The organism is Pseudomonas sp. RIT778 (assembly GCF_019718735.1).
GTDB classification, from domain to species: domain Bacteria; phylum Pseudomonadota; class Gammaproteobacteria; order Pseudomonadales; family Pseudomonadaceae; genus Aquipseudomonas; species Aquipseudomonas aphyarum.
In genome coordinates, this window is the sequence record NZ_JAIHBA010000005.1 from 1 (window position 1) to 56,073 (window position 56,073).

General features: G+C 59.7%; 51 protein-coding genes, 4 tRNA genes and 1 pseudogene (1 of these 56 only partly in view). 33 read left to right on the top strand and 23 right to left on the bottom strand.

Translation table 11 applies throughout. The features are described 5' to 3' along the window. Positions 1–260 (bottom strand): annotated as a pseudogene (locus tag K5E37_RS03955) (energy transducer TonB); the annotation flags it as partial. A 1,090-nt stretch (positions 261–1,350) separates the two neighbouring features. Here K5E37_RS03955 and K5E37_RS03960 point away from each other — a divergent pair. Next, positions 1,351–1,974 (top strand): glutathione S-transferase N-terminal domain-containing protein, encoded by a 624-nt coding sequence (locus tag K5E37_RS03960; RefSeq protein WP_011335069.1) that lies wholly within the window; start codon positions 1,351–1,353, stop codon positions 1,972–1,974. Here the strand turns inward: K5E37_RS03960 and K5E37_RS03965 are convergent, their stop codons facing one another. Further along, positions 1,975–2,415 carry a CBS domain-containing protein gene (locus tag K5E37_RS03965; protein ID WP_221533180.1) on the bottom strand — a complete coding sequence of 147 codons (441 nt, stop codon included), beginning with the start codon at positions 2,413–2,415 and terminating at the stop codon, positions 1,975–1,977. 222 nt (positions 2,416–2,637) lie between these two features. On the opposite strand from K5E37_RS03965, the gene K5E37_RS03970 reads away from it, so the two are divergent. Further along, entirely contained in the window at positions 2,638–6,123 is a 3,486-nt protein-coding gene (locus K5E37_RS03970; protein WP_221533181.1) for an NEL-type E3 ubiquitin ligase domain-containing protein, read from the top strand. Positions 6,124–6,186: 63 nt separating this feature from the next. Here K5E37_RS03970 and K5E37_RS03975 read toward each other — a convergent pair whose 3' ends face one another. After that, positions 6,187–8,898 carry an RHS repeat-associated core domain-containing protein gene (locus K5E37_RS03975; RefSeq protein WP_221533182.1) on the bottom strand — a complete coding sequence of 904 codons (2,712 nt, stop codon included), beginning with the start codon at positions 8,896–8,898 and terminating at the stop codon, positions 6,187–6,189. A 185-nt stretch (positions 8,899–9,083) separates the two neighbouring features. Between K5E37_RS03975 and K5E37_RS03980 the strand changes: the two genes are divergently transcribed. After that, positions 9,084–11,444: a DNA polymerase II gene (locus K5E37_RS03980; RefSeq protein WP_221533183.1), complete on the top strand. Its 2,361-nt coding sequence runs from the start codon at positions 9,084–9,086 to the stop codon at positions 11,442–11,444. Here K5E37_RS03980 and K5E37_RS03985 read toward each other — a convergent pair. The 3 genes from K5E37_RS03985 to K5E37_RS03995 form a co-directional block, all read right to left on the bottom strand. Beyond that, positions 11,409–11,879, bottom strand: coding sequence for a DUF1810 domain-containing protein (locus tag K5E37_RS03985; protein WP_085608303.1), 471 nt, complete (start codon positions 11,877–11,879; stop codon positions 11,409–11,411). The two genes, K5E37_RS03980 and K5E37_RS03985, sit on opposite strands and share 36 nt — an antisense overlap. 29 nt (positions 11,880–11,908) lie before the next feature. Continuing rightward, complete coding sequence (locus K5E37_RS03990; RefSeq protein WP_221533184.1) at positions 11,909–12,730, bottom strand: aldo/keto reductase; 822 nt, start codon at positions 12,728–12,730, stop codon at positions 11,909–11,911. Positions 12,731–12,820: 90 nt separating this feature from the next. Next, positions 12,821–13,969: an aldose epimerase family protein gene (locus tag K5E37_RS03995; RefSeq protein WP_221533185.1), complete on the bottom strand. Its 1,149-nt coding sequence runs from the start codon at positions 13,967–13,969 to the stop codon at positions 12,821–12,823. A gap of 247 nt (positions 13,970–14,216) precedes the next feature. Between K5E37_RS03995 and K5E37_RS04000 the strand changes: the two genes are divergently transcribed. From K5E37_RS04000 to K5E37_RS04015, 4 genes are all read left to right on the top strand, one after another. Next, positions 14,217–14,966, top strand: a complete 750-nt coding sequence (locus tag K5E37_RS04000; RefSeq protein WP_085608380.1) for a hypothetical protein — start codon at positions 14,217–14,219, stop codon at positions 14,964–14,966. Positions 14,967–15,048: 82 nt separating this feature from the next. After that, on the top strand, positions 15,049–16,263 hold the full coding sequence (locus K5E37_RS04005) for an MFS transporter (protein ID WP_221533186.1): 1,215 nt from the start codon (positions 15,049–15,051) through the stop codon (positions 16,261–16,263). Positions 16,264–16,368: 105 nt separating this feature from the next. Continuing rightward, the gene (locus K5E37_RS04010; protein WP_011335062.1) at positions 16,369–17,154 is read left to right on the top strand and encodes a sulfite exporter TauE/SafE family protein; all 786 of its coding nucleotides are present in this window, start codon (positions 16,369–16,371) and stop codon (positions 17,152–17,154) included. 212 nt (positions 17,155–17,366) lie between these two features. Further along, positions 17,367–17,933: a DUF4174 domain-containing protein gene (locus K5E37_RS04015; RefSeq protein WP_085608307.1), complete on the top strand. Its 567-nt coding sequence runs from the start codon at positions 17,367–17,369 to the stop codon at positions 17,931–17,933. Between the two features lie 74 nt (positions 17,934–18,007). On the opposite strand, the gene ampC is transcribed toward K5E37_RS04015, so the two are convergent. Further along, the gene (ampC, locus tag K5E37_RS04020) at positions 18,008–19,174 is read right to left on the bottom strand and encodes a class C beta-lactamase (RefSeq protein ID WP_221533187.1); all 1,167 of its coding nucleotides are present in this window, start codon (positions 19,172–19,174) and stop codon (positions 18,008–18,010) included. A gap of 160 nt (positions 19,175–19,334) precedes the next feature. On the opposite strand from ampC, the gene K5E37_RS04025 reads away from it, so the two are divergent. Next, complete coding sequence (locus K5E37_RS04025) at positions 19,335–20,210, top strand: LysR family transcriptional regulator (protein ID WP_221533188.1); 876 nt, start codon at positions 19,335–19,337, stop codon at positions 20,208–20,210. Here the strand turns inward: K5E37_RS04025 and gudD are convergent. Together gudD and K5E37_RS04035 are read right to left on the bottom strand one after the other, a co-directional pair. Beyond that, complete coding sequence (gene gudD, locus K5E37_RS04030; RefSeq protein ID WP_085608310.1) at positions 20,207–21,550, bottom strand: glucarate dehydratase; 1,344 nt, start codon at positions 21,548–21,550, stop codon at positions 20,207–20,209. The two genes, K5E37_RS04025 and gudD, sit on opposite strands and share 4 nt — an antisense overlap. A 14-nt stretch (positions 21,551–21,564) precedes the next feature. Next, positions 21,565–22,911, bottom strand: a complete 1,347-nt coding sequence (locus K5E37_RS04035) for an MFS transporter (RefSeq protein WP_007951586.1) — start codon at positions 22,909–22,911, stop codon at positions 21,565–21,567. Between the two features lie 363 nt (positions 22,912–23,274). On the opposite strand from K5E37_RS04035, the gene K5E37_RS04040 reads away from it, so the two are divergent. Further along, positions 23,275–23,991: a FadR/GntR family transcriptional regulator gene (locus K5E37_RS04040; RefSeq protein WP_221533189.1), complete on the top strand. Its 717-nt coding sequence runs from the start codon at positions 23,275–23,277 to the stop codon at positions 23,989–23,991. Between the two features lie 12 nt (positions 23,992–24,003). Here the strand turns inward: K5E37_RS04040 and K5E37_RS04045 are convergent, their stop codons facing one another. Then, positions 24,004–24,897: a DMT family transporter gene (locus K5E37_RS04045; protein WP_085608312.1), complete on the bottom strand. Its 894-nt coding sequence runs from the start codon at positions 24,895–24,897 to the stop codon at positions 24,004–24,006. Positions 24,898–24,998: 101 nt separating this feature from the next. Between K5E37_RS04045 and K5E37_RS04050 the strand changes: the two genes are divergently transcribed. Next, positions 24,999–25,862 carry a LysR family transcriptional regulator gene (locus K5E37_RS04050; RefSeq protein WP_085608313.1) on the top strand — a complete coding sequence of 288 codons (864 nt, stop codon included), beginning with the start codon at positions 24,999–25,001 and terminating at the stop codon, positions 25,860–25,862. Positions 25,863–25,868: 6 nt separating this feature from the next. Here the strand turns inward: K5E37_RS04050 and yegQ are convergent, their stop codons facing one another. Then, positions 25,869–27,197, bottom strand: a complete 1,329-nt coding sequence (gene yegQ / locus K5E37_RS04055) for a tRNA 5-hydroxyuridine modification protein YegQ (protein ID WP_085608314.1) — start codon at positions 27,195–27,197, stop codon at positions 25,869–25,871. A 156-nt stretch (positions 27,198–27,353) separates the two neighbouring features. Between yegQ and K5E37_RS04060 the strand changes: the two genes are divergently transcribed. Further along, positions 27,354–28,415, top strand: a complete 1,062-nt coding sequence (locus K5E37_RS04060; protein ID WP_221533190.1) for an AI-2E family transporter — start codon at positions 27,354–27,356, stop codon at positions 28,413–28,415. Here K5E37_RS04060 and K5E37_RS04065 read toward each other — a convergent pair. The 3 genes from K5E37_RS04065 to K5E37_RS04075 all read right to left on the bottom strand — a co-directional run bounded on the left by K5E37_RS04065 (position 28,412) and on the right by K5E37_RS04075 (position 29,500). Next, on the bottom strand, positions 28,412–28,594 hold the full coding sequence (locus K5E37_RS04065) for a hypothetical protein (protein ID WP_064380832.1): 183 nt from the start codon (positions 28,592–28,594) through the stop codon (positions 28,412–28,414). The genes K5E37_RS04060 and K5E37_RS04065 overlap by 4 nt on opposite strands. Before the next feature lie 102 nt (positions 28,595–28,696). Further along, a complete protein-coding gene (locus K5E37_RS04070; RefSeq protein ID WP_007951579.1) occupies positions 28,697–28,891 on the bottom strand; it encodes a hypothetical protein in 195 nt (64 codons plus the stop codon). A 258-nt stretch (positions 28,892–29,149) separates the two neighbouring features. After that, entirely contained in the window at positions 29,150–29,500 is a 351-nt protein-coding gene (locus K5E37_RS04075) for a hypothetical protein (protein WP_007951578.1), read from the bottom strand. A 254-nt stretch (positions 29,501–29,754) separates the two neighbouring features. On the opposite strand from K5E37_RS04075, the gene K5E37_RS04080 reads away from it, so the two are divergent. Next, the gene (locus tag K5E37_RS04080; protein WP_221533191.1) at positions 29,755–30,573 is read left to right on the top strand and encodes a shikimate 5-dehydrogenase; all 819 of its coding nucleotides are present in this window, start codon (positions 29,755–29,757) and stop codon (positions 30,571–30,573) included. 97 nt (positions 30,574–30,670) lie between these two features. Then, positions 30,671–31,189, top strand: a complete 519-nt coding sequence (locus K5E37_RS04085; RefSeq protein WP_085608317.1) for a cupin domain-containing protein — start codon at positions 30,671–30,673, stop codon at positions 31,187–31,189. Positions 31,190–31,205: 16 nt separating this feature from the next. Here K5E37_RS04085 and K5E37_RS04090 read toward each other — a convergent pair whose 3' ends face one another. Beyond that, a complete protein-coding gene (locus K5E37_RS04090; protein ID WP_011335047.1) occupies positions 31,206–31,856 on the bottom strand; it encodes a YceH family protein in 651 nt (216 codons plus the stop codon). Between the two features lie 126 nt (positions 31,857–31,982). Between K5E37_RS04090 and K5E37_RS04095 the strand changes: the two genes are divergently transcribed. Further along, positions 31,983–32,492, top strand: coding sequence for a DUF1993 family protein (locus K5E37_RS04095; RefSeq protein WP_007951572.1), 510 nt, complete (start codon positions 31,983–31,985; stop codon positions 32,490–32,492). 65 nt (positions 32,493–32,557) lie between these two features. Here the strand turns inward: K5E37_RS04095 and sstT are convergent, their stop codons facing one another. Further along, positions 32,558–33,790, bottom strand: a complete 1,233-nt coding sequence (sstT, locus tag K5E37_RS04100) for a serine/threonine transporter SstT (protein ID WP_085608318.1) — start codon at positions 33,788–33,790, stop codon at positions 32,558–32,560. A 338-nt stretch (positions 33,791–34,128) separates the two neighbouring features. Between sstT and K5E37_RS04105 the strand changes: the two genes are divergently transcribed. Beyond that, positions 34,129–35,289 carry an MFS transporter gene (locus tag K5E37_RS04105; protein ID WP_007951570.1) on the top strand — a complete coding sequence of 387 codons (1,161 nt, stop codon included), beginning with the start codon at positions 34,129–34,131 and terminating at the stop codon, positions 35,287–35,289. On the opposite strand, the gene nhaR is transcribed toward K5E37_RS04105, so the two are convergent. After that, positions 35,286–36,185, bottom strand: a complete 900-nt coding sequence (gene nhaR / locus K5E37_RS04110; RefSeq protein ID WP_007951569.1) for a transcriptional activator NhaR — start codon at positions 36,183–36,185, stop codon at positions 35,286–35,288. The genes K5E37_RS04105 and nhaR overlap by 4 nt on opposite strands. Before the next feature lie 146 nt (positions 36,186–36,331). Here nhaR and K5E37_RS04115 point away from each other — a divergent pair, with 146 nt between their 5' ends. Continuing rightward, positions 36,332–36,571, top strand: coding sequence for a hypothetical protein (locus K5E37_RS04115; protein ID WP_085608319.1), 240 nt, complete (start codon positions 36,332–36,334; stop codon positions 36,569–36,571). A 29-nt stretch (positions 36,572–36,600) separates the two neighbouring features. After that, positions 36,601–37,350: a TerC family protein gene (locus tag K5E37_RS04120; protein WP_085608320.1), complete on the top strand. Its 750-nt coding sequence runs from the start codon at positions 36,601–36,603 to the stop codon at positions 37,348–37,350. Between the two features lie 74 nt (positions 37,351–37,424). Here K5E37_RS04120 and K5E37_RS04125 read toward each other — a convergent pair whose 3' ends face one another. Next, positions 37,425–37,592, bottom strand: a complete 168-nt coding sequence (locus tag K5E37_RS04125; protein WP_007951566.1) for a hypothetical protein — start codon at positions 37,590–37,592, stop codon at positions 37,425–37,427. A gap of 231 nt (positions 37,593–37,823) precedes the next feature. Here K5E37_RS04125 and K5E37_RS04130 point away from each other — a divergent pair, with 231 nt between their 5' ends. From K5E37_RS04130 to K5E37_RS04140, 3 genes are all read left to right on the top strand, one after another. Then, positions 37,824–38,495, top strand: a complete 672-nt coding sequence (locus tag K5E37_RS04130) for a peptidase C39 family protein (RefSeq protein ID WP_085608321.1) — start codon at positions 37,824–37,826, stop codon at positions 38,493–38,495. A 94-nt stretch (positions 38,496–38,589) separates the two neighbouring features. Further along, positions 38,590–38,796, top strand: coding sequence for a DUF6021 family protein (locus tag K5E37_RS04135; RefSeq protein ID WP_064380821.1), 207 nt, complete (start codon positions 38,590–38,592; stop codon positions 38,794–38,796). Positions 38,797–38,808: 12 nt separating this feature from the next. Further along, positions 38,809–39,015, top strand: a complete 207-nt coding sequence (locus tag K5E37_RS04140) for a hypothetical protein (protein WP_085608322.1) — start codon at positions 38,809–38,811, stop codon at positions 39,013–39,015. A gap of 52 nt (positions 39,016–39,067) precedes the next feature. Here K5E37_RS04140 and pbpG read toward each other — a convergent pair whose 3' ends face one another. Together pbpG and folD are read right to left on the bottom strand one after the other, a co-directional pair. Further along, positions 39,068–40,006 carry a D-alanyl-D-alanine endopeptidase gene (pbpG, locus tag K5E37_RS04145; RefSeq protein ID WP_007951562.1) on the bottom strand — a complete coding sequence of 313 codons (939 nt, stop codon included), beginning with the start codon at positions 40,004–40,006 and terminating at the stop codon, positions 39,068–39,070. A gap of 229 nt (positions 40,007–40,235) precedes the next feature. Then, positions 40,236–41,090, bottom strand: coding sequence for a bifunctional methylenetetrahydrofolate dehydrogenase/methenyltetrahydrofolate cyclohydrolase FolD (folD, locus tag K5E37_RS04150; protein WP_085608325.1), 855 nt, complete (start codon positions 41,088–41,090; stop codon positions 40,236–40,238). Between the two features lie 274 nt (positions 41,091–41,364). Here folD and K5E37_RS04155 point away from each other — a divergent pair. The 10 genes from K5E37_RS04155 (at position 41,365) to K5E37_RS04200 (ending at position 50,764) form a co-directional block, all read left to right on the top strand. Next, positions 41,365–41,441, top strand: a tRNA-Arg gene (locus tag K5E37_RS04155). A gap of 32 nt (positions 41,442–41,473) precedes the next feature. Continuing rightward, a tRNA-His gene (locus K5E37_RS04160) sits at positions 41,474–41,549 on the top strand. Positions 41,550–41,607: 58 nt separating this feature from the next. Continuing rightward, positions 41,608–41,692: transfer RNA gene (locus tag K5E37_RS04165), tRNA-Leu, on the top strand. Positions 41,693–41,768: 76 nt separating this feature from the next. Then, positions 41,769–41,844: transfer RNA gene (locus tag K5E37_RS04170), tRNA-His, on the top strand. Between the two features lie 400 nt (positions 41,845–42,244). Continuing rightward, positions 42,245–43,555 carry a trigger factor gene (gene tig / locus K5E37_RS04175; protein ID WP_221533192.1) on the top strand — a complete coding sequence of 437 codons (1,311 nt, stop codon included), beginning with the start codon at positions 42,245–42,247 and terminating at the stop codon, positions 43,553–43,555. 92 nt (positions 43,556–43,647) lie between these two features. After that, the gene (gene clpP / locus K5E37_RS04180) at positions 43,648–44,283 is read left to right on the top strand and encodes an ATP-dependent Clp endopeptidase proteolytic subunit ClpP (RefSeq protein WP_007951559.1); all 636 of its coding nucleotides are present in this window, start codon (positions 43,648–43,650) and stop codon (positions 44,281–44,283) included. Between the two features lie 113 nt (positions 44,284–44,396). After that, positions 44,397–45,680, top strand: a complete 1,284-nt coding sequence (gene clpX / locus K5E37_RS04185) for an ATP-dependent Clp protease ATP-binding subunit ClpX (protein ID WP_007951558.1) — start codon at positions 44,397–44,399, stop codon at positions 45,678–45,680. Positions 45,681–45,843: 163 nt separating this feature from the next. Next, entirely contained in the window at positions 45,844–48,240 is a 2,397-nt protein-coding gene (gene lon, locus K5E37_RS04190; RefSeq protein ID WP_007951557.1) for an endopeptidase La, read from the top strand. Positions 48,241–48,388: 148 nt separating this feature from the next. After that, positions 48,389–48,661 carry an HU family DNA-binding protein gene (locus K5E37_RS04195; protein ID WP_002552737.1) on the top strand — a complete coding sequence of 91 codons (273 nt, stop codon included), beginning with the start codon at positions 48,389–48,391 and terminating at the stop codon, positions 48,659–48,661. Between the two features lie 231 nt (positions 48,662–48,892). Beyond that, entirely contained in the window at positions 48,893–50,764 is a 1,872-nt protein-coding gene (locus K5E37_RS04200; protein ID WP_221533193.1) for a SurA N-terminal domain-containing protein, read from the top strand. A gap of 60 nt (positions 50,765–50,824) precedes the next feature. On the opposite strand, the gene K5E37_RS04205 is transcribed toward K5E37_RS04200, so the two are convergent. Next, on the bottom strand, positions 50,825–52,030 hold the full coding sequence (locus K5E37_RS04205; protein WP_221533194.1) for an MFS transporter: 1,206 nt from the start codon (positions 52,028–52,030) through the stop codon (positions 50,825–50,827). A gap of 122 nt (positions 52,031–52,152) precedes the next feature. Here K5E37_RS04205 and K5E37_RS04210 point away from each other — a divergent pair, with 122 nt between their 5' ends. The 3 genes from K5E37_RS04210 (at position 52,153) to K5E37_RS04220 (ending at position 54,365) form a co-directional block, all read left to right on the top strand. Continuing rightward, positions 52,153–53,052: a LysR family transcriptional regulator gene (locus K5E37_RS04210; protein WP_221533195.1), complete on the top strand. Its 900-nt coding sequence runs from the start codon at positions 52,153–52,155 to the stop codon at positions 53,050–53,052. 93 nt (positions 53,053–53,145) lie between these two features. Continuing rightward, positions 53,146–54,015 carry a DUF2242 domain-containing protein gene (locus K5E37_RS04215; RefSeq protein WP_221533196.1) on the top strand — a complete coding sequence of 290 codons (870 nt, stop codon included), beginning with the start codon at positions 53,146–53,148 and terminating at the stop codon, positions 54,013–54,015. A gap of 161 nt (positions 54,016–54,176) precedes the next feature. Further along, complete coding sequence (locus K5E37_RS04220; RefSeq protein WP_127798821.1) at positions 54,177–54,365, top strand: hypothetical protein; 189 nt, start codon at positions 54,177–54,179, stop codon at positions 54,363–54,365. Positions 54,366–54,369: 4 nt separating this feature from the next. Here the strand turns inward: K5E37_RS04220 and K5E37_RS04225 are convergent, their stop codons facing one another. Both K5E37_RS04225 and K5E37_RS04230 read right to left on the bottom strand, forming a co-directional pair. Continuing rightward, the gene (locus K5E37_RS04225; RefSeq protein WP_221533197.1) at positions 54,370–55,410 is read right to left on the bottom strand and encodes an AraC family transcriptional regulator; all 1,041 of its coding nucleotides are present in this window, start codon (positions 55,408–55,410) and stop codon (positions 54,370–54,372) included. A gap of 3 nt (positions 55,411–55,413) precedes the next feature. Continuing rightward, positions 55,414–56,073, bottom strand: partial view of a nitrilase-related carbon-nitrogen hydrolase gene (locus tag K5E37_RS04230; protein WP_221533198.1) — the 3' portion only. 471 nt of this gene lie beyond the right edge of the window; the window shows 660 of its 1,131 coding nt (coding positions 472–1,131); its start codon lies off the right edge, out of view; its stop codon occupies positions 55,414–55,416.

Sequence of the window (56,073 nt, forward strand, 5' to 3'; positions counted from 1 at the left end):
GGTGTCGGGCTGGTGAGCTCGACGGTCATTTCCGGAATTTCCGGTGGCGTGGGCAGCGGTTCGGCCCGCGCCTGCTGGAAAAACCACCAGGCGCCGCCGTGTATCAGCGCCGACACTGCCACCAGCAACAGCATCTGCTGTTTGTTCAGGCCGCCGGGCTGCGAAGTGTTGGCCTTGTAGACGGGCCGACCCGCCACCGACGCAAGCGCTGCGTTCGGTACTGGCCCCGGCGGCGTTCTGTGCTTTACCGCATCGTTCATTAAAGCTCCCTCGGGTGGATGAAGGGCAATAAGGTGCCGTTCGAACAACACAGCGTTGTTCGAGTGAGTGGTCGCAACTTTCATACAGGTGTGCAGAAGCCGATAGTTGAACTATCTATTGAACAGGGCTTGTGCAGCTTGTTGCTTCAGTAGTGCCGACTTCGATGGTTCATTGATCCGGTCCGTGGCTGTTCTTTTATAAGAGAGTGTGCAATTGAGTGGCGAACATCGTTCTTGCCCTCATGGTGGATGCAATAGCAACCGCTGTGCCAAACAGTAAACAAATGTGTAGCGGTTATTTCACGGATGATACGTATGTCGCATTTATATAAGTTTCATCAGGCACGCCGGTTTTCATGGGCGCATAACCTCCCGACGGCCCTGTTTGCAAGGCTTTTTCAAGGGCGAGACAGACCTGGCGCGGTATCGCGCTGTTCAGCGAGATAGAGCAGCTGTTCTCGTGTCGGCCAGGGCGCGTGATGGTGCGTGGCGGACTGATTTGGTGCGGGTCAGTGTTTTAGCGGGTCACAGGCGATGTTCCTTGTTTTTGTCTAAGTAAAGTCGGTTGTTCCGCTTGTTCGGTGTAATGGTTGAAAGTGCAGTTTTGGTGCGCTTCGGACATTAACGCCGAACAGCAAAAGTTGTACGGGTGTGCTGTCTGAAAGTTATTGTCGAACAATCTGTTCTGGCATTCATTAATGCAGCGCGCACGCAATGACTGCTTGCGTGCTATTTAAAAAATAAATAGTGCAGGTGTTCAGGTAATAAAGGGAATGCACGGACAGTTCGCAGGACGAACACGGCGTAGGTACAAGGGCACGGAGAGAAGAGTGTGGCGCAGCAGATGAAGATTCACGCGGTGAACTCCTTGTTGCCAGCTCGGATACGCGAACTTTTGGTTCGGTATCGCACCTTACAAGAACGCGGATAGCGTTCGCTGATTGCTCTTGGTGCGGGATGGGCACCGCCAGCGCTGTTTTGCGAGATCAGGGATTCGCAAGCTGCCGATGAATGCGCAATCCGTGCCAAATTCGATACAACAGCTATAAATAGGGCCAGGCGGGATGCCTTTCGCAGTGGAGGAGGGGATATGTATCAGCTCTACGGACACCGCAACTCAGGAGCAGCGGCCATCGAGGCGGCGCTCGAGCTGTGCCAGGTGGCTTACCGCTTCATCGATATCGAGGCCAGTGCGGAAGCGGCGCAGGAGCTGGCGCGGCTCAATCCGCTCAAACAGATCCCGACCCTGCAACTGCCGGACGGCAGTGTCATCACCGAAAGTGCGGCAATTCTGATTCATCTGGGGCAAAGCTTTGCGCAATCCGGCCTGCTGCCGGCCAACGGCGCTGACCGCGATCAGGCGATTCGGGGCCTGGTGTACATCGTCAGCAATTGCTATGCGGCCATCGGGATTATTGATTACCCGGAACGCTGGCTGGTGATGCCGGACGAGGCCTCGCGGCAGAATTTGATGGCGGGGGCGCGGGAACGACTGCACTGGAGCTGGGAGGTGTTTGCCGATCAGTTCTCGGCCGAGCTGTACCTGGACGATGAAACACCGGGCGCACTGGATGTGCTGGCGGCGGTGGTCACGCGCTGGGCCGGTGCCCGCGAACACCTGCGCCAGGCTCGACCCGGTTTCCATGCGTGGCTGCAGCGCATCGACCGGCACCCGGTGCTGGCGCCGGTCTTTGCGCGGCATTGGCCTGGCTGATTACTCCCCGCGAATGTACTGCTCCAGCTGTTTGATCAGCTCGGCCTGTTCGGCAATCGCTTCCTTAACCAGGTCGCCGATCGACAGCAGGCCGATCAGTTTGCCGTCTTCCACCACGGGCAAGTGGCGCAGGCGTTTGTCGGACATGATGCCAAGGCAAGTGTCGACGGTCTGGTGGGTGTCCACCGTGATCACGTTCGCCACCATGATGTCGCGCACCGGCGTGCCCACCGAAGAGCGCCCGTGCAGCACCAGTTTGCGCGCGTAATCGCGCTCGCTGATGATGCCCACCACTTTGTCGTCTTCCACCACGAGCAAGGCGCCGACGTTCTTTTCGGCCATTTTCATCAGCGCTTCGAGCACCATGTGATCGGGCTTGATCTGGTGCACTTCCTGATTTTTCGGATCTTTGAGCTTGAGCAGCTGGGCGACGGTTTTCATGGCGGTTACTCAGGTGTTGTCGTTGTTCTCCAAGCATCGTAGACGCAGGCGCACAGAGCAAGGCCGCAAAACGGCAGATAACACGCAAAAAACGTCATTTCCCGGTAAATGACTCAAACCCTTTGCCGATTGCAGGTGCGACCACAAGCCGCCACATGTTTCGAAACAGAGCCCGAAACGAACAGCGCTGCGTTTTTTGTAGACTCCAGGGCCCTTAATGTCATGGATGACAGCTTTAACATGCAAAACGTACGGATCAGCAGCCAACAATCGCCCGACAACGCAGCAGCCCGATCCATCGCAGGTTCAATTCCTTCCTGGTTGTTGAAGTCCAGAGACGCTCATCGTCTCGCCATGCGGACAGCAGCCGGGCGTGATCTGCCCTGGTATCACCAGGCGTCGGCAGCGCAACGCATGGCCCTCAAAAAGGCACTTGAGGCCAGTTGGCAATCACGCAACCAGTCCGACAGGATCTTTTGCCGTCTCAAGGAAATCGAAGCGTTCGCCGAGTCGTTATTGATCGAAGCGCTCAAGACCCGATTCGGCATCACAGTCGATATCAGAACGACTTATCTCAGAACCTATCGTTCAACGGGGTTGGCCGGTGGGTTTGAAATGCGGACAGTGTCCTTGCTCGAAGCGGCGCTGAACAACTTCGAAGTCGAGGAAACACGAGGCGGTTATTTCGACGCAGCCAGCCAGTTCATCACCCGACCTTCGGCGACGGGGCAGTTCGAGATCGTCCCCGTCAAGTCTCGGCTGTCAGTCGAGGCCTTTGCCTCACTCTGTCGTGAACTGGATATCGGTCGCCAATACCAGACCTGTCTGAACGGTTTTTTCGACTTCACCCAACCGGTGGTCAAGGCACGGCTGCAACTGGCGTTTCAGACCTGTGAAAAAGACGCTCTGGTGGTAGCCAGCGAACTCGCGCTCCTGAAAGGAGACATTGATTCGCAGACCCATGCGCTGCTTTTGCGGCTGACACAAGGAGACCGATTATTAACGCTCGGCGTAAAAAACCTGCATTGCCATACGGTCACGATGATGGGGATCGATCTGAGTTCAATCCTTCTGATCGCGGCAGACCTTGAGGGCAGCCGCTCGGTCGAGCCTGTCATTGCCTACGTCCCTCATGATCCCCGGCATCCGGTCAGGCAATATCCCTCGGCTGCCCGTTTCGCGGCGGTGCTGACCGAACAGTTGCGGGATCCGGATTACCAGCAGTTTTTCAGTCGTTTCGTTCCCCATCGGCACCGTGGGAATTTCTTCTTTCAGCTCAATGAGCGGCTTGTAGAACTGAAATGGCATGCGTCCGATCCTGGTACGCAACAGCCGACGTGGCGCCCCGAGCCGGTGGCCAATCCGGATTTGAGACTGGCCGGTGCAAGAATTGCCGGTGAAGTCTGGGACCACGTCTTTACACGTCACTTGAATCAGTTGTTCGCCGACGCCAGGACTCGGGCCGTTCCAACTGGCGATGAAGACGCGAAGTCGCGCTGGGCGCGTTGGGACAGTTTTCAGAAGGTCGCTCTAACTGTGCTTGAGGTTGGCCTCTTCGTTGCCGCACCCTTTGCGCCTCTTTTGGGCGAGCTGATGCTGGCCTACACCGCTTATCAGCTGCTGGATGAAACCTTCGAAGGCATTGTGGAGTGGTCTGAAGGGCAGCGCATTGAAGCGGCAGAGCACGTCCTCGGCGTGGTCGAAGACCTTATTCAGTTGGGCGCTCTGGTAGCGGCAGGTGAGGTGCTGACTGCCTTGAAACCGCTCAAGTCATCGCCATTGATCGAGCGAATGGAAGTCGTGGAGTCGAGCGATGGTCGATCGCGTTTGCGTACCTCGGAGCCGGAAACGACCGTTGCGCAAGATCACGAACGCGTCGATGAGACACCACTCGGCACGGGAAACATGCCAGGTCTGGAGGCGCGCTTCAAGGCGCTCTATCCACAGTCGACCGAACAGACCTTCGTTGATTTTGTCCGCAAGTCAGGCACACCAGCTCAGGCACTGCAACGGATTGGCGAGCTAGAGCAAAACTATCAGGCAATGAGCGATACCCTGGACGGGTGGGTGGCCATCGAGAAGGGTGATTTGTTGCCCATGGATCAGCGTTACCACAAGGGACGCTTTGCCGAGGCGATCAAGCGTTGCTGGCAAGCCGCGCATACACCTTCGGCGAACGGTTACACCCTGGATCTGGACTTTCACTGGACCAGTGACTTCCTGGAATATCTGCCGACGCTGGACGTCGAGTTCCCGCATGTCAGCGCCTTGCGGTTTCGCAGTGCGGAGTTGCGTACCGATATCGATGGATTTCTGGATTATTTCCCCGATCTGAAATCACTGGACTTAAGCGACAACAACCTTGTTGCACTGCCGAGTCTGAAGGGGAGCTTGAGGGGGCTGGAGTCGTTGGATATGTCCGCCAACCAATTGAGCCTGAGCGCTGAAAGTGTCGCGGAACTGGCGGCTCTGACTCATCTGCAAACGTTGAGTCTTGGGAATAACCCAGCGTTGTCGCGGCCACCGGACATCAGTCGCCTGTCTGAGCTTGTGACGCTGGATCTGCATGGCAGCGGTCTGGTGGATTGGCCCCAAGGATTGTTTGCCCTGGCAAGGCCGCGGGGCTTCGAACTGGATCTGCTGGACAATCCGATTGCTCGAATACCTCAAGTGGTACCTGGCTCCGAACAGGCCAGACTGGTTGCCCGTACACGTTTGAGCCGTGATCGATTGCCTGACCCGGTTCGTGAGCAGTTTCAGGCCTGCATGCGTTCAGTCGGTTATGACCCTGCGCGCAGCTACCCGCCCAAGGGTGAGAATACCAGTGTGCACTGGCTGGAGGGCGTGAACGGCTCGGAACTGCAGGACAGGCAAACCAGGTGGAATCAGCTTGAGGCGCAAGCTGACTCCCAGGGTTTTTTCGAAGTTCTGGAGCAGTTGGTCGAATCGGCTGATTACATCGAAGCTGCGAACCGTGCGGAGCTTACGCAGCGGGTTTGGCGAATGATTGATGCGGCTACGCAAGACGCGCCGTTGCGCGAGGAGCTGTTTGGCATGGCCATCCATCCAGAATCGTGCGCGGATGCCGGTGCGCAGATATTCAATGAAATGGGCATCAAGGTATTGATCCGCGAAGCTCATATGGCGGGCACTCCCGAGCAGATTGAAGCTGCACTGATAACGCTGGCCAAAGGCAAATCCCGACTGGATCAGGTCAATGAGATTGCACGGGCCACTGTCAGGTCCCGTCTGCAGGCTGGTGAAACATTTATCGCAGTGGATGAAGACGGGGACATGACTGGCACGATCGATGAGGTGGAAATTTATCTGGCGTTCCAGACCGGCCTGGCGCAACGGCTGGAACTGCCGTGGCAATCGCGGGGCATGTTGTTTCGGGAGATAGGCGAGGTCACGGATGCCCAGATTGATAAGGCTTATGACTCCATCCTGGGACTTGAGGCGGGTGAAGGGCTGGTCAACCAGATCATCGAGCAACGCTTCTGGCGCAAATATCTGAAAAGACGGCATCCGCAAGCGTTTGGGCAGAATGCTCTGGAATTCAATACAAGGCAGGAGGCGTTGTTCGCGCGACATGTGACGGGGGCGCTGACGCAGCCAGTGTACGAGCGAGAGTTGCTGGCATTGGCCGAGGAGCGTAAGGGGTTATTGAAAACGCTGACGCTGGATGCGTTGAACAAAGCGGCATAGGCCGTCGCGAGATAATCGCCGCTCAGGCTCACCCTGACCGGCTTTCGTCTACCTGCACGCCGCTTATTGCAGTGCATCCAGCTGGTTTTTCCAGATCTCGTGTGTCAGGCCGGTGGAGCCTGTCAAAACGTTGAAGGGTTTGACTGCATTGTCGTAAGTGGCCACCAAATGCCCGGCGCAACTGAAGCAGGCTTCAAAAGCCTGAGCGTGTTCGACGTTTTGCAGTCGTTGCGTCACCAGGGAGATCGACTCGGGATCGAGGTCGGCATATGGGAACAGTGTTTTCTGGATGTAGAGGGCGGCACTGGCGGCCTGCACTTCTGCATGAGCCCCCGGCAGGCCTCGACTGGCGGGCAGTTTCATATCGCTGGCTCTGATATGCAGCTCCATGCGCTCCAGTATTTGAGAGTGGATAGCGGGCACTTCGTACTCCATCCCTGCGAGACTGGTGGGCTCGGTTGATGCGCCTACGTACACTTTGACTGCGAAATTTCTGTCTTTCAGGCGATTGGTGTATTGCTTCTCCATATGGTCTTTGAAAAGCCCGAAGTCAGTGATCTGATAGACGCCCAGAGAAGCGAGATTGTCGTCTCCAAGGGTGTAATCGACCGGTCTGGACAGATGGATCCCGTGTTCGGCACTCGTCAGGGTTTCCGTCAATGGGATATTGATGAAGTCAGTGAGGATTACGTCCTCTTCCGCGCCTTCCCCCGGGATCAGTGCGCCGGCGTGTGCCACGGCAACGTTGCTTCGAAATTTCTTCGAGAATCGAGAATCCGGGTTTGCCGCCAGTCTTTTCTTGATCTGTGCAGGGGTGCCTGCCGCTGCAGTGTTGCCCGCCGTTATCATGGCGGTCGTTCGGCCACTGACTCGCTGGTTGAGCCTTTCGCCAGTCAACCCAAGCACGTCTACAGCGCTGACGGGATTGTTCCTGACCATCGCATACAGATTCCATCCATCCACCGCGCCAGCCGGGTCAGCACTGATCCAGCGCAGGCACCACCAGGCGTAGTAGCGCCTTCCATAGGCATAGAGCCCGGTTTCGTCCATCTCCTCGCCCGAGTAACGCAGGGTCTTGTAACTCACTTCCCGTGCCGAGCCTGCCGTCAACGCGGCCGTTCCGCCGAAAGGGTAGTAGTCTTCCTGGCTGATCAGGCGGGCCCGCTGATCGAGCTCGAGCATGCCGGAGTGCTGGATGTCGTCGAGGCAGTAACGCACTTGATCGTTATCGACTTCAGCGGGGCGTCCGGCGATCCAGCGCAGGCAGCGCACATTGCCAATCGCGTTCGGCAAGGTAATGACATGCAAGACCTCGCCGGTTTCCCGCGTGCGGATTTCCAGGCCGTGCAGGTAGTAAACCTGTTGAAAGTGAGAGGTGGACGGGGTGTGAGTCTCATGCCGTTTGGAAACCCTCCTGCCACCGCTGTAGCGATAAGTTTCCTTGTCATCCGGTTCGCTACTGCGCTCAATCAGCGTGACGCTGCTCAGTTGGTCGTGGAGGTTCCATTCAAGGGGTTGACCCGGATGCAACTGCTGAAGATTGCCATGACGATCAAACAGCGCGGGAAAGTCCGGGTCGGGATCTCCTGCCTGCCATTGCACGCCCCGATTGCTTGAAGGCTGAATGAACATCTGTCGGGTATACCCACCCACCGCGCGGGTATGTACTATCTGGGTCATATTGCCGCCTGTGTCGTAACTGTAAGTCTGGCGGTAATTGAGATGATGGGCGGGATCGCTCGGCACCGGGCGGCCCGGGGTGCCGGTCGCAGGCAAGGCGTCATGACCGGTAGCGCTGATCAGTCGGTACAACGAGTCATAGGTAAAGTGACGTATCCCGTTGATAAGCTGGTTGGCAAAAAACTTCGGTTGAAAGGTGTGATCCTGAATGCTGACCACGTTACCGGTATTGTCATAGCCATACTCCAGATACTGGCGCAGGGGCTGGCCGGGCACGCCAGCCTTGATGCTGGTCAGCCAGCCATTGGCATCGTCATAATCCCAGGTTCGAACCACCCCATTGCCCAATGTCTGTTCCTCGGGCAGTCCTTCTGCGTTGTAACGACAGCCTTTGAGAATGTCCTGGACGGAGTGGCTGCCAGCAAGTTGCAACGTCACCTGTATCAGTTGTCCGGCGACGTCGTATCGAGATTTTTGCAAGTGACCACCGGCATCGGTCTGGCTGAGTGGCTTGCCGTCGGCGCCGTAGTGCCATCGGGTGGTGTAGGTACCGCCATCGAGCGTTTGGGTTTCTGCAAACGGCAACCCCGACAGACTGAATGGTCCGAAGTCCGTTGATCCTGAAGGGTCGACTTTGTGAATGAGCTGTCCGCGGATGTTTTGCCCGGGATCAGCGTCCGCCTGGCCGTAGGTCAGTGTTTCGATATCGGGTTGGTCATTCACTCCGACGGCAAGCAGGCGCAAGCGGCTGTCGTAGACGTTGTTCCATACGTTGCCGCGTCCATCCCAGCGGGTGAGCACTTGATCGGCCAAGCCGGACAGGATCACACGATCACCGGAGTCGACACTCTCGGTCTTGAGCACTTGCCCTTTCAACCCATGCACGGTCACCAGATTGGGTTTGGGTGCGCTGCCAAAGAGGCGGGGATCCCAGCACTCCACCAGGCGGCCAGCGGAGTCGTAGTGATTTCGGGTAATCAGTGACTCTGTCGGTGCCCCCGCCGTCGTGCGCAAACAGGACACCTCGCGAACCGTCAGGCCTCGCCCGTCCATAACGATGAGTGAAGGCGTACGGTGATGTACGGAGGCATTCAATTTGCCCAATCCTGCGATGCATCGCACCAATGAGTGTTCGAGGCAGTTCCTATGCGAATGCTATCAACATTGATGTGACGGGTAACCTGTCAACTTTGACAGTGCCCAGGCTTTGGCGCTCGTCAGCAATATCGCCCCGAGACGCGTAAACTCGCCACTCTGGTTCAATTGTTGAGGCTGCAGTGGTGGATTTACAGCAGGGCTTCGTCCTGACCCGGCATTGGCGCGACACCCCGGCCGGCACCGAAGTCGAGTTCTGGCTGGCAACCGACGCCGGGCCGCGCCGTGTGCGCCTGCCGCATCAGCCGTCGGTGGCGTTCATCCCGGCGGCGCAGCGCGAGCAGGCCGAGCGGGTGCTGGCGGACGAAAAGAACGTCGAACTGCGCCCCCTGGCCTTGCAGGATTTCGAGCATCGCCCGGTGCTCGGTCTGTATTGCCAGCAGCACGGCCAGTTGATGCGTCTGGAAACCGCGCTCAACCGTCACAGTGTCGATGTCTTCGAAGCCGATGTGCGACCGCCCGAGCGTTACCTGATGGAGCGTTTCATCACCGCGCCGGTGTGGTTCAGCGGCACGCCCGATGCCGACGGTGTGCTGCTCGACGCCCACCTCAAGCCAGCGCCCGATTATCGTCCGCAACTGCGGCTGGTCTCGCTGGACATCGAAACCACCGAGCAGGGCGAGCTGTATTCCATCGCGCTCGAAGGCTGCGGCGAACGGCAGGTGTACATGCTCGGCGCGCCGAACGGCGATGACAGCATCGTCGATTTCGACCTCGAGTACTGCGAATCGCGCACCCTGATCCTCAAGAAACTCAACGACTGGTTCGCCCGCCACGACCCCGACGCGATCATCGGCTGGAACCTCGTGCAGTTCGACCTGCGCATCCTCCACGAACACGCCCGGCGCCTCGGCGTGCCGCTCAAGCTCGGGCGTGGCGGCGAGGAAATGCAGTGGCGCGAACACGGCAGCCGCAATCATTACTTCGCGGCAGCGGCAGGAAGGCTGATCATCGATGGCATCGAATCCCTGCGTTCGGCGACCTGGAGCTTTCCCTCGTTCAGTCTGGAGAACGTCGCCCAGACGTTGCTCGGCGAGGGCAAGTCCATCGACAACCCGTACCAGCGCATGGACGAGATCAACCGCATGTTCGCCGAGGACAAACCGGCGCTGGCCAAGTACAACCTCAAGGACTGCGAACTGGTCACGCGGATCTTCGCCAAGACCGAGCTGCTGAAGTTTTTGCTGGAGCGCGCCAGCGTCACCGGTCTGCCGGCGGATCGCAGCGGCGGCTCGGTGGCGGCATTCACCCATTTGTACATGCCGTTGATGCACCGCCAGGGTTTTGTAGCGCCTAACCTCGGCACCAATCCACCGCAGGCCAGCCCCGGCGGGTTTGTCATGGACTCGCAACCGGGGCTTTACGAATCGGTGCTGGTGCTCGACTACAAGAGCCTTTATCCGTCGATCATCCGCACCTTTCTGATCGACCCGGTTGGGCTGATCGAAGGCTTGCAGCATCCTGACGACAGCGACTCGGTGCCGGGTTTTCGCGGCGCTCGTTTCTCTCGCACCCGGCATTGCCTGCCGTCCATCGTTGCCCGGGTCGCCGAGGGTCGCGAGACCGCCAAGCGCGAGCACAACGCGCCGCTGTCCCAGGCGCTGAAGATCATCATGAACGCCTTTTACGGCGTACTCGGTTCCAGCGGTTGCCGGTTTTTCGATACGCGACTGGCGTCATCGATCACTCTGCGCGGCCACGAAATCATGCTGCGCACCCGGCAATTGATCGAGGCTCAGGGGCATGCGGTGATCTATGGCGACACCGACTCGACATTTGTCTGGCTGCGTCGCCCCCACGGTCAGGAAGAGGCGGCGACCATTGGCCGGGCGCTGGTTGCACACGTCAACGACTGGTGGCGCGAGCATGTGCGTGAGCAATACGGGCTGGAAAGCGCCCTCGAATTGCAGTTCGAAACCCACTACAAACGCTTCCTGATGCCGACCATCCGTGGCGCGGAAGAGGGCAGCAAAAAGCGCTATGCCGGCCTGGTGACTCGTGCCGACGGCAGCGAAGAAATGGTCTACAAAGGCCTGGAAACCGTGCGCACCGACTGGTCGCTGCTGGCCCGGCAATTCCAGCAGGAACTGTACGAGCGGATCTTCCAGCGCAAGCCGTATCAGGATTACGTGCGTGAGTACGTGCGCAAGACGTTGGCCGGCGAGTTCGACGAGCGATTGGTCTATCGCAAGCGTCTGCGCCGCACCCTCGACGACTACGAACGCAACGTGCCGCCCCACGTGCGCGCCGCACGGCTGGCAGACGATTACAACGCGCAACACGGTCGCCCGCGCCAGTACCAGAACGGCGGCTGGATCAGCTACGTCATCACCCTGGCCGGGCCCGAACCGCTGGAAGTGCGCCGCGCGGCCATCGACTACGACCACTACATCACCCGCCAGCTGCAACCGGTGGCGGATGCGATCCTGCCGTTTGTCGACGACGATTTCTCAACCCTGATCGGGGGGCAACTGGGCCTGTTTTGAGTCCAGCAGTTGCAGGGTCCATTCGTCCTGAATGCCGTGGAAGTAACGCTCCAGCGCCTGATGCCAGGGGCTGTCGTCGTCAGCGAACTGGGCGAACAGGGTCATTGATGAGTGGAATTTCAGGTCGTCCGGATGACCGAAGATTTCGGCAATCGAACGTTGCTGTACGTTCAGCACAAGCTGCGTGCAGGTCCGCAGTCGGGCGCCGAGCAACGGATGATCGAGGTAGGCGCGGGTTTCCGGCGCCGAGCTGATCGCGAACCGCCGCGACATCTCGCTGCCACCGAGCCCGGCAAACTGTGGAAACACGAACCACATCCAGTGGCTGCGCTTGCGGCCCTCGCCGAGCTCGCGCTGGACCCGTTCGAACACCGGGTCCTGGGCGAGCACGAAGCGTTGCAGGTTGAATGGATCGTCCTGATCAGTGCTTCTCATGGCGAAGCCCTCTGTCAGTCGGCGGTGGCTCAGACCATGGCCAGCCGCTGCTTGCGTTGTGGCGCGTGAAACGCCTGGTCCAGCGCCGCCAGATCCCCGGCCTCGAGTTGCAGCTGCGCGGCTTGTGCATTGAGCTGCACGTGTTCCGGGCGCACGGCCTTGGGAATCGCAATCACCCCATCCTGACGCAGAATCCACGCCAGCGAAACCTGTGCCGGGGTCACGCCGTGACGAGCGGCAATCTGTTTCAGCACCGGCTCGGCAAGCATGGCGCCGCCCTGGCCGATCGGGCAGTACGCCATCAACGGCATGCGCTGTTGCTGGCACCACGGCAGCAGGTCGAATTCGATGCCGCGCTCTTCCAGGTTGTACAGCACCTGATTGGTTGCGCAGGCCGATGAAGACAGTTCTTCGAGATCATCGACGTCGAAGTTCGACACGCCCCAGCGGCCGATCTTGCCGTCCTCGCGCAGACGTTCGAAGGCCTCGACGGTTTCGTCCAACGGATACTGACCGCGCCAGTGCAGCAGATAGAGGTCGATGTAGTCGGTGTCGAGCCGGCGCAGGCTGCGCTCGCAGGCCTGGGGAATGCCTTTGCGGCTGGCGTTGTGCGGGTAGACCTTGCTCACCAGAAACACTTGATCGCGCAGGCCGGCAATGGCTTCGCCGACCACGCTTTCGGCACCGCCCTCGGCGTACATTTCGGCGGTGTCGATCAGGGTCATGCCCAGCTCGATGCCGCTGCGCAGGGCGGCCACTTCACGCTTGTGCGCCGAGCGGTCTTCGCCCATGCGCCAGGTGCCCTGACCAATCACCGGAACCTGCACGCCAGCCAATTCGAGGGTACGCATTCAAACCTCCTTTCTGAAACGGTCGATACCTTGGGTGGGCAGCAGGATAGCCCACGGGTTCCGTCCGGTTCCAGAAAGGAGGTCGGGTGCTTACCTGGCGGAGAACTTCAACACCACGCTCTGTGTGTAGGTCTGGCCGGGATCGAGGCGGGTGCTCGGAAAGTTCGGCTGGTTCGGCGAGTCCGGGTAGTGCTGGGTTTCCAGGGTGAACGCGCCCCAGTGCGGATAGACCTTGCCACCCTTGCCCTTGACCGTGCCGTCGAGGAAGTTGCTGGTGTAGAACTGCACGCCCGGTTCGTTGGTGAACAACTGCAAGTGGCGACCGGATTGCGGGTCGCTGACTTCGGCCGCGAGTTTGCTGGCGTCACCCTTGGTGTCCAGCGCCCAGTTGAAATCGAAGCCACCGTGTTTTTCTTCGGCGAATTTCAACTGCGGGTGATCAGCCTTGATGTGCTGGCCGATGGCGGTCGGTTTGGTGAAATCCATCGGCGTACCGGCCACAGGGGCCAGTTCGCCGGTCGGGATCAGCTTGGCGGTGACCGGGGTGTAATGGCTGGCGTGCAGGGTGGCGACTTGCTTGAGGATGTCGCCATTGCCGGCGCCGGCAAGGTTGAAGTAGCTGTGGTTGGTAAGGTTGAGCACGGTCGGTTTGTCGGTGCTGGCCTTGTAGTCGATGCGCAGCTCGTTGCTGTCGGTGAGGCGGTAGGTCACTTCGGTGGTGAGGTTGCCGGGGAAACCCATTTCACCATCCGCCGACAGGTAGGTCAGGGTCACGCCGACCGAATCCTGGTCTTTGGTTTCCTTTGCTTTCCAGACCTTTTTGTCGAAGCCCTGAGTGCCGCCGTGCAAGGCATTGGTCTTGTCGTTCTGCGGCACTTGGTAGCGTTTGCCGTCGAGTTCAAAGGCGCCGTCGGCCAGGCGATTGCCGAAGCGGCCAATGGTCGCGCCGAAGTACGCGGTGCCTTTCTGGTAACCCTGCACATCGTCGAAGCCGAGGACGATGTCGTCGAGCTTGCCGTGTTTGTCCGGCACCTGCAGCGCCTGCAAGGTCGCGCCGTAGGTGATGACTGTGGCTTGCATGCCGTGGCTGTTGCGCAGGATGTATTGCTCGACGGGCGTGCCGTCATTGGTTTTGCCGAAGGCTTTGTGTTCGCTGGACAGGCCGGCAGCCTGGGCGGAGAGGGTGGCGATCATCAGGGACAGTCCGAGGCCGCAGAGTGAGTGACGGGATTGAAGCATGGTTGACCTTCCTTTTTTGTTGTTGTTTTAAAAATCTCTAAATAGTCATGCTAATTGATGGTTGCGTGAAGATTTATAGCGGATGAAACGATTAATGCAAAAATAAAGTCGGACTTAATGCCTTGAACAGTTTGCGCCGAAGGTCGGGAATCCACGCCGGCACTGCACTTTTGCGAAATCCCCGGCTCTATCCATGGCCAGGGTGCGGTGACTTCCGCCGCACAGGAATGTGTCCGTCAAAGAATTCATGCCGAGAGTTTTGCACCCCATCGCTGCATTCATTCATCGCCCGTGCCTGCTGCTGGCCTTTTTGTCGACGCTGTTGCTCGGCGGTTGCAGCCATCAGGACGGCAACAATTTCATCAACCAGATGCGCGAGGGCAGGCCTCAGGAATTTCTCCAGACCAGCGTCGACCGCATGGCCACACTGGCGATGCGCGACAACCTCGACAGCCTCTACCTGCTGATGGGCAAGCTGTATTTGCGCAACCCTGAAGAGCTGCGCAAATCCGGCTTCCTCGACGTCAAGACCGCGGTCAAACAAGTGCGCCTGGCCATCGAACAGCAACAACCGTTGCCGACCCTCGGCGGCAAAAAAGACCTCGCAGCGCTGAGCTACGCCATGAGCCCGGAGTTCCTCGGCGACCGGGTCGGCGCGTTCATCTATGCGATCGGCAGCATGCTGGTCACCGCCCACGGCAACCGCACCGAGTTCTACATGACCGATGCGATCAACCCGACCTTCGTCAATAACGCCGCACGCAACATCGAGAAGGCCACGTGGATCCTCGCCCAACGGCAGAACAAGGAAGGCCAGCCGCTGCTGTTTTCCAACGAAATTTCCGAGGAGGGCAGCAACCTGAGCTTTGCCACGGAGTTCGGCAAAGTCGTGGCGCGTCTGGATTTGCTGACCCAGATGCTCGACGAGCGCTACCGGCGTATCGGCTTGAATTACGCCCAGAGCCTGCTGTTTTTGAATTTTTTGCCAGTGCAGTGAGCCAAGTCGGGTAGAGTGGCGGACGACTGTGTTTGTATACAATCTGTCGTCCGATTTTGACTCAAAGGGAGCTGCACCTGTCATGACCGACCCCGCAAGCGCCGAATTCACCCGCCTGGAACGTGCCACCCGCATCGACAAACTGCCTTACGCCGCGTTGCTGGCGTTTGCCATGACCGGCTTCATCGCCATCCTCACCGAAACCCTGCCGGCCGGTTTGTTGCCGCAGATCGGCGCCGGCTTGAACGTCAGTGAAGTGCTGGCCGGGCAACTGGTGACGCTGTATGCGCTGGGCTCGATTGTCGCGGCGATTCCGCTGACGGTCGCCACCCGTGGCTGGGGGCGCAAGCGGGTGCTGCTGATGACGGTCGGCGGGTTTCTGCTGTTCAACACCATCACCACGTTTTCCAGCCATTACGGACTGACGCTGGCGTCGCGGTTTCTGGCCGGGATGGCGGCGGGGCTGTCTTGGGGGATCATGGCTGGCTACGCGCGCGGAATCGTGCCGGTGCATCAACAGGGCCGGGCGCTGGCGATTGCCATGCTCGGCACCCCGGTGGCGTTGTCGCTGGGCACGCCGGCCGGCACCTGGCTGGGCAATGTGATCGGCTGGCGCGCCTCGTTCGGGATCATGTCGGCACTGGCGCTGGTACTGGCGGCGTGGATCGTTATCGCCGTGCCGGATCGTCCGGGCCAGGCCCGCGCCGAGCGTCTGCCACTGATGCAGTCGCTGCGTCTGCCTGGCGTGCGCCCGGTGCTGTTCGTGGTGCTGACCTGGATGCTCGGCCACAACATTCTCTACACCTACATCGCCCCGTTCCTGACGCAGGCCGGTCTTGGCGAGCGGGTCGATCTGGTGCTGCTGGTCTTCGGCCTGTGTTCGTTGCTGGGGATCTGGATCATCGGTCTGCTGGTGGATCGCTGGTTGCGCGGGTTGGCCCTGATCAGCCTCGCGATATTTGCCGTGACCGCGCTGGTGCTGGCACTGGTCGCGCCGTCGCCCTGGCTGATTTATGCGTGCATGGCGGTGTGGGGCCTGTCGTTCGGCGGCTCGGCGACGTTGCTGCTCACCGCCGCAGCGGACTCCGCCGGAGAACATGTGGATGTGGTGCAGGCGATGCTCACCACTTCATGGAACGTGGCGATTGCCGGCGGCGGATTGTTCGGCGGTTTGCTGCTGGACCGGACGGGGGCGATGTCGTTTCCGTGGGCGTTGCTGATCCTGTCGCTGATCGCGCTGGCGACGGTCTGGCTCAATAGCACTCACAGTTTCAAACCAGGCCGACGACAGCACTGATACTGATGAAATGGCATAACGATAGATCCTATCGATATAGGGCGTTATAAGAAAACTGGTTATCCTGCGGGCCGGATTTTTCCTGTGGTTTGTCTGGACGTCTTAATGGAATTGGCAAATTTCGGCCTGGTGATTGCCGGGCTGGTCGTGGGGTTCATCGTCGGTATGACCGGTGTCGGCGGCGGTTCGTTGATGACGCCGATCCTGCTGTGGTTCGGCATCAATCCGGCCACGGCGGTGGGCACGGATCTGCTGTACGCGGCCATCACCAAATCCAGCGGCGTGCTGGTCCACAGGAAGAACAAGAACATCGACTGGGCCATCACTGGCTGGCTGACCCTGGGCAGTGTCCCGGCGGTGGCGATGACCTTGTGGTTCCTCAGCACCCTGCACACTGCGCCGGATGCGATGAACGCAATCATCAAGCAGGCGCTGGGCTTTGTGTTGTTCGCCACGGCGCTGGCGATTCTGTTCAAGAAGCGTCTGCTGGAATTCGCCCACAAACGTGCCGGCGGCAACTACAACCCGAGCGGCGCGCGCCTGAATGTCATGACCGTGATCACCGGTCTGATCCTCGGCACCATGGTTGCCCTGACCTCCATCGGCGCCGGCGCCCTCGGCACCGTCGCGCTGTTCATCCTTTATCCGCTGCTGCCGACCCGCCGCCTGGTCGGCACCGAAATCGCCCACGCCGTTCCGCTGACCCTGGTCGCCGGCCTCGGCCACGCGAGCATGGGCAACATGGACTGGGGCGTGCTGGGCTTTCTGCTGGTCGGCTCGCTGCCGGGCATCTGGCTCGGCAGCCACCTGACCGGCCGCGTCTCCGATGAACTGCTGCGCCCGTGCCTGGCGACGATGCTGGTGTTGATCGGTTACAAGCTGGCGTTTTGATCGGCGAGCATCCATGGCCCTGAAGGCTCAAGCGTCTGGCTGACGCGGTCATAAAAGGTAAACAAATGGGCGACAGGATCGCGCCCGTCCGGTTGCGCAAAATCGGTGCTGACCTAAGCTTTGGGCAAGGCGAAACACTTTTGCCGGGCACCCCCCGGAACAATCGCCGCGATGCGCAATCATTAGAGCGTGGATATCAAAAGGAGATGCGCATGCTCATCAGGTCACTGACCCTGACACTCTTGCTGGCGATTGCCGGCCCCCTGTTCGCCGCCGACGGCGATTCCCCTCTGGACGTCGACAAGGGCATCAACCGCCCGGTGATCGTGATCGCTTCCAGTACGGTCGATTCTTATTGGGTCAGCCTGAAAAAAGCGCTGGACGACCCGGCCAACAAACAAGGCATCGCCGACCGCAAGATCAAGGTCTACACCATCCTGAGCATGAGCGGTCAGGTCGATGGCAAAAGCCTCGAGCAGCAGCAAACCATGGCGCTGCTGCGTTCGCTGAAGCTGGGCGCCGGGGCGTATCCGAAAGTCTTCCTGGTGGGCAAGGATGGAGAGACCAAACTGACGGCTTCGGGCGAGGAAGCGGCGGCGGTCGATTTGAAGAAAATTTTCGACACCATTGATGCGCTGCCTGCTGCCGAGAAAGAAACTACTTCCACCGTGGTCACGGCCCCGGCTGCTGCAGAACCGGCACCGGCCAAGGGTGCGAAAGGGACTAAATCGACGAAACCGACCAAACCGGCCAAGCCGCCGGAAATGCCGGATGATTGATGTTCTGATTCAGGGGTGATCAGAAAAGAAAAAACGGGCGACCTGAGAAGGTCGCCCGTTTTTTTATGGCGTGATTACCGGGTCAATTCACCCAGAATCTTGTGCGCAATCTTCACCCGTTCCGCATTCGGATAATTGCGGTTCGCCAGAATCACGATCCCGACTTTCTTCGATGGCACGAACGCGACATACGCGCCGTAGCCAGCGGTGGAGCCGGTCTTGTTCAGCAGCACGTTCGCCGGTTCCGGCTGTGGCGGATTCAGCCATTTGACCTTGTGCGGTTCCATGGCCATCGGCGTCGAGTTGCCGTCCAGCAGGCGGTCGAGGCTGATCGGGTAGGTGTAGCGTTCCCAGCCCAGGCCTTGGGCCATGTCGCCGACGGTGTAGTAACCGGTGTGGGTGAGGGCGATGGCTTTTTGCAGCGGTGCTTCGAGTCTGGCGGTGTCGAGGTTGGCCTGGACGTATTGCAGCAGGTCGGCGGCGCTGGTTTTCACGCCGTAGGCTTCGGAATCGAGGGCGCCGGGGCTGACGCGAACGGGTTTGTTGTTCTTGTCGTAGCCCTGGGCGTAGAGCTTTTCTTCAGACGCGGGCACCGACAGGAAGGTGTGCTTGAGTCCTAGTTTCGGCAGCAGGGTTTCGGTCATGACCTGATTGAACGGCTGACTGAGGCTTTTTGCTGCCAGGTAGCCGAACAGGCCGATGCTCGGGTTGGAATACAGGCGATGGCTGCCGGCCGGATACGTCGGTTTCCACTGTTGGTAATAGCCGAGCATCTTGTCGGAAGAATCGGCGGCATCCGGGAATTGCAGCGGCAGGCCGCCGGCGCTGTAGGTGCCCAGTTGCAGCAGGCTGATGTGGTCGAAGGCGCTGCCTTTCAGTTCGGGCCAGTGCTGGCTGGCCTTGTCGGAGAACTCCAGTTTGCCGCTGGCCTGGGCATAGGCGGCGAGGGTTGCGGTGTAGGTTTTGCTCACCGAGCCGATTTCGAACAGGGTGTTTTCACTCACCGCTTGCCCGGTACTTTTGTCGGCGACACCGTAGTTAAAGTAATGTGCCTTGCCATCGACGGTCACGGCCACGGCCAGACCGGCGATATCCTGTTGCTGGATGACCGGGGTCACAGTGGCTTTGACCAGCGCCTGCAACTGATCGTCGGTTTGCGGGGCGGCCAGGCAGGTGGCGGCGCTGAAGAAAAGTCCGAAAGCGCTGTAGGGCTTGATTTTGTTCAGGTTGATCGAAGACATGCGTGAACCACTCTCCATGAGTGTTGATGGTGTTATCCCGCTACACTGCGAGCGTTTTCCGTCGGGCCGGCTGATCGGCGCCGCCAAATCTAGGCAGTCCGGGGTCTTTCGACAAACGATGAAATCTCGGACGAGCCATTAGAAAAATTTGGGACCTGGCATGATTCGACCTCAATTGCCCTTGAATGCATTACGCGCCTTCGAAGCTTCTGCGCGCCATCTGAGCTTCACCCGTGCGGCCGTGGAGTTGTGCGTGACCCAAGCGGCCGTCAGCCATCAGGTCAAAAGCCTGGAGGCGCAACTCGGCGTGATCCTGTTCAAACGCCTGCCCCGTGGCCTGATGCTGACCGGCGAGGGCGAAACCCTGCTGCCGGTGCTGACCACGTCGTTCGATCATATCGCGCAGATGCTCGAGCGTCTGGCGGGCGGGCAGTATCGGGAAATGCTCACGGTTGGCGCGGTGGGCACTTTCGCCGTGGGCTGGTTGTTGCCGAGGCTGGTGGACTTTCAGGCGAAACATCCGCTCATAGACTTGCGGCTGTCGACCAACAACAATCGGGTGGACGTCGCCGCCGAAGGGCTGGATTACGCGATCCGGTTTGGCGCCGGGGCGTGGCACGGTATCGAGGCGACCCGTTTGCTGGAGGCGCCGTTGTCGGTGCTCTGCGTGCCGGAAATCGCCCGCCAGTTGCACACGCCGGGGGATCTTTTGCAGCAGCGTTTGTTGCGTTCCTATCGCACCGACGAGTGGCCGGAATGGTTTCATGCGGCGGGTCTGGCGACCCATGCCGCGCCGCCCCAGAGCATCGTGTTCGACTCGTCGCTGGCGATGATGGAGGCGGCGTTGCAGGGTGGCGGGGTGGCACTGGCGCCGCCGTTGATGTTTGCCCGGCAACTGGCGGCGGACCTGATCCGCCAACCCTTTGCCATCGAAATCACCACCGGCAGCTATTGGCTTACGCGCTTGCAGTCACGGCCTGAGACGGCGGCGATGGCGGCGTTCAGACACTGGTTGCTGGAGGCTGCGCAGGCTTAGCGCACCAGGCACGGCTTCTTGTTATCGAACGTCCAGCCCGGAATCAGAAACTGCATCGCCACGCTGTCATCCCGTGCGCCGAGCCCCATGCCTTTATAGAGTTCGTGGGCCTTGGCCACCTGATCCATGTCCAGCTCCACACCCAGCCCCGGTTTCTTCGGCACCTGCACGCAGCCGTCGACGATCTGCAGTGGTGCCTTGGTCAGGCGCTGGCCGTCCTGCCAGATCCAGTGGGTGTCGATCGCGGTGATGTCGCCCGGCGCGGCGGCCGCGACGTGGGTGAACATCGCCAGGGAAATGTCGAAGTGGTTGTTGGAGTGCGAGCCCCAGGTCAGGCCCCATTCATGGCACATCTGCGCCACGCGCACCGAACCCTGCATGGTCCAGAAATGCGGATCGGCCAGCGGGATGTCCACCGATTGCAACTGAATCGCATGGCCCATCTCGCGCCAGTCGGTGGCGATCATGTTGGTGGCGGTTTTCAGCCCGGTGGCGCGACGGAATTCGGCCATCACTTCACGGCCCGAATAGCCGTTTTCCGCACCGCACGGGTCCTCGGCGTAGGCCAGCACATGATGCTGGTCGCGGCACAGACGGATCGCTTCTTTCAGTGACCACGCGCCGTTCGGATCGAGGGTAATGCGCGCGTCAGGGAAGCGCTCGGCCAGTGCGGTCACCGCTTCGATTTCGGCGTCGCCGCTGAGCACACCGCCCTTGAGCTTGAAGTCCTTGAAGCCGTAACGCGCATGGGCAGCCTCGGCCAGACGCACCACGGCGTCGGCGGTCATGGCTTTTTCGTGACGCACGCGGAACCAGTCATTGTCGGCATCCGGTTCGCTGCGGTAGGCGAGGTCGGTTTCCCGGCGATCGCCCACGTAGAACAGATAACCGAGCATCTTCACTTCATCGCGCTGCTGGCCTTCGCCGAGCAATGCCGCCACCGGCACGTCGAGGTGCTGGCCGAGCAGGTCGAGCAGGGCGGCTTCCAGCCCGGTGACCGCGTGAATGGTGATGCGCAGGTCGAAGGTTTGCAGGCCACGGCCGCCGGCATCGCGGTCGGCGAAAGTCTGGCGGACCTGGTTGAGGATCTTCTGATACGTGCCGATCGGGCTGCCGACCACCAGGCTGCGAGCGTCTTCCAGCGTCTGGCGGATGCGTTCGCCGCCGGGCACTTCACCGACGCCGGTGTGGCCGGCGTTGTCCTTGAGGATGACGATGTTGCGGGTGAAAAACGGCCCGTGGGCTCCGCTCAGGTTGAGCAGCATGCCGTCGTGGCCGGCCACCGGGATGACTTGCATCTCGGTGATGATCGGGGCTTTGGCGATGTCGTGTGCGGTCATTTGGGATTGTCCTTTCAAGCGTGTTTCGGCGCGGCATCGGCCACGGCGACGTCAGGTGCGGATTTGGGTGTCATGCGGGCGGCGAACACGATGATCGCGGCGATGATCGAGGTCGCGGCCAGACCATAGAGGCCGCCCTGGATCGAACCGGTGTGTTGTTCCAGCAAGCCGAAAGTGGTCGGGGCGACGAAGCCGCCGAGGTTGCCCACCGAGTTGATCAGCGCGATGACGGCAGCGGCGATCCGTGCATCGAGGTAGGCCTGCGGAATCGGCCAGAACAGTGACGAAGCGGATTTGAAACCCAGCGCAGCAAAGCAGATCGCGACAAAGGCAAAAATCGGCCCGCCGGTGGTGGACATGAACATCCCCGCAGCGGCGATCAGCAATGCAGTGGCGACCCACGCCTGCTGGTGTTTCCACTTCGCCGAGAACGAGGCGAATGCGTACATGCCGATGATCGACAGCAGCCACGGAATCGAGTTGAACAGGCCGACCTGGAAGTCGCTCATCTCGCCCATCTTCTTGATGATGCTCGGCAGCCAGAACGTCGCCGCGTAGATGGTCAATTGAATGAAGAAGTAGATCAGGCAGAACAGGATGATCTGGCGATCCTTGAGCAGTTTGCCCAGCGACGGCCGGATCGGGGTCGCGGCTTCGCGGGCCTTCTGCTCATCGTCGATGGCTTTGACCAGCGCATCCTGCTCGGCGCGGGTCAGCCATTTCGCATCGTGGGGTTTGGCGTCGAGCCAGAACCAGACGAATACGCACAGGCAGACCGAGAACATCCCCTCAATGAAATACATCCACTGCCAGCCGTGCAGGCCCAAGCCTTCGATCTGCAACAGCAGGCCGGACAACGGGCCGGAAATCAGCGAGGCCACGGCCGAACCGCTCAAGAAAATCGCAATCGCCTTGCCGCGCTCGGCCCCTGGCAACCAGCGGGTGAAGTAGTAGATCACCCCGGGAAAGAATCCGGCCTCGGCCACGCCGAGCAGAAATCGCAGGATGTAGAAGTGGGTTTCGTTCTGGATGAACGCCATGCCGGCGGCGACCAGGCCCCAGGTGAACATGATGCGGGTCAGCCAGATTCGCGCGCCGACTTTTTGCAGCAACATGTTGGAGGGGACTTCGAATAGCGCGTAACCGATGAAGAACAGCCCGGCACCGAAACCGTAGGCCGCGGCACCGATGCCGAGGTCGTGTTCCATGTGGGTGCGGACGAAGCCGATGTTCACCCGGTCAATGTAATTGACGATGAACATGATGACGAACAGCGGCAGGACGTGGCGTTTGACTTTGGCAATGGCGGAGGACAGCACGGAATCGGCGCCCTCGTTCATCCCGGCAATGGATGATTTCACTTGGTTTTCTCCCACTCGTTATTTTTATGCGGGGTGTGTCTGGTGTGCGTTGTTGATAGACATCATACAACTAGATTTTTTTGTCCTACAAGCGGGAGTGCTCAATCAAATTTGTCTACGGGAGACGGTTTTTATGCTTTTTAAGTTTTTAAGTGCCGTATTTGTTGGCTTTGGTAAGGGTTTTATCAGATATGGCAGAGCATTCCATGCCAGTGATCGTGGGGCGGTTGCTCGACGCAAAGGAGAGTTTTCTAACTAAAATCCAGTGTTGTCATACAAGTTGAGGCCTGAAATTGATAGGAGCTCATACAAGTGATCACCTCCAGTGCTACGATCGGTTTGCCCCGATCACTGGAACCGACCATGCAAGAAGACCTCGACGCTCCCGCCCGTAAACGCGCGCACAACCTGGCCCATGACCTGGTGGAAAAACTCACCCAGAGCATCCTGCTCGGCCAGATGTTGCCCGGTGACAAGTTGCCGTCGGAAAACTCGATCGTTCAGGAGCACGGTGTCAGTCGCACCGTGGTGCGCGAGGCGATTTCCAAATTGCAGGCGTCGGGGCTGGTGGAGACGCGGCACGGCATCGGCACGTTCGTGATCGAGCGCGCGCCGGAGCAGGGGCTGCGACTGAATGTCGACACCGCGCTGGGCGTGCGCAGCATTCTCGAATTGCGCATGGGCCTGGAGACGCAAGCGGTGGCACTGGCGGCGCAGCGCCGTACCGAACAGCAACTGGTGCAGATGCGTCAGGCGCTGGACGACTACCAGCGTCTATTGGCCAACAACGACAGTTGCGTCGAGGCCGACCGGCGCTTCCATCTGTTGATTGCCGAAGCCACCGGCAATGTCTGCTTCACCGAAATCATGCAGCACCTGGGCAGCGCAATGATCCCGCGCACCCGGGTCAACGCCGCCGAGCGCGGCGCGGTGGATTTGAGCAAGCTCGGGCAACTGGCGAATCTGGAGCATGAGGCGATCCTCAACGCGATCAAGCGTCAGGACCCGGACGCCGCGCGTGCGGCGATGTGGCTACACCTGACCAACAGTCGCGACCGGTTTTCGGCGGGCGGCGCATAACGGTGTCGCAACTCAAGTCTCAATGGCCCGCACCGCCGCGGGCCGCTCCAGATTCAACGCCAGCACGCTGATCAACACCACTGCCGAACCCACCAGTACCAGCAACGTCGGTCGCTCACCCAATCCCACCGAAGCAATGCCCATTGCGGTCAGCGGAATCAGGTACAGCGTCATCGTCGCCCGGCTCAGGTCCACATGCTTCAGCACGAATGCCCAGGCCATATAGGCGAGGGCGCTGGGAAACACGCCCAGACCCAGCACCGCCCATTGCACCCGCAGCGGCGCACGGGCCGCGCTGTCGACCAGCCCCGGCAAGTAGATCAACAGCAGCAGCGTGCCGGACCACACGGTGTAGCAAACCAGCGTCAGCCCGTCGTAGCGTCCGGCGTGGTGTTTTTGCAGAGCGAAGTAAACGCTCCATGACACGGCGGCCAGCAGGATCAGCAAGCCGTGCGCGTCGAGGCTGCCGAGGCCGCGATCGCCGCTGACCACGATCACCACGCCGACGAATCCCAGCAACACACAACCCCAGCGCCAGGCGCTGATCCGATCCTTGAACAGAAACCGCGCCAGCAACGTGCTGAACAGCGGCGTCGATTGCGCCAGCACACTCGACGCGCCGGCGCTGACGCTTTGCTGACCGATGTTCAGCACCACGTGATGCAGGCTGACGGCAAAAAAGCCCAAGGCAAACAACAGCGGCAAATCCTGCAGGCGCGGCAGATGAATGCCCTTGAAACCTGCAATCACCGCCATGAACAGCGACGCCAGCAGAAACCGCAGCAAGGCCAGATGACCGGGGTCGTAGGCTTGCAGACCGATGTGGATGCCGGTCGGCGAATAGGCCCAGCAACCGACCACGAATGCCATGGCCAACAGGATTTTCAAAGGCGAAGTGGAAGGCATGAGCGAGGCACCGTGTGATTGATGCGCCGAGTATCCGGGCGGCCAATCATTCGCCACAACTGACTTATACTGCGCCAACCATTCACTGTGAGTGATGAATTATGGAGCTGGCGCAGATCCGCATGTTCAAGACCGTGGCCGAGGTCGGCAGCATCGCCAAAGCGGCTGAAAAGCTGTTTTGCGTGCCGTCGAATATCACGGCGCGGATCAAATCCCTGGAAGCGGAGCTGGGGGTGGCGCTGTTTCTGCGCGAAGGGCGCGGGCTGCGGATCAGTCCGGCGGGGCAGACCTTTCTGGCTTACGCGGAGAAGATTCTGGCACTGACGGCTGAAGCCAAGCGCGCGGTCGATCCCGCTGCCGAGCCGTCCGGGCCGCTGCGCATCGGTGCCATAGAATCTTCGGCAACCGGGCGCCTGCCGCGCCTGCTGGCGAAGTTTCACAAGCGCTATCCAAACGTGGCCCTCGAATTGACCACCGGCACCTGGGGCCAATTGCTGGACGATACGGTGAGCCATCGGCTCGACGGCGCCATCGTCGCGGTGGACGTCGAGCGTTCCCAGCTCAAGCGCACGCCGATGTATCGCGAAGAATTGCTGCTGATCGCATCGACCTCGTTCGGGCCGGTGCGCGACCTCGACGATTTGCAGGACAAAACCGTGTTCATGTGGCCGCAAGGCTGTCCCTATCGCGCCGCGCTGGAGCACTGGTTGTTGCGCCAGGGCCTGGCACTGCCGATTGTCAGTCTGGCCAGTTACGGGGCGATTGTCGGTTGCGTGAGTGCCGGCGCCGGCGTGGCGCTGGTGCCCAAAGGCGTGTTCGAGCAATACGCGAAAGGCGCGGGGTGTGCGGGTTACGAATTTCCGGAACTGACGGCCATCGACAACTTGTTCTACTGGCATGAAAACGCCGGGGTGCACCCGGCGCGTGAGGCGTTTGTGGCGATGCTGCGCGAGGAGTTTGTCTGAGCCGGATCAGGCTCCGCTCACGTCGCGCATCAGCAAGCCGAAGCGCAAATCCACCGCATCCGGAATCGGCAGATAAACCGTGTGCCCGTCCCCCGGCGCCACGTCGATGGCTTCGCCCTTGAGGTTCTGCAGTTCATGCAGATCAAAATGGAAATTGCCCTTGGGCGTCATCAGTTCCAGATGATCGCCCAGCGCAAAGCGGTTCTTCACCTTGACCTCGGCCAGACGATCCCGGCGCTCGCCGGTCAGTTCGCCCACAAACTGCTGACGCTCCGACACCGAGCTGCCGTTCTGGTAGTTCTGGTATTCGTCATGCACATGACGACGGAGGAAGCCTTCGGTGTAGCCGCGCTGGGCGAGGGATTCCAGATCGGTCATCAGGCTGCGGTCGAATTCGCGGCCGGCCACCGCATCGTCGATGGCCCGGCGGTAGACCTGGGTGGTGCGTGCGCAATAGAAGTGCGATTTGGTCCGGCCTTCGATCTTCAGTGAGTGCACGCCCATGCGGGTCAGGCGCTCAACGTGCTGCACCGCGCGCAGGTCCTTGGCATTCATGATGTAGGTGCCGTGTTCGTCTTCGAATGCCGGCATCAGCTCGCCGGGACGGTTGGCTTCCTGCAACAGAAACACCTGATCGGTGGGGGCGCCGAGGCCGAGGGTCGGTTGCGGTTCGAAGGTCTGCACGATTTCGCCGAGCTGATTTTCAGTCGCTTCCTGTGCCGAATATTTCCAGCGGCAGGCATTGGTGCAGGTGCCCTGATTGGCGTCGCGCTTGTTCATGTAACCCGAGAGCAGGCAGCGGCCGGAATAGGCCATGCACAGCGCGCCGTGGACGAACACTTCAAGCTCCATGCCCGGCACTTGCTCGCGGATTTCGCCGATTTCTTCCAGCGACAATTCACGGGACAGGATGATTCGGCTCAGTCCCTGTTGCTGCCAGAACTCGACGCTCGCCCAGTTCACCGTGTTGGCCTGCACCGACAGGTGGATCGGCATCTGCGGGAAGTGTCGGCGTACCAGCATGATCAGGCCGGGGTCGGACATGATCAGCGCGTCCGGTGCCATTTCGATCACTGGCGCCAGATCCTTGAGGAAGGTCTTCAATTTGGCGTTATGCGGCGCGATGTTGACCACCACGTAGAAGCGCTTGCCCTGGGCCTGGGCTTCACGAATGCCGAGCGCCAGGTTGGCGTGATCGAACTCGTTGTTGCGCACCCGCAGGCTGTAGCGCGGCTGGCCGGCATACACCGCATCGGCCCCGTAGGCGAAGGCATAACGCATGTTTTTCAGGGTGCCGGCGGGCGCGAGCAGTTCGGGGGTGAAGGAGGTCGTCATGGCGGCGTCGGTCGCAAAAGCGCGGCAGGGTAGAGCAGTTGCGCCGAGGGTTTATTGATCTGGATCTATGCTCCATGAAGAAACAGGGCACTCGCGCTGACGCTGGCTGACTAAACGGGACGGGCGCGGGTGGCGCCTGACTGACCTGGACCGGACATGAACCAAAAGAGTCTGCAATTCAAATCCCTCACCGTGCTGCTGTTTCTGGTGACGGTCGCCTTTATCTGGATCCTGCTGCCGTTCTACGGCGCGGTGTTCTGGGCGGTGATTCTCGGCATCCTGTTTGCGCCGATGCAACGTCAGTTGCAACTGAAATTCGGCTGGCAACGCAACCTGACATCACTGTGTACGTTGAGTGTCTGCCTGGTGATCGCGATCCTGCCGGTGATCGTCATCAGTGTGCTGCTGGTGCAGGAGGGGGCGACGCTTTACGACAATATCGAAAGCGGCAAGCTCGATATCGGCGCGTATCTGGCGCAGTTCAAACACAGCCTGCCGCCGTACTTTCAGCACTTGCTCGACCGCTTCGGCATGGGCGAACTCAATGCCTTGCGCGAGAAGATTGTCAAAGCCTCGATGCAGGGCAGTCAGGTGCTGGCGAGTCAGGCCTTCAGCTTCGGCCAGGGCACGTTCGATTTCGTGGTGAGTTTTTTCATCATGCTGTACCTGCTGTTTTTCTTTTTGCGCGATGGCGCCGAACTGGCGCGCAAGGTACGCACGGCGATACCGCTGGAGGAACATCACAAACGTCGTTTGCAACTGAAATTCAATCGGGTGGTGCGCGCGACGGTAAAGGGCAATCTCGTAGTCGCGATCACTCAAGGAGCTTTGGGCGGGGCGATATTCTGGTTTCTCGACATTCCCAGTGCGTTGCTCTGGGCGGTGCTGATGGCATTTCTGTCGCTGTTGCCGGCGGTGGGTGCGGGGATCGTCTGGGTGCCGGTCGCGGCTTATTTCCTGCTCAGCGGGATGATCTGGCAGGGCGTGGTGCTGGGGTTGTTCGGGGTGTTCGTGATCGGTCTGGTGGATAACCTGCTGCGCCCGATCCTGGTCGGCAAGGACACCCGGATGCCGGACTACATGATCCTGATTTCGACCCTCGGCGGGTTGGCGGTGTTCGGGCTCAACGGTTTCGTGATCGGGCCGCTGATCGCGGCGCTGTTCATGTCGAGCTGGGCGCTGTTCATCGAAAGCAAACCGAAAGTGCAGCTGCCTTAAGCCTTGAACGGACCGTTGAGCAGTTGTTGCGACAGTGCCTGGGCGGCGGGCAAGGACGTGAGCGGGCCGCTGACCGGCTCGCCGTCGCGCACCAGATACCAGCAGGCGAGCAGCCCCAGCTCTCTGAGGGATGCGGGAACGGCGCTACCGATAACGGACATGATTTGAACCTGAGCCATGAGAAGTACCTCCATCAATCTATGGAGCTACCTTAGGGAGTTGGCCGTTTCAGGGACAATCAACGCTTTCGATAGTGGTCATTGACGCCAGTGAGGGCTGGCTCAATCCACCACTTGATCGAGCATGTGCACGATCTCGTGTTCATTGAGAAAACCCTTGCGCACCAGGTTTTCCGCCAGCAGCGAGAGAAACTTCGCCGTGCGGTGGCCTTCCAGGTGCTTGAGTTCGGTCAGGGCGTTGTAGACCTTGCTCGAGGTGCATAAACCGACGATGCGGTGCGGATTCTGTGTAGGCATTCAAGTCGTCCTTGTTGTTATCAACCTGTTGTATGCGGACGGATTCAGAGTGCGGTTCCGTCATGACAAATAGATGACCGTTCGTGTTTTGCCCCCGACGGTCGAGTCCATCATGCCGACTTTAACGGTTCAAACTGTCCCCACAGCGACCTTGGCGAGATTTTTTCAGACCTTGGCCGACGGACGGTTGGCTTTTCCGCGGGCAATAATCTGCGCGCAATAAAAAGCCCCGCTCTCAAGCGGGGCTTCGTGTGCCGGTTACCAGCGCGGGCCACCGTAGTAGTGTGGCCGGCCGTAATAACCGCGCGGCGGGCCGTAATAGACCGGGGCCGGTTGGACGTAGACCGGTTGCTGCACATAAACCGGGGCCGGCTGGTAGTAGACCGGTGGCGGCGGTTGCTGCACGTAGACCGGTGCCGGTTGAGCGTAAACAGGCTGTTGGACGTACACCGGCCGATCCTGGTTGATGAGCGCCGAGCCGATGATGGCCGAGCCGACGATCGCACCAAATACCGCCGGGCCCTGCCAGCCACCGCCGTGGGCTTCTGCCTGACCCGTGATCGCGAATGCACCAATCAACAAGGCCACGATGGGGAGTTTACGAATCATGATAATTCCTCGGTTCTTCGACCCGGCGTCCGAACCTGCAACAGGCCCGGAATGGCGCGGGGATACTTCTAAGACAGCAACATTTTGAAAAACAGCACGGACGCTAGGTAAATTTTGTGTAAGGTCTGTACCGGTTTGTTTACCGGATTTCAGGCATCGGCTGTGATGCCCGGAACAGACCGCCTTATGATCGTTCAGAACCCGATGGCCTGGCTAATCCCGTCCATCCGAAAGTGCATTCGAAGGAGCCTCCCATGCAGATGAACCCCAACAAAGACACCCAATTGTGCATGTCCCTGTCTGGGCGTCCCGGGAATTTCGGTCTGCGTTTTCATAACCATTTGTATGAACAACTGGGCCTGAATTTCTACTACAAGGCGTTCAGCAGCCAGGATCTGTCCGGTGCCGTCGGCGGGATCCGCGCGCTGGGAATTCGCGGTTGCGGCGTATCGATGCCGTTCAAGGAAGCGAGTATTGCGCTGGTCGATGAACTGGATGCCTCGGCGGCGGCGATCCAGTCGATCAACACCATCGTCAACACCAACGGCCATCTCAAGGCCTACAACACCGATTACATCGCCATTGCTCAGTTGCTGGAAACCCACGCGGTGCCGAAGGACACGACTTTCGCCCTGCGCGGCAGCGGCGGCATGGCCAAGGCTGTGGCCAGTGCCTTGCGCGATGGCGGTTACAAAAATGGTTTGATCGTGGCCCGCAACGAGCGCGCCGGGCGTGCGCTGGCGGATTCACTCGGGTATCGCTGGCAGGCGGAACTGGGTGACGAGCGCCCGCAGATGGTGATCAACGTGACTCCGGTCGGGATGGATGGCGGTCCGGAAGCGGGTCAGCTTTCTTTTGACGTGGATGTGATCAAGTCTGCCGACACTGTGTTCGATGTGGTGGCGATCCCCTCGGAAACCCCGCTGATCGTGCGTGGTCGTGCGGAAGGTAAAAAAGTGATCACCGGGCTGGAAGTGATTGCGATCCAGGCACTTGAGCAGTTTGTGCTGTACACCGGCGTGCGGCCGACGGTCGAGCAGTTCGATGCAGCGGTGGCGTTTGCCCGTAGCTGATGGAGCCTGAGCAACGGCATATCCGCCCGGATTTGTCGTTGCCTATACTGCCGGATCAGCAAGCACAGACTTGCCCATCACAAAAGCCGAGGTTTGCATGCATCCGCCCATTCTCAACCTGAATGACGTCGAACTCGAACCGCTTCCCGAATCATTGGCCCCCGAGGGCGAAACCGCCGGGCGTTATCAGCAACGGTTCGCCCGGGTCGGCCAGCAACTGGGCGCGCAGAAACTCGGTTATCGCCTGTATGCGTTGCCGCCGGGCATGCGCGGCAGTCCGTTTCACAGTCATCGGGTCAATGAGGAAATGTTCTACGTGGTGGCCGGGGAAGGGGAAGTGCGCCTCGGTGCCGAACGTTTCCCGATCCGCGCTGGTGATGTGATCGCCTGTCCGCCGGGCGGCCCGGAAGCCGCGCATCAGATCATCAACACCAGTGCTGCGGAACTTCGCTATCTGGCCGTCAGCACCCAGCAGCAACCGGAAATCTGCGAGTACCCGGACTCGAACAAATACGCGGTGATGGACAACTTCAACGTCGATGCCGACGGCAATGCCTCGGGATTCGTCGCGGTGGCGCGGCAGGCAGACGGCGTGGATTACTGGGACGGCGAATAACGCCGCCCCGGTGCGTTTATTCTTCGAGGCGGGCCAGACGCTCTTCCAGCGCTGCAATCCGCGCTTCCAGCTCTTCGATGCGCTCCACTGACACGCCGCTGGCAGCGCCGCGATCACTCGGGTTCTGTCGTGCCGCGATAATCGCCTCGATGTCCGCCGGATCGCCCAGCGCGTGGGTGTAGCGATCTTCGCGCTGACCGGCCTGACGCGGAATCAACACCGCCAGCTCCCGGGCGATCAGGCGTTCCAGCTGATGCACCACTTGTTCGGCGTCTTCGAATTCATGCATGCGACCGCTGCGGGTCAGCAGTTCGTTGACGGTCTGCGGGCCGCGCAGGAACATCAACCCGGTCAGGATCAATTGCGCCGGCACCAGCTCCAGCGCCTTGTCGACCTTGTGCTCCCAGCGGTCGGCGCGACTGCCCATCACCAGTTTGGCGAAACCGCGGCTTTCGAGGGCGCGCAGGCTCTGGCCGACCTGGCCCTGAGTCAGGTTCATCACTGGCTCCCGGCTGGTTTTCTGGTTGCAGGCCAGCACCAGTGCGTTGAGGGTCAACGGGTAGGTTTCCGGGCTGGTGGCCTGTTTCTCGATCAACGAGCCCAGAATGCGGATTTCCGTGGCGTTGAGCCGTGGTTCGTCGGAGCGGGTTTCAAATTCTGTGGTCATCGCGCGTTCCCTCTGCAGTCGAAGGCGCCTAGCCTAATCCTTGCTGGATAAAAGACAAGCCGCGCCGCCATGCGAGCATGGCTATAATCGCCCCCACGATTCACCCAGCCACCACGTGAGACTGCCATGACCATTTCCCTTTACGCCGCATCCGTCCCGGTTTTCCAACAAATGCTCAACGCCGTGAGCGATGTGCTGAAAAAGGCTGAAGCCCACGCCACCGAGAAAAACATCGACCCGAACGCCTTCCTGCAAGCGCGTCTGTACCCGGACATGTTCCCGCTGGTGCGTCAGGTGCAGATTGCCGTGGACTTCGCCAAAGGCGTTTCCTCGCGTCTGGCCGAAATCGAAATCCCGAAATATGACGACACCGAAACCACCTTCGCCGAGTTGCAGGCGCTGATCGCCAAGGTTCTGGCTTTCATCGGCGAGATCAAGCCAGAGCAGATCAATGGCAAGGAAGGCATCGAGATCGTGACTCGTCCGGGCACGCCGAAAGAGAAGCGCTTCAGTGGCCAGGCTTACCTGCTGAGCTACGGCCTGCCGCAGTTCTTCTTCCACGTCACCACCACCTACGCACTGCTGCGTCACAACGGTGTGGAAGTGGGCAAGCGCGATTACATGGGCGCGTTCTAAAACGTTCTGCAACAAAAAGCCCGCCAAGGTTTGCGCCTTGGCGGGCTTTTTTATTGCGTGGTTTTTTACGCCGGACGCTGGGCTTTCTGTTCTTCGCCCAGGCATGCGGCGGCGGTGAACAGCACGTCGGTGGAGGAGTTCAGCGCCGTCTCGGCCGAATCCTGCAATACACCGATGATGAAACCGACCGCCACCACTTGCATGGCGATCTCGCTCGGGATGCCGAACAGGCTGCACGCCAGCGGGATCAGCAGCAGCGAGCCACCGGCCACACCCGAAGCACCGCAAGCGCAGATCGCGGCGACGACGCTGAGCAGGATCGCGGTCGGGATGTCCACGGCGATGCCCAGGGTGTGTACGGCTGCGAGGGTCAGCACGGTGATGGTGATCGACGCGCCGGCCATGTTGATGGTGGCGCCGAGCGGAATCGATACCGAGTAGGTGTCTTCATGCAGGCCCAGGCGCTTGCTCAATTCCAGGTTGACCGGAATGTTCGCCGCCGAGCTGCGGGTGAAGAACGCGGTGATGCCGCTTTCACGCAGGCACTGAAGCGTCAGCGGGTACGGGTTGCGACGCAGCTTCCAGAACACGATCAGCGGGTTCATCACCAGCGCGACGAACAGCATGCAGCCCAGCAAAACCGCCAGCAGGTGCGCGTAACCGACCAGCGCGCCGAAACCGGAGGTGGCCAGGGTCGAGGCCACCAGACCGAAAATCCCCAGCGGCGCGAAGCGGATCACCACACGCACGATCAGGGTCACGCCGTTGGACAGGTCGCTGACCACTTCGCGGGTGGTGTCGCCGGCGTGGCGGATGGCCACGCCCATGCCGATGGCCCAGGCCAGAATGCCGATGAAGTTGGCGTTCATCAGTGCGCTCACCGGGTTGTCGACCACGCTCAGCAACAGGCTTTGCAGCACTTCACTGATGCCGCCCGGCGCGCTTACCGCGATGTTGTCGGTGGACAGCACCAGATGCGACGGGAACATCATGCTGGCGATCACCGCGACCACGGCAGCGGCGAAGGTGCCCAGCAGATACAGGAACAGAATCGGCCGGATGTGGGTTTCCTGGCCGTGCTTGTGGTTGGCGATCGACGCCATGACCAGCACGAACACCAGGATCGGCGCCACGGCTTTCAGCGCCGAGACGAACACCTTGCCGATGAAGGCCGTGCCTTTGGCCGCTTCCGGCGCGAACAGCGCGAGGGCGATGCCGGCAATCAGGCCGATCAGGATCTGGGTGACCAGGCTGAGGCTTTTAAGGCGTTGCAATAGAGAAGGGGATGAAGCGGTCATAACGGCATCTCTGGTTTTTTTATAGGGTGCAAGGTTGCGTGATCCGGGCGATGAATCGGGGGCAGGCCACAGACACGAACCGAAAGGACTGACGCGACAGCCACGCCGTTAAACGGTTGGCTGAACAGGGTGTACGTTTTGCAGGGCGCGGACTTTATCACAGCGTCGTCCGGATCCTTCAGACCTGTGACGATCTGCCACCGGATCCATCCACAACTTAGACAGGTTTGTGCAAGTCACTCGGGAAACACTCTGTTAAGATTGCGCATCCTTATTTTCAAGTTCTGCCGGCGGGCCCTCGGGTCAGCGCTGGTGTCGTCGTTTTGCTGGAGTTCCTCATGCTGTTGCCCATCCTTCTGTTGTCTGCCGCCGGGTTTACGGTGCTGACCACGGAGTTCGTCATCGTCGGCCTGCTGCCGGCGATTGCCCGCGACCTGGCCGTCACCATCCCGCAGGCCGGGCTGCTGGTGACTCTGTTCGCGTTCACCGTGGCGATGTTCGGTCCATTCTTGACCGCGTATTTCGCCCGCTTCGAGCGCCGCAAACTGTTCATCACCATCCTGATCATGTTCGGTCTGGCCAATACCGTGGCGGCATTGGCGCCGAACATCTGGGTCATGGCGATTGCCCGGCTGATCCCGGCACTGGGGCTTCCGGTGTTCTGGGCGCTGGCCAGCGAAACGGCGGTGGACATCGTCGGCCCGGACTTCGCCGGTCGCGCGATCGCCAAGATCGGCTTCGGCATCGTCTGCGCCACCGTGTTCGGGATTCCGGTCGGCACGCTGATTTCCGATGCGTTCGGCTGGCGCAGTGCGTTCGCCATTCTGGCGGTGATCGCGTTCGCCAAGGCGTTGCTGCTGTTTGTCTATCTGCCGAAAACCAGCCTGCACCAGCATCAGGTCAGTTTCGCTTCGCAGTTCAAGATCCTGCGCAGCCCGCTGATGCTCGGCCATGTGCTGCTGTCGATCCTGGTGTTCAGCGGCATGTTCACCGCTTATACCTATCTGGCGGACATCCTCGAACGTCTGGCCGGCTTCAATGGCACCGTGGTCGGCTGGTGCCTGATGGGCTTTGGCGCGGTCGGTCTGATTGGCAACTCGCTGGGCGGTCGTGCGGTGGATCGCCATCCACTGATGGCTTCGGTGATGTTCTGCGCGTTCATGATCCCGGGGATGGTGGCGCTGGTGCCGAACATCAATTCGTCGCTGGGTCTGGCGGCGGCGATGGGCATCTGGGGCGTGACTCAGGCGGCGCTGTTTCTGGTCAGCCACGTGCGCTTGATGAAAGCCGCACCTGAGGCGCCGGCCTTCGCCGCGTCGCTGAACATTGCCGGGGCCAATCTCGGGATTGGTTTGGGCGCGATCATTGGCGGTCGAGTGATCGACAGCGCCGGCCTCGGCTTTGTGGGTTTCGCCGCTGCCGGGTTCATTCTGCTGTCGATTTTCCTCGCCATGGTGCTGATGGTGCTCAAGCCGCGCGACGTCTGCGCGCCGGCTTAAAAGGCTGTAAACAGCTCGCGTCGGGCACCTTCGGTAATCGCTTTGATGCCGGGGTGCTTGACCTTGCGTTCCACCGAGATCGCGTAGAACGACTCGCTCACCGCATCGGTCTGACCGATCAACTCGACGCCGTACTGGCGCTTCACCTCATCGGCAATCACGCTCGGGCCAATGAAAATCCCGCTGCCGGACTGGCCGAACGCCTGCATCAAGGCGCTGTCATCGAACTCCCCGACAATCCTCGGCTGAATCTGCTGCTCGGCGAACCAGCGCTGCAACCGGCTGCGCACCACGGTTTCCGCGCCGGGGATCAACAGCGGCGCACCGTGCAGGCTGCGCGGAAAATCCTGACCGTATTGCGCTGCCAGCTCGGCGGTGGCGAAAAAACTGATCCCGCATTCCCCAAGCTTCTGGCTGTAGCCCTTGATGTCCAGGTGCGAGGGCATCGGGCTGTCGGAGATCACCAGGTCCAGGCGCTGGATCGCCAGGTCCGCCAGCAGGCGCTCGAGTTTGTCTTCGCGGCAGGTGATGCGCAGTGGCTCGCTCAATTCCATGGTCGGCGCGATCAGGCGATAGACGATGGATTTGGGCACCACGTCCGCCACACCGACCCGGAACAGGATCTGCTGTTCGTTGGGCTGGGCGCGCAGCATCAGCTCCAGTTCGCCGCCGAGCTGGAACATTTGCTCGGCGTAGGGCAGGGCTTGGCGCCCGGCCTCGGTGAGCTCAAGTTGCCGGCCGACCCTTTGAAACAGTTCGATGCCGTAAGTCTGTTCGAGCAGAGAAATCTGTCCGCTGATGGTCTGTGGCGTCAGATTCAGTTGCTCGCAGGCGCGCACGATGCTGCCGGTCTTGGCCACCACCCAGAAGTAGTGCAGTTGTCGGTAATTGAGCATGGGGTTCGGTCCGTCAAATACAGTTCGTATAAATCGAAGTATAGCCGCTAAAAATACGAATTTTCCTGAAGTGTCTGTCTCCCTAGAATGCCCAGCCATCGACGGCCGGTCTTTACGGCGCTGTCTGTTCTATCGAGGGAAGCATCATGAAACTAAAAACTACGGGGCTGTTGATCGCGTCTTTACTGGTACTGGCCGGTTGCGACCAGGCCGAAAAGAGCGCCCAGCAACTGATGGGGCAGGCGGCCGAAGCGGCCAAGCAAGCCATCGACGACACGCATAAAGCCGCCGAAGAGGCGCTCAGCGATGCCACCGGCAATCTGATCAGCAAGAAAGAACCGAAAGACGACGAAGAAAAATCCGAATCGTCCTCCCAGGAAATCTAAACCGTCTTACACAGAGTCAGGACTGACCCATGGAATATCTGTTAGAACTCGCCGCCAGCCCGACCGCCTGGATTGCCTTGGCCACGTTGGTGGTGATGGAGATCGTGCTTGGCATCGATAACCTGATCTTTATCTCGATCCTGACCAACAAACTGCCCGAGCAGTACCGGCAGAAGGCCCGTCGTCTGGGGATCGGCATGGCGCTGATCATGCGTCTGGCCCTGTTGAGCACCATCGCGTTCATCGTTCAGCTGACCGCGCCGGTCATCGAGATTCTCGGCCACGCGTTCTCCTGGAAAGACATGATCCTGATCGCCGGCGGCCTGTTCCTGTTGTGGAAAGCCACCACGGAAATCCATCACAGCATGGATCCGGCACCGGAAGATCCGAAGACTGCGACGTCTAAGGTGACCTTGGGCTTCGCCGCCGCCATCGGGCAGATCCTGATGCTGGACATGGTGTTCTCGATCGACAGCATCATTACCGCTGTCGGCATGACCGAACACTTGCCGATCATGGTGATCGCGGTTGTGGTCTCGGTGCTGGTGATGCTGTTTGCAGCTGATCCGCTGGCCAAGTTCATCAACGACAACCCGACGGTGGTGATGCTGGCGCTGGGCTTCCTGATCATGATCGGCATGACGCTGATCGCCGAAGGCTTCGGCGCCCATGTACCGAAAGGTTATGTGTATGCTGCCATGGCGTTCTCGGCTTCGATTGAAGTGCTGAACATGATGTCGCGCCGCGCCAAGCAGAAGAAACTGACTGCCGAAGCGTAATCGCCGGAAAACCAAAGGCCGCCTGAACTCGCGAGAGTCCAGGCGGCCTTTTTGTTTGTGTCGGTTACAGAAAGTCAGTGCGCGGTGGCGTGACGGGCGTCGTGTTTCTCGATCTTGCGGGTCGGTGCAGGTTGTACCGGGTGGTGATGGCGGCGGGAAATCCGCAACACGCCCCACAGCATGGCGGCGGCAACGGCCAGCCAGCCGGCAATCAGCATTACGATGGTCATGGTCAGGCTCATCTGTGCCTCCTCTTTGCCCTGCGTCGGGCGCTCTTTCTTTGGCTCTTGTCTGAGTGACAGTCTAGTCGCTGGCGTGTTTCAGGCTATTGACCAAAGGTCGGTGGTGACCAATCAGTTCGCTCTATGCAGCCGATTCATCTGCCGCTTTGGGCTATACCGCAGCGTGGCGCCGTCCTATGATCCTCGACCAAGCCGGAACACGATGACCGGTAACTGATCAAGAGAGTGACGATGGTGCAGCTATTTTCCCGAATTCGCGCGGCGCTGCTGGTGGCCGGTTGCGTAGCAGCATTGGTGGGGTGTGCGGGCAGTGTGGCGCCGGAGGTCAAGCGCCTGCCGGAGCGGGTCGAGCTCAGCGGCACCTTCTATCGCGGTGAGGCCTATCAAAGCGGGCCGCAAGTGCTGGCCAGCCTCCTGTCGCAGCAGGGCATCGTGATCACGCCGGGTCTGCTGGAAAAACCGCTGCACTTGCCGGGCGCCGAGGACAAGTTGCAACAGAATCTACAGAGCCTTGCGCGTGAGTATGGGATGGTCGTGTATCCGCTGGACAGCAATCTGCCGGCGTTGCTGACCCAAGTGGCGGCCGGGTATCCGGTGATGGTGCGTTTCAGCGAAGGTTCGGCATTCTGGGCGGAGCCGCGTTACGCGATCCTCTCCGGCTATGATCGTCTGAAGCAGAAAGTGCTGCTGCGCGCCGGGATGAATCGCCGTGAATTGATGAGCTTCAGCTCGTTCGAGTCGGCTCTCGAAAAGTCCGGCGGCTGGGCAGTGTTGATCCAGAAACCGACGCAGATTCCCGCAGCGGTCGATCAACAGCGCTGGCTCAAGGCTGCCGACGCACTGGCGCAAGCTGGACAGGAGCGGGAAGCAGCGCAGGCGAGGAAGGCGCTGGCAGCGCACTGAGGTTCCGTTCGTCGCTTGTCGGGCACCCTGGCGGGGGATGCGCTTCTGAACTGTAGCGTCCCGTGTTTTACGGGTCAGGTATCAGGAGACGAACATGGCAATTCCAAATTCACCCAGTGGGCCGCACTCTTCCGAGCATGGCAGTGGCGACGACCTGGGTTTCGATCCGGACTCGCCTGACCTGGACGATCCGCAAGTCGATCCCATCGGCCCGGCGAAGGCGCCGAAGGATGTGCAGCCGGGCGATGATCCCAAACGTCCGGCCAAGCCTTACGATCCCTTGGCTGATCTCAAGCCTTGAAGCGAGGTGCGTATGAGTACCGATTCGAGTTTCGACGACCACAAGCCTGACAGTGTGCCCACCACGCCTGAGCCGGAAGTTGATCCGGTGCTGGACCCGGAGAGCCCCATGCGCGATCCGCTGGCGCGTCCGGCGGTGATAACGCCGGAGCATTCGCGCGACCCGAGCGCCGGTGACGGCATTCCCGATGACGACAAGATGCCGTTGCCCAACGACTGAGTGCATAAATGAAAAAGCCCCGACGATTCGGGGCTTTTTCATGAGTGACGGATTATTTGGAGGCTTCGATCACGCCGCTCTGGCGACTCTTGAGGTTTTTGTCGGCCTTGTATTGCTGAGCCACGGCCGGGACGTTGGCGCTCTTGCCGGTTTCCACCCAGCTGCGGATGCGGCTGGCATCGGCAAAGTGGGTGTACTTGCCGAACGCGTCGAGAATCACCAGGGCGACCGGGCGGTTGGCCATGCGAGTCACCAGCACCAGGCAGTGGCCGGCCGGGTTGGTGAAGCCGGTTTTGGTGATGCGGATATCCCAGTCGGCCTTGTTGACCAGGTGGTCGGTGTTACGGAAACCCAGGGTGTAATTGGGTTTGCGGAACGAGACGGTCTTCTCCTTGGTGGTGGTCAGCTCGATGAGCAGCGGCTGTTTGTGCGCAGCCACCAGCAACTTGCTCAGGTCGCGGGCGGTGGAAACGTTGCGCTCGGACAGGCCGGTGGGTTCCACAAAGTGCGTGCTGGTCATGCCCAGCGCCTTGGCCTTGGCGTTCATCGCGGCGATGAAAGCCGCGTAACCGCCCGGATAGTGATGAGCCAGGCTGGCGGCAGCGCGGTTTTCCGAGGACATCAGGGCAATCAGCAGCATCTCTCGGCGGGGCAGCTCACTTCGCAATTTGACGCGGGAAAACACGCCTTTCATTTCGGGTGTGCGGCTGATGTCGACGTCAATCCATTCGTCCATGTTCTGGTGCGCTTCGACCACTACCAAACCGGTCATCAACTTGCTCACGGAAGCGATGGGCACCACCACGTCCGGGTTGCTGGAATAAATGACTTTGTTGGTCTGCAGATCCATCAGCAGGGCGCTGCCGGAGGCAATCTTCAATTGCGAAGCGTCTCGAGGGGCAGCGGTAGTTTCGGCGGCGTTGACCGTTGGCGTGAGGAGCGTGCCTGAAAATGCAAAAACCAGGCTCAGGATGGACAGACGAATATTCACGCGGGCGAACTCATGAAGGTTGGAAATGCCGTTCTTTGTAACGGCCTGTGTCGTAAAAACGACGCATTGTAGGAGTATGGTTGAAGAACTGTCGATGGTTGTCCGCAAGGCATGAAAAAGTCGTGAAAAGCCCTGTAAAAATAGGGGTTTCCGGCGAACGGTAAAGGTTTTTTCGAGGGCATGAAAAACCCCGCACAAGGCGGGGTTCTCGGAGGGCGGAAAACGCGACTCAGGCGTGCAGGGTTTCTGCCGCGTAGAGGGTGTTTTCCAGCAGGCAGGCGCGGGTCATCGGACCGACGCCGCCGGGTACCGGGGTGATCCAGCCGGCGCGGGGCAGGGCGGTTTCGTACACGACGTCACCGACCAGTTTGCCGTCGTCCTGACGGTTGATGCCGACGTCGATCACGATCGCGCCTTCCTTGATCCACTCGCCCTTGACCAGGCCCGGCTTGCCGGCGGCCACGACCACCAGATCGGCGCGGCCGACGTGGCCGGCCAGATCCTTGGTGAAGCGGTGGGTGACGGTCACGGTGCAACCGGCCAGCAACAGTTCCATCGCCATCGGGCGACCGACGATGTTGGAAGCGCCGACAACGACTGCGTCCATCCCGTACAGATCGGCACCGGTGCTTTCCAGCAGGGTCATGATGCCTTTCGGGGTGCACGGACGCAGCAGCGGAATGCGCTGGGCCAGACGGCCGACGTTATAAGGATGGAAACCATCGACGTCCTTGTCCGGGCGGATGCGCTCCAGCAGCTTGGAAGCGTCCAGGTGTTCCGGCAGAGGAAGCTGAAGCAGAACGCCGTCGATTGCCGGATCGTCGTTCAGTCGATCGATCAGATCGGTCAGTGCTTCCTGAGTGGTTTCGGAAGGCAGGTCGTAGGCTTGAGAGAGGAAGCCGACCTCTTCACAGTCTTTACGCTTGTGCGAGACATAAACCTGAGAGGCAGGATCGCTGCCGACCAGGATCACCGCGAGGCCGGGAGTACGCAAGCCTTGCTCGCGACGTTCGGCTACCCGTTGGGCGATCTGCTGGCGCAGGCTGGCGGCGATTGATTTGCCGTCGATTAGTTGTGCAGTCATTGCGCGTGATTAACCATCGAGAGGGGAAAAAAAGAGAACGCATTCTCGCATGTCAAACGGTGAGGGCAAAGGCGCTTGGTCAGCAAATTCCCCTAAGCCCTTTAATTAAATGAATTTTTTTCAAAAAGGATTTGACGACCTTCAGGTCGCTCTATACTATTCGTCGCACTTGTCGGGCACAGCCTAGCACTGGTTAAGAAGGTCGAACGAAATTACGGTTTCGAACGACTGGAAAGCACTTAGTTTGTAGTCCTCCAAGGGTACAGCTAACAAGGCGCCCGTAGCTCAGCTGGATAGAGCATCCGCCTTCTAAGCGGATGGTCGCAGGTTCGAGTCCTGCCGGGTGCGCCATTAGGCAGCATTGGCACAAGTAACGCGATATGGTGGGCGTAGCTCAGTTGGTAGAGCACGGGATTGTGACTCCCGTTGTCGTGGGTTCGATCCCCATCGTCCACCCCATATTTCGAAAGGCGCCAGATGTAACAGTCTGGCGCCTTTGCTTTAAAAAGCTTCATCCGCGGATGTGGTGGAATTGGTAGACACACTGGATTTAGGTTCCAGCGCCGCGAGGCGTAAGAGTTCGAGTCTCTTCATCCGCACCAATCAAAGCTTCATTCATGCCGTTGGCCGGGTGAGGTTCTACAAAGAAGTTGTTTGGCTTCTTTGACACGCAATATGGTGGGCGTAGCTCAGTTGGTAGAGCACGGGATTGTGACTCCCGTTGTCGTGGGTTCGATCCCCATCGTCCACCCCATATTCCGAAAGGCGCCAGATTTAACAGTCTGGCGCCTTTTTTGTTTTACGGTTTCGGATTTTGGCGGCTGCAGGTTTCGGGTCGCAGGGCAGGGTGCTTCGTCGTATTAATGTTGCTCGATGATGCTGCACTGCCCGTCGGCCTTGCTTGCGAGGTCGGCTGTCAGGGAGATGATTCAACCGCCTCTATATATAGAAGAGGTTGGCGCAGAGCCCTGGCTTGAATTGGCTGTATTTGCTAACAGGGCGAGGCGCAACCGTTTGTCCCCGCCTTCAAATGGCCTGCTGTTTTTTTACCCGTTTTCAGTAGGGTGACTTCTTGAGTTTGACCTACTAGAATGCTTGCCCTTGATTCTTGGGTCGGAAACGGCCGGCTAACGTCTGTGCAACGAGGAATATCCATGCAAGTTTCTGTTGAAAATACTACTGCTCTTGAGCGCCGCATGAGCATCACCGTGCCGGCTGAGCAGATTGAGAGCCAGGTCAACAAGCGTCTGCAGCAGACTGCCCAGAAAGCCAAAATTGCTGGCTTCCGTCCAGGCAAAGTGCCAATGAGCGAAATCAAACGTCGTTTCGGTGCTGACGCACGTCAGGAAGCGATCGGCGACGTGATTCAAAAATCTTTCTACGAAGCTGTGGTTGAGCAGAAGCTGAACCCGGCCGGTTCGCCATCCATCGAGCCAAAATCGCTCGAAGCTGGCAAGGACCTGGAATACGTAGCCGTATTCGAAGTGTTCCCTGAGTTCACCGTTGCCGGCTTCGAAGGCATCACCGTTGAGCGCCTGAGCGCTGACGTGGCTGACGCCGATCTGGACAAGATGCTGGACATCCTGCGCAAGCAGAACACCCGTTTTGAAGTGGCCGATCGCGCTGCCCAGAACGAAGACCAGCTGAACATCGATTTCGTTGGCAAGGTTGACGGCGAAGTATTCGCTGGCGGTTCCGCCAAGGGCACTCAGCTGGTACTGGGTTCCGGCCGCATGATCCCTGGCTTCGAAGAAGGTCTGGTTGGTGCTAAAGCCGGCGAAGAGCGCGTTCTGAACCTGACCTTCCCAGAGGACTATCAGAACCTGGACCTGGCTGGCAAAGCCGCCGAGTTCACCGTGACTGTAAACACCGTTTCCGAGCCAAAACTGCCTGAGCTGAACGAAGAGTTCTTCGCTCAATTCGGCATCAAGGAAAGCGGCATCGACGGTTTCCGCACCGAAGTTCGCAAGAACATGGAGCGTGAACTGCGTCAGGCGATCAAATCCAAGGTCAAGAATCAGGTAATGGACGGTCTGCTGGCCACCAACCCGATCGAAGTGCCTAAGGCTCTGCTGTCCAACGAAGTTGACCGTCTGCGCGTGCAGGCTGTTCAGCAGTTCGGTGGCAATATCAAGCCAGACCAACTGCCGGCCGAGCTGTTTGAAGAACAAGCCAAACGTCGCGTTGTGCTGGGTCTGATCGTGGCCGAAGTGGTCAAGCAGTTCGACCTGAAGCCAGACGAAGCCCGCGTTCGCGAAATGATCCAGGAAATGGCTTCGGCTTACCAAGAGCCTGAGCAGGTCGTGTCCTGGTACTACAAGAACGAGCAGCAACTGAACGAAGTTCGTTCGGTTGTGCTGGAAGAACAAGTTGTGGATACTGTTCTGCAGAAAGCTAGCGTGACCGACAAATCGGTCTCTTACGAAGAAGCGGTCAAGCCGGTAGAAGCTCCAAAAGCCGACTGATTGTTTTTGCGTTAGAAGCACACACCATAAGCCAGCCTTCGAGCTGGCTTATGCGTATTCAAGACATGACTATTTGGGAGTGACTGCAGAGCATGTTCCGTAATTCCTATATTCAGCAGAACTCTGATATCCAGGCCGCCGGCGGCCTGGTCCCGATGGTTGTCGAGCAATCTGCTCGTGGCGAGCGCGCCTATGACATCTACTCGCGTCTTCTCAAGGAACGAGTAATCTTTCTGGTGGGTCCTGTAGAGGACTACATGGCCAACCTGATCTGCGCGCAATTGCTGTTCCTTGAAGCGGAAAACCCGGACAAGGACATCCATCTTTACATCAACTCCCCGGGCGGTTCGGTGACAGCGGGCATGTCGATCTACGACACCATGCAGTTCATCAAGCCAAACGTATCGACTACCTGTATCGGTCAGGCGTGCAGCATGGGCGCATTCCTGCTGACGGCCGGTGCTCCTGGCAAGCGTTTCTGCCTGCCGAACTCGCGCGTGATGATTCACCAGCCACTGGGCGGTTTCCAGGGCCAGGCATCGGACATCGAAATCCATGCCAAGGAAATCCTCTTCATCCGCGAGCGTCTGAACACGCTGATGGCCAAGCACAGCGGCCGTACGCTTGAAGAAATCGAGCGCGACACCAACCGCGACAACTTCATGAGTGCAGAAGCTGCGAAGGAATACGGTCTGATCGACGAAGTGATCAACCAGCGCCCAGCTTAAAAATAAGCAGCTCAAAATAGGCTTGGTCGGCGCGTCTGATCAGCGGCGGGCTTGAAAAAGCCCGCAATAGCCTTCATCTTGTGTTGCAAGCCTATCGGATTTGGATCGAACGAATGACTGACACCCGCAACGGCGAGGACAACGGCAAGCTGCTCTATTGCTCCTTCTGTGGCAAAAGCCAGCATGAAGTGCGCAAATTGATTGCCGGCCCCTCGGTCTTTATCTGCGACGAGTGCGTCGACCTGTGCAATGACATCATCCGCGAGGAGGTGCAGGAAGCACAGGCCGAAAGCAGCGCGCATAAATTGCCTTCGCCTAAAGAAATCAGCGGCATCCTTGATCAGTATGTAATTGGTCAGGAACGTGCCAAGAAGGTTCTGGCAGTAGCGGTGTACAACCACTACAAGCGTCTGAACCAGCGTGACAAAAAGGCTGACGACGTCGAACTCGGCAAAAGCAACATCCTGCTGATCGGCCCGACAGGCTCCGGTAAAACCCTGCTGGCCGAAACCCTGGCCCGCTTGCTGAACGTTCCGTTCACCATCGCCGACGCAACCACCCTCACCGAGGCGGGTTATGTGGGTGAAGACGTCGAGAACATCATTCAGAAGCTGCTGCAGAAGTGCGATTACGACGTAGAGAAAGCCCAGATGGGCATTGTCTACATCGACGAAATCGACAAGATTTCGCGCAAGTCCGACAACCCGTCGATCACCCGGGACGTTTCCGGTGAAGGCGTGCAGCAGGCCTTGCTCAAACTGATCGAAGGCACGGTCGCTTCCGTTCCGCCGCAAGGTGGCCGCAAGCATCCGCAGCAGGAATTCCTTCAGGTTGATACCCGTAACATCCTGTTCATCTGCGGTGGCGCGTTCTCCGGTCTGGAGAAGGTCATTCAGAACCGTTCCACCAAGGGTGGCATCGGTTTCAACGCAGAAGTGCGCAGCAAGGAAGAAGGCAAGAAAGTCGGTGAATCCCTGCGTGAAGTCGAGCCTGACGATCTGGTCAAGTTCGGTCTGATCCCGGAATTCGTTGGTCGTCTGCCAGTCCTCGCGACGCTGGACGAGCTGGATGAGGCTGCTTTGATGCAGATTCTCACCGAGCCGAAAAATGCCCTGACCAAACAGTATGCCAAGCTGTTCGAGATGGAAGGCGTGGATCTGGAATTCCGTTCCGACGCGCTGAAATCGGTCGCCAAGCGTGCCCTGGAACGTAAAACCGGTGCCCGTGGCCTGCGTTCGATTCTCGAAGGTGTGCTGCTCGACACGATGTATGAAATCCCCTCGCAGTCCGAGGTGAGCAAAGTCGTGATCGATGAAAGCGTGATCGAAGGCAAGTCCAAGCCACTGTATATCTACGAAAACAGTGAGCCGGCCGCCAAGGCTGCACCGGACGCGTAAGCGCCCGGTCTGCCGGAACAAAGAAGGGGCCTTCGGGCCTCTTTTTTTTTATGTCGTTTTTTACATCCCCTTTGCGCTTGTTTTTTTTCAAGTCAGCCCCCATCTTGGTTTCAAGCTTAATTCCATCTGATTACGGCCATATGGCCGCCGTAGAGGCGAAATCATGAAGACCACCATCGAATTGCCTCTCCTGCCATTGCGTGATGTCGTTGTGTATCCGCACATGGTTATCCCGCTGTTCGTGGGGCGCGAGAAATCCATCGAAGCCCTCGAGGCCGCGATGACGGGCGACAAGCAGATCCTGCTGCTGGCCCAGAGAAACCCGGCTGACGACGATCCCGGTGAAGAAGCTCTCTATCGCGTAGGTACCATCGCCACTGTTCTGCAGCTGCTCAAACTGCCTGACGGCACCGTCAAGGTTCTGGTCGAAGGCGAGCAGCGTGGCGCTGTCGAGCGCTTCAGCGAAGTCGATGGCCACTGCCGTGCCGAAGTCTCGTTGATTGACGAAGTCGACGCCGCCGAACGTGAATCCGAAGTGTTCGTGCGCAGCCTGCTGTCGCAGTTCGAACAATATGTGCAGCTGGGCAAGAAAGTCCCGGCTGAAGTCCTGTCGTCGCTCAATAGCATCGACGAGCCTGGCCGCCTGGTAGACACCATGGCCGCGCACATGGCGCTGAAGATCGAGCAGAAGCAGGAAATCCTCGAAATCATCGATTTGTCGGCCCGGGTCGAGCACGTTCTGGCTTTGCTGGACGCCGAGATCGACCTGCTGCAAGTCGAAAAACGCATTCGTGGCCGCGTCAAAAAGCAAATGGAGCGCAGTCAGCGCGAGTACTACCTGAACGAGCAGATGAAGGCCATTCAGAAAGAGCTCGGCGACAGCGACGAAGGCCACAACGAAATCGAAGACCTGAAAAAGCGTATCGACGCTGCCGGTCTGCCGAAAGATGCCCTGGCCAAGGCCACTGCCGAGCTGAACAAGCTCAAGCAGATGTCGCCGATGTCCGCCGAAGCCACCGTGGTGCGCTCGTACATCGACTGGCTGGTTCAGGTGCCGTGGAAGGCTCAGAGCAAGGTGCGTCTGGACCTGGCCCGTGCCGAAGACATTCTCGACGCCGATCACTACGGCCTCGAAGAGGTCAAGGAACGCATCCTTGAATACCTTGCCGTACAGAAGCGCGTGAAGAAAATCCGTGGCCCGGTGTTGTGCCTGGTCGGTCCTCCGGGCGTGGGTAAAACCTCGCTGGCCGAGTCGATCGCCCATGCCACCAACCGAAAATTCGTGCGCATGGCCCTCGGTGGCGTGCGTGATGAAGCGGAAATCCGTGGTCACCGTCGAACCTACATCGGTTCGATGCCAGGAAGATTGATTCAAAAGATGACAAAGGTGGGTGTGCGCAACCCGCTGTTCCTGCTCGATGAAATCGACAAAATGGGCAGCGACATGCGTGGCGATCCGGCGTCGGCGTTGCTGGAAGTGCTCGATCCAGAGCAGAACCACAACTTCAACGACCACTACCTGGAAGTCGACTACGACCTCTCGGACGTGATGTTCCTGTGCACCTCGAACTCGATGAACATTCCGCCGGCGCTGCTGGACCGGATGGAAGTCATCCGTCTGCCGGGCTACACCGAAGACGAGAAGATCAACATCGCGGTCAAGTACCTGTCGCCGAAGCAGATTGCAGCCAACGGCCTGAAGAAGGGCGAGCTGGAATTCGACGAAGAAGCGATCCGCGACATCATCCGTTACTACACCCGCGAAGCCGGTGTGCGTGGCCTCGAGCGGCAGATTGCCAAGGTCTGCCGCAAGGCGGTCAAAGAGCATGCGCTGGAAAAACGCTTCTCGGTAAAAGTGACAGCTGATCTGCTGGAACATTTCCTCGGCGTTCGCAAGTTCCGCTACGGTCTGGCCGAGCAGCAGGATCAGATCGGTCAAGTGACCGGCCTGGCCTGGACTCAGGTGGGCGGCGAACTGCTGACCATCGAAGCCGCTGTGGTGCCGGGCAAAGGTCAACTGATCAAGACCGGTTCGCTGGGTGACGTAATGGTCGAATCGATCACTGCGGCCCTGACCGTGGTGCGCAGCCGTGCCAAGAGCCTGGGCATTCCGCTGGACTTCCACGAGAAGCGCGACACGCACATCCACATGCCGGAAGGTGCTACGCCGAAAGACGGCCCGAGCGCCGGTGTAGGCATGTGTACTGCGCTGGTGTCGGCTTTGACGGGGATTCCTGTGCGTGCCGATGTCGCCATGACCGGCGAGATCACCCTGCGTGGTCAAGTCCTCGCCATTGGCGGTCTGAAGGAAAAACTGCTGGCTGCTCACCGTGGCGGAATCAAGACAGTGATTATTCCGGAAGAGAACGTGCGCGATCTGAAGGAGATTCCTGACAATATCAAGCAGGATCTGCAGATCAAACCGGTTAAATGGATTGACGAGGTCCTGCAAATTGCGCTGCAATACGCGCCGGAGCCCTTGCCGGATGTGGCTCCGGAGATAGTTGCCAAGGACGAAAAACGTGAGTCTGACTCTAAGGAAAGAATTAGCACGCATTAATACGCTTTTGCCTGGGGGGCTTCCTTGACAGCTTTTTAGAGCCCTTGTTATAAAGCGGCTCTTAAGTGTCTGTAGGCCATTCAGCACTCGTTTTTGCTTTCACCAAAAAACTTAGAATCATACTCAAATAGATATAAGGGGACTTAGAGTGAACAAGTCGGAACTGATTGATGCTATCGCTGCATCCGCTGATATCCCGAAAGCTGCTGCTGGCCGTGCGCTGGACGCTGTAATCGAATCCGTCACTGGCGCTCTCAAGGCTGGCGACTCCGTTGTTCTGGTTGGTTTCGGTACTTTCTCCGTGACTGATCGTCCAGCTCGCATCGGTCGTAACCCACAGACCGGCAAGACTCTGGAAATCGCGGCAGCCAAAAAGCCAGGTTTCAAAGCCGGTAAAGCCCTGAAAGAAGCCGTCAACTAAGTTTGATTCAGGTTTTTACCCATCCGGGTCGGGGTCATGCCTGACTTGGCAGCGGAGCGGTAGAGCAGGCGGTTGGAATAGCTGCCTGTCACACCGGGATCGAGGGTTCGAGCCCTGTCCGCTCCGCCAGTTACGAGAAGGCGCATCCTCGGATGCGCCTTTCTTCTATCCGGATTCTACCCACGCTCCACGGTTGCCTAATTTTGAAGTTCAACCGTTTCTGGGGGACGCATGCTGCAGAATATCAGGGACAATTCACAAGGCTGGATTGCCAAGACCATTATCGGAGTCATCGTTGCACTGATGGCTCTGACCGGTTTCGACGCCATTTTCCAGGCCACGACTCACAAGAATGAGGCGGCCAAGGTCAACGGTGAAGAAATCAGCCAGAACGAGCTGAGCCAGGCGGTGGATATGCAACGCCGTCAGCTGATGCAACAACTGGGCAAGGATTTCGACGCTTCCTTGCTGGACGAAAAAATGCTGCGCGAATCGGCCCTCAAGGGTCTGATCGATCGCAAGCTGCTGCTGCAAGGCGCAGAACAATCGAAATTCGCTTTCTCCGAAGCGGCCCTGGACCAAGTGATCCTGCAGACGCCTGAATTCCAGGTCGACGGCAAGTTCAGCTCCGACCGTTTCGATCAGGTGATCCGTCAACTGGGCTACAGCCGCATGCAGTTCCGCCAGATGCTGGCTCAGGAAATGCTGATCGGCCAACTGCGCGCCGGTGTGGCGGGCAGCGGTTTCGTGACCGACGCTCAGGTGCTGGCCTTCGCCCGTCTGGAAAAACAGACCCGCGACTTCGCTACGCTGAACATCAAGGCTGACCCTTCGGCCGTCAAGCTGACCGATGACGAGGTCAAGGCTTACTACGACGAGCACGCCAAGGAATTCATGACCCCGGATCAAGTGGTCATCGATTACCTGGAACTGAAGAAGGCTTCGTTCTTCGATCAGGTCGCCGTCAAGGACGAAGACCTGCAGGCGGCGTATCAGAAAGAGATCGCCAACCTGTCGGAACAGCGTCGTGCGGCGCACATTCTGATCGAAGTCAACGACAAGACCACCGAAGCTCAGGCCAAGGCGAAGATCGAAGAAATCCAGGCGCGTCTGGCCAAGGGCGAGAAATTCGAAGCGCTGGCCAAGGAGTTCTCGCAGGATCCGGGTTCGGCCAACAATGGCGGTGACCTGGGTTATGCCGGTCCTGGCGTTTACGATCCAGCCTTCGAGAAAGCCCTGTATTCGCTGAACAAGGATCAGGTGTCCGAGCCGGTTCGCACCGACTTCGGTTTCCACCTGATCAAGCTGCTGGGTGTCGAGGCGCCTGAAGTGCCGACGCTGGCCAGCCTGAAAGACAAGCTGACCCGCGAGCTGAAAACCCAGCAAGTCGAGCAGCGTTTCGTCGAGGCGACCAAGCAACTGGAAGACTCGTCGTTCGAAGCATCCGACCTGGCCCAGCCAGCGCAGGATCTGAAACTGACCGTGCACACCTCCAAGCCGTTCGGCCGTGAAGGTGGCGAAGGCGTTGCAGCCAACCGTGCCGTTGTGACTGCCGCGTTTAGCACTGAAGTGCTGGAAGAGGGTGCCAACAGCACCGCCATCGAGCTGGATCCGGAAACCGTGATCGTGCTGCGCGCCAAGGAGCACCTGAAGCCTGCTCAATTGCCGCTGGAAAGCGTGGCCACTGCCATTCGCGCCCAGTTGACCAAAGAGCACGCCAGCGCTGCTGCCAAGACCAAGGCGGAGCAACTGATCGCCAGTCTGCGTGATGGCAAGACCCCGCTGGACAAGGCGGTGGACGGTCAGAGCTGGAAAGTCACTGAAGCGGCGAACCGCGCTCAGGAAGGCGTTGATCCGGCAGTGCTGCAAGCGTTGTTCCGCATGCCGAAACCGGCCGCCAAGGACAAGCCGACCTTCACCAGCGTAACGCTGGCGGATGGCAGCCTGACCATCGTGCGTCTGAACGGCGTGAACGAAGCAGCGGCTCCGACCGATGAAGAGAAAGCGCAATACCGTCGCTTCCTCGCATCGCGTGTGGGCCAGCAGGACTTCGCGGCGTACCGCAAGCAGCTGGAAGCCGAAGCCGACATCAAGCGTTTCTGATGCCTGGTTGAGCCGCAAGACCCGAGCCCCGGATGAAAATCCGGGGCTTTTTTGTGCGCGCTATTCGGCGTTCGGGAAGCCATGGCTTCGGGCATTGACGGTCGCATACAGGGTCAGCAGCAACAGACCCGCGACAATCCACGGGTAAGTCCCGACGCCCAGGTTGTTCAGCAGCAGACCGCCCGCAAGTCCGCCGCCGGCAATGCCGACATTCCACAGGGTCACCAGCATCGATTGCGCGGTATCGGCAGCCTCCTTGGCAGTTTTTGCCAGGGCCGTCTGCAACAGCGAGGGCATCGCGCCGAACGCCAGGCCCCAGACGGCGGTGGCGGTGTAGACCACGCCCGGCCATTCGCGCCACAGGCCCAGTGCGATCGCCGACAGCAGGAACAGCGTGGCACTGACCAGTGCCAGCTGACGCAGCCAGCGATCAATCAGGCTACCGACGATCCACAGGCTCAGTACCGATGCCAGACCAAACACCAACAACACCCGGTCGATTTCTGCGCCAAGTCCCGATGGCTCCAGAAAGGGCGCGATGTAGGTGTACAGAAGGTTGTGCGCGACGACGTAGGACAAGGTTACAAACAGCACGGATCGCACGCCCGGCAAGGTAAACACCTGACGCAGTGGCAGGCGTTTTCCCGCGCGTTCACCGGCGAAGTCCGGTACTTGCCAACGCACCCAGATCACCAGCAGCAACGTCAGCCCGGTCATGATCGCGAAGCTCAGGCGCCAGCCGACTACCGTGCCCAGCAGCGTCCCGGCCGGAATGCCCAGCGACAGCGCAAGCGGCGCCCCGAGCATGGCCACCGTAATCGCCCGGCCTTGTAAGTGAGGTGCCACCATCCGGCTCGCGTACCCCGCCAGCAAAGCCCACAGCAGCCCGGCGAACACGCCTGCGATCAAACGTGCAATCAGGGTCAGCCAGTACAGCTCCGACAACGCGGTGATGCTGTTGGCGATAGCAAACCCACCAATGGCCGTCAGCAGCAGCGGGCGCCGACGCCAGCCACGGGTGGCAATGGTGAGTGGAATCGCCGCCAGCAACGAACCGATGGCGTACAGCGTGACCAGTTGCCCGATCAGTGCCTGAGAGACATCAAGCCCAGCGCTCATCTGCGGCAACAGGCCGGCGGGCATCGCTTCGGTCAGCACGGTGATGAACCCGGCGGTGGCCAGCGCTAGCAGTGCGCCCAGCGGTAGTCGTTCGTCGTGCTGGACGCTATTGGTCAGCGGTGTAGAGGTGAGTTGCGCATCGTTCATGAACCAGCATCCCTTTTGCCGAGAAAGACGAAGGCCATAGGGTAGGGCGCTGCACATTCGGGAAAAACAGGTTAGGGTTCCGAACATCTCGGACAAGAATGTCGTGAATCAGGGAGGGATGAATGGACAGCCTTGGCAGTATTTCGGTGTTCGTGCAGGTGGCGGAAACCCGCAGTTTTACCGAGGCGGGCCGTTTGCAGGGTGTGTCTTCGTCGGCGGTCGGCAAAAGCATCGCCCGCCTGGAGGCACGGCTCAATGTGCGGTTGTTTCACCGCACCACTCGCAGCATCACGCTGACCAGTGAAGGCGCGCTGTTTCTTGAACGTTGCCGCAAGATCCTCGCCGAAGTGGAGGCGGCGGAATTTGAGCTGTGCGATGCCGCAGCGGCGCCTCACGGCAAGTTGCGGGTCAGCCTGCCGCAGGTGCATGACCTGGTGATGCCGGTCATGAACGAATTCATGGCGCTGTACCCGCAGATCGAACTGGATCTGGACCTGACCGATCGCATGGTTGATGTGGTTGAAGAAGGTTTCGACGCAGTGATTCGAACGGGTAAACCGCGAGACTCGCGACTGATGGCACGACCGTTGGGCGAGTTTCATATGGTGTTGGTGGCCAGCCCCGCGTACCTGCGCGAGCGCGGCGAACCGCTGACCCCGGCCGATCTGGCGGAGCACGCCTGCCTGCGCCATACGTTTCACGCCACGGGCAAACTGGAGCCCTGGCCGCTGAAGCGCGAGGAGGGCGCGCCCGAACCGACCCTGCCGACACGCCTTGTGAGTACGTCGATTGAGGCCGTGCGGCATGCGGCGCTGGCGGGCATGGGCATCGCCTGTCTGCCGGACTTCATGATCCATGAAGCGCAGCAGCAGGGTCGCCTGCAGCGCGTGCTGGAGGAGCATCTGGAGCACGTCGGGCAGTTCTGGGTCCTGTGGCCATCAAGCCGGCATGCAACCGCCAAATTGCGGGTGTTCATCGATCATTTATCGGCGCGACTTTTTCCTGTCGCCCATGACCGGTAGAGTTGTAACTGTTTTAAGACACTAATCCATACGCCGCGGGGCAGCGATCTGTTGCACAATACGCCCCGGACCGTTTTCCCCTCAGGATGTTTAATGTTGAATTCTATTCCCGTGCGTTTTTTCGGGTTGGCGTTGTTGCTGACCGCCGCTGCCGGCTGCTCCAAGGACAAGCCTATCTACGAGCATGAGAATTTCGACGACTCCGGCACCTTTTCGCGCAATTACCCGGTGACCGACACCGCCAGTTGCGAAGCGGCCCGCCGGGCGTTGCTCAGCCAGGGCTACATCATTACCAGCAATGACCCGAAACTGGTCAGCGGGCACAAGAGCTTCCAGCAGACCGGTGAAACCCACCTGGAGATCAGCTTCAACGTGGTGTGCGCCGATGATGGCAGCGCCGGCCATCACGCCACCGTGTTCGCCAACGCCCTGCAGGACCGCTACGCGCTGAAGAAGACCAACAACTCCGCAAGCCTCGGTGTCGGCGTACTGGGCTCGGTGTCGATGCCGATCGGCTCGTCTGACGATTCGATGGTCAAGGTCGCCAGCGAAACCGTGTCGTCGCAGAAGTTCTACGAGCGTTTCTTCACGCTGGTCGAGCTGTTCCTGCCGGCCGACGCGAAGAAAGCTGCGCACATCACCGAAAAACCGAAGACCGACCTGGGTGTGCCGGAAGCCAAGGCGACACCGGCTCCGTTGGCCCCAGCTCCTGCGGCTGAACCGACTCCTGCGCCGACCCCGGCCCCAGCGCCGGCCACCGAGCCCGCTGCGGTACCAGCGCCTGCAGAAGCGACCCCGGCCAGTTCCGAGCCGGTAGCACCGCCGGCCGAAGCCGCGCCGATCACCCCGGCACCGGTTACCGAGCCTGCGCCCGCGACGGAAACCATCACGCCGCCGGCCAACCCGACGGACATTCCGCCGCCCTCCGAGCCGATCCCGGCCATGCCTGCCTCCGGGCAGTAAACCTGTGGGAGCGAGCCTGCTCGCGATAGCGTCGGCACAATCAATATCAATGTGTCGGAAAGTTCGCTATCGCGAGCAGGCTCGCTCCCACAGTGCAATGTGGATGAGTCCTTCTCAAAATTCCCCGCGATAAATTCCTGACCGCCTGCTACGTTTATTTCATGAAGGACGCGTTTCATTTTTCCTTCACACGGGCACTTTATGCTCGAGGCACTGGTCATTTGTTCCAGGCCATTTCAAGCAAGCGTCAGGGGGATTACGCAATGGATGACTATCAAGAAGAACTGCTCGAATTCCAGGCCTTTGAGCTGGATTCACCAGAGCCTGCGGAAGACGCTACAGAGCTGTAAGGCGTCAGCCTGTCTTGCGGTGACTGCGGCGAAATTCGCCCGGTGTCTGGCCGTTCCAGCGCTTGAAGGCGCGCTGGAAAGCTTCGGCCGAAGCAAACCCCAGCAGGTAGGCGATTTCACCGAATGCCAGTTCGGTGTCGCGGATGTAGGTCATCGCCAGATCACGGCGGGTGTCATTGAGGATCGCGCGAAACTGCGTGCCTTCCTCGGCCAGTTTGCGCCGTAATGTCCAGGTCGGCAGCTTCAGGCGTGCCGCCACTTCTTCCAGGTCGGGTTCCCGGCCACCATTGAGCAACGGCCCGAGCAATTGCGTGATGCGTTCACGCAGGCTGCGGGTGCGGGTCAATTGCTCGAGTTCCCGTTCACACAAACCGAGCAAATGTTTCCAGGTGCTGGGGCAATGCTCCGGGTTGCGTTGGGCCAGGCAGGTGAGGCTCAGGCGCAGTTGATTGTGTTCGGCGCCGAACTGGATCGGGCATTCGCCGAGTACGGCATAGGCGTCGCGATAATCCGGACTGTCGAACTCGATTTCGATCCGTTCGGCGCGCAACGGCTCGGGGCTGACACTGGACAGCTGATGCAGCCAGCCGGCAATGATCGAATCCACCACAAAGCGGTTGTAAGCGTTGTACGGGCTGATCGAGTAGAAGCGCAGCCAAGCACCGCTGGCGTCCTCGTGGAAACTCGACTGGCCGCGATAGTTGGAGCCGTACAACGGTTCGAAGCGAGTCAGGCAGCGGGCGGCTTCACGCACGGTCGGCGCCTGCGCGGCGGTCACGCCGGCCAGCCCGGCCTGACTCAATCGGCTGAGCCCGCCCATGCGCAAACCCAGTGCCAGATCGCCGGTCAGCTGGATCGCGCCATGCCCCAGGCGCATGTAGCGCGGGATCGACAGACGCGCCCCGGCTTCGGCCAGGCGTGCGGCATCCAGGCCGTACTGTTCGAGCAATGGCAGCGGATCGACGTCATGGCTGCGCACGGCATCGGCCAGGCTGTGGACGAAGCCCACCGACAGATCCCCGAGACGCATCGGCTGCGGTTTCATGGTTTACAACCAGAGGTTCAGCAGGCGCGCGCCACGGGCTTCGCTGTCAGCGAATTGCTGGCCGTTGCTGCTGAGGAAACTTTGCCCGGAGCTCGGTTTATCCCAGAACTGCCCGCGCAGGAACACACTCATGCCGGCCAGCGCCTTGCTGGCCGGCGGTTGCGCGGTCAGGGTCAGTTGGTGCCAGGCTTGGCCCTCGCTGACGTCTCCTGGTTTCAAACTGACCGAGTCCGGCACGCTCAAGCCTTTGTAGCCCTTCCACGGTTGATCCCACACGCCATAACCGACGACGAACGCGGGCACCGCGATCAGCTGCGCGCCTTGCTCGTCGAGTTTGCGGTAGTTGTCCGGATACCAACTGTCGCTGCCGATCAACACGCCGAGGCGTCCGGCCGGGGTGTCGATCACATTGATCCGGGAAGCTTCGCGGGTGCCGGATGGCTCGTCCTGATCGAAGATCGGACGCATCTGCCGCTGTGGCTGGCCGAGCGGGGCGCCATCGCGGCCAAACACTACGGTGCTGTTGTACAGCGCGCCACTGCCGGCCTTGAGCCGGCCATCGGTGATGTTCGGTTCAGGCAGCACGATCGAGCCGGCCACCAAAGTGATGTGGAATTCCTTGGCCAGACCGCCGAACAGCGCCTGATAGTCCTTGGCCATGTC

Excerpts from the sequence above, each read along its gene's own strand:
- K5E37_RS03960 (WP_011335069.1), top strand. The coding sequence starts at position 1,351 with ATGTATCAGCTCTACGGACACCGCAACTCAGGAGCAGCGGCCATCGAG.
- K5E37_RS03965 (WP_221533180.1), bottom strand. The coding sequence starts at position 2,415 with ATGAAAACCGTCGCCCAGCTGCTCAAGCTCAAAGATCCGAAAAATCAG.
- K5E37_RS03970 (WP_221533181.1), top strand. The coding sequence starts at position 2,638 with ATGGATGACAGCTTTAACATGCAAAACGTACGGATCAGCAGCCAACAA.
- K5E37_RS03985 (WP_085608303.1), bottom strand. The coding sequence starts at position 11,879 with ATGAGAAGCACTGATCAGGACGATCCATTCAACCTGCAACGCTTCGTG.
- K5E37_RS03990 (WP_221533184.1), bottom strand. The coding sequence starts at position 12,730 with ATGCGTACCCTCGAATTGGCTGGCGTGCAGGTTCCGGTGATTGGTCAG.
- K5E37_RS03995 (WP_221533185.1), bottom strand. The coding sequence starts at position 13,969 with ATGCTTCAATCCCGTCACTCACTCTGCGGCCTCGGACTGTCCCTGATG.
- K5E37_RS04000 (WP_085608380.1), top strand. The coding sequence starts at position 14,217 with ATGCCGAGAGTTTTGCACCCCATCGCTGCATTCATTCATCGCCCGTGC.
- K5E37_RS04005 (WP_221533186.1), top strand. The coding sequence starts at position 15,049 with ATGACCGACCCCGCAAGCGCCGAATTCACCCGCCTGGAACGTGCCACC.
- K5E37_RS04010 (WP_011335062.1), top strand. The coding sequence starts at position 16,369 with ATGGAATTGGCAAATTTCGGCCTGGTGATTGCCGGGCTGGTCGTGGGG.
- K5E37_RS04015 (WP_085608307.1), top strand. The coding sequence starts at position 17,367 with ATGCTCATCAGGTCACTGACCCTGACACTCTTGCTGGCGATTGCCGGC.
- ampC (WP_221533187.1), bottom strand. The coding sequence starts at position 19,174 with ATGTCTTCGATCAACCTGAACAAAATCAAGCCCTACAGCGCTTTCGGA.
- K5E37_RS04025 (WP_221533188.1), top strand. The coding sequence starts at position 19,335 with ATGATTCGACCTCAATTGCCCTTGAATGCATTACGCGCCTTCGAAGCT.
- gudD (WP_085608310.1), bottom strand. The coding sequence starts at position 21,550 with ATGACCGCACACGACATCGCCAAAGCCCCGATCATCACCGAGATGCAA.
- K5E37_RS04040 (WP_221533189.1), top strand. The coding sequence starts at position 23,275 with ATGCAAGAAGACCTCGACGCTCCCGCCCGTAAACGCGCGCACAACCTG.
- K5E37_RS04045 (WP_085608312.1), bottom strand. The coding sequence starts at position 24,897 with ATGCCTTCCACTTCGCCTTTGAAAATCCTGTTGGCCATGGCATTCGTG.
- K5E37_RS04050 (WP_085608313.1), top strand. The coding sequence starts at position 24,999 with ATGGAGCTGGCGCAGATCCGCATGTTCAAGACCGTGGCCGAGGTCGGC.
- yegQ (WP_085608314.1), bottom strand. The coding sequence starts at position 27,197 with ATGACGACCTCCTTCACCCCCGAACTGCTCGCGCCCGCCGGCACCCTG.
- K5E37_RS04060 (WP_221533190.1), top strand. The coding sequence starts at position 27,354 with ATGAACCAAAAGAGTCTGCAATTCAAATCCCTCACCGTGCTGCTGTTT.
- K5E37_RS04065 (WP_064380832.1), bottom strand. The coding sequence starts at position 28,594 with ATGGCTCAGGTTCAAATCATGTCCGTTATCGGTAGCGCCGTTCCCGCA.
- K5E37_RS04070 (WP_007951579.1), bottom strand. The coding sequence starts at position 28,891 with ATGCCTACACAGAATCCGCACCGCATCGTCGGTTTATGCACCTCGAGC.
- K5E37_RS04075 (WP_007951578.1), bottom strand. The coding sequence starts at position 29,500 with ATGATTCGTAAACTCCCCATCGTGGCCTTGTTGATTGGTGCATTCGCG.
- K5E37_RS04080 (WP_221533191.1), top strand. The coding sequence starts at position 29,755 with ATGCAGATGAACCCCAACAAAGACACCCAATTGTGCATGTCCCTGTCT.
- K5E37_RS04085 (WP_085608317.1), top strand. The coding sequence starts at position 30,671 with ATGCATCCGCCCATTCTCAACCTGAATGACGTCGAACTCGAACCGCTT.
- K5E37_RS04090 (WP_011335047.1), bottom strand. The coding sequence starts at position 31,856 with ATGACCACAGAATTTGAAACCCGCTCCGACGAACCACGGCTCAACGCC.
- K5E37_RS04095 (WP_007951572.1), top strand. The coding sequence starts at position 31,983 with ATGACCATTTCCCTTTACGCCGCATCCGTCCCGGTTTTCCAACAAATG.
- sstT (WP_085608318.1), bottom strand. The coding sequence starts at position 33,790 with ATGACCGCTTCATCCCCTTCTCTATTGCAACGCCTTAAAAGCCTCAGC.
- K5E37_RS04105 (WP_007951570.1), top strand. The coding sequence starts at position 34,129 with ATGCTGTTGCCCATCCTTCTGTTGTCTGCCGCCGGGTTTACGGTGCTG.
- nhaR (WP_007951569.1), bottom strand. The coding sequence starts at position 36,185 with ATGCTCAATTACCGACAACTGCACTACTTCTGGGTGGTGGCCAAGACC.
- K5E37_RS04115 (WP_085608319.1), top strand. The coding sequence starts at position 36,332 with ATGAAACTAAAAACTACGGGGCTGTTGATCGCGTCTTTACTGGTACTG.
- K5E37_RS04120 (WP_085608320.1), top strand. The coding sequence starts at position 36,601 with ATGGAATATCTGTTAGAACTCGCCGCCAGCCCGACCGCCTGGATTGCC.
- K5E37_RS04125 (WP_007951566.1), bottom strand. The coding sequence starts at position 37,592 with ATGAGCCTGACCATGACCATCGTAATGCTGATTGCCGGCTGGCTGGCC.
- K5E37_RS04130 (WP_085608321.1), top strand. The coding sequence starts at position 37,824 with ATGGTGCAGCTATTTTCCCGAATTCGCGCGGCGCTGCTGGTGGCCGGT.
- K5E37_RS04135 (WP_064380821.1), top strand. The coding sequence starts at position 38,590 with ATGGCAATTCCAAATTCACCCAGTGGGCCGCACTCTTCCGAGCATGGC.
- K5E37_RS04140 (WP_085608322.1), top strand. The coding sequence starts at position 38,809 with ATGAGTACCGATTCGAGTTTCGACGACCACAAGCCTGACAGTGTGCCC.
- folD (WP_085608325.1), bottom strand. The coding sequence starts at position 41,090 with ATGACTGCACAACTAATCGACGGCAAATCAATCGCCGCCAGCCTGCGC.
- tig (WP_221533192.1), top strand. The coding sequence starts at position 42,245 with ATGCAAGTTTCTGTTGAAAATACTACTGCTCTTGAGCGCCGCATGAGC.
- clpP (WP_007951559.1), top strand. The coding sequence starts at position 43,648 with ATGTTCCGTAATTCCTATATTCAGCAGAACTCTGATATCCAGGCCGCC.
- clpX (WP_007951558.1), top strand. The coding sequence starts at position 44,397 with ATGACTGACACCCGCAACGGCGAGGACAACGGCAAGCTGCTCTATTGC.
- lon (WP_007951557.1), top strand. The coding sequence starts at position 45,844 with ATGAAGACCACCATCGAATTGCCTCTCCTGCCATTGCGTGATGTCGTT.
- K5E37_RS04200 (WP_221533193.1), top strand. The coding sequence starts at position 48,893 with ATGCTGCAGAATATCAGGGACAATTCACAAGGCTGGATTGCCAAGACC.
- K5E37_RS04205 (WP_221533194.1), bottom strand. The coding sequence starts at position 52,030 with ATGAACGATGCGCAACTCACCTCTACACCGCTGACCAATAGCGTCCAG.
- K5E37_RS04210 (WP_221533195.1), top strand. The coding sequence starts at position 52,153 with ATGGACAGCCTTGGCAGTATTTCGGTGTTCGTGCAGGTGGCGGAAACC.
- K5E37_RS04215 (WP_221533196.1), top strand. The coding sequence starts at position 53,146 with ATGTTGAATTCTATTCCCGTGCGTTTTTTCGGGTTGGCGTTGTTGCTG.
- K5E37_RS04220 (WP_127798821.1), top strand. The coding sequence starts at position 54,177 with ATGAAGGACGCGTTTCATTTTTCCTTCACACGGGCACTTTATGCTCGA.
- K5E37_RS04225 (WP_221533197.1), bottom strand. The coding sequence starts at position 55,410 with ATGAAACCGCAGCCGATGCGTCTCGGGGATCTGTCGGTGGGCTTCGTC.